Origin of the sequence: Thermodesulfovibrio sp. Kuro-1 (assembly GCF_006538445.1) — a bacterium.
Classification (GTDB): domain Bacteria; phylum Nitrospirota; class Thermodesulfovibrionia; order Thermodesulfovibrionales; family Thermodesulfovibrionaceae; genus Thermodesulfovibrio; species Thermodesulfovibrio yellowstonii.
The window spans coordinates 288,357-346,027 of the sequence record NZ_BJKS01000002.1 but is presented as its reverse complement, the minus strand read 5'-3'; the positions used below and the strand labels follow the sequence as shown (position 1 = coordinate 346,027).

The 57,671-nt window shown below is 35.0% G+C and carries 56 protein-coding genes and 3 tRNA genes (2 of these 59 cut by a window edge); 29 read left to right on the top strand and 30 right to left on the bottom strand.

Features of this window, described 5'->3' with window-relative positions; all coding sequences use genetic code 11:
- From FLY87_RS03975 to ispD, 3 genes are all read left to right on the top strand, one after another.
- Positions 1-73, top strand: the 3' portion of a protein-coding gene (locus tag FLY87_RS03975; protein ID WP_012545143.1) for a DegQ family serine endoprotease. The gene continues 1,358 nt to the left of window position 1, outside the view; only the last 73 of its 1,431 coding nucleotides appear in the window; the start codon falls outside the window, past its left edge; it ends in the stop codon at positions 71-73.
- 227 nt (positions 74-300) lie between these two features.
- The gene (locus FLY87_RS03970) at positions 301-1,074 is read left to right on the top strand and encodes a PIN/TRAM domain-containing protein (protein ID WP_169720686.1); all 774 of its coding nucleotides are present in this window, start codon (positions 301-303) and stop codon (positions 1,072-1,074) included.
- Between the two features lies 1 nt (position 1,075).
- Positions 1,076-2,239, top strand: coding sequence for a 2-C-methyl-D-erythritol 4-phosphate cytidylyltransferase (ispD, locus tag FLY87_RS03965; protein ID WP_012546162.1), 1,164 nt, complete (start codon positions 1,076-1,078; stop codon positions 2,237-2,239).
- Here the strand turns inward: ispD and FLY87_RS03960 are convergent.
- Positions 2,228-3,244, bottom strand: a complete 1,017-nt coding sequence (locus tag FLY87_RS03960) for an alpha-hydroxy-acid oxidizing protein (protein ID WP_141266342.1) — start codon at positions 3,242-3,244, stop codon at positions 2,228-2,230. The two genes, ispD and FLY87_RS03960, sit on opposite strands and share 12 nt — an antisense overlap.
- A gap of 49 nt (positions 3,245-3,293) precedes the next feature.
- Here FLY87_RS03960 and FLY87_RS03955 point away from each other — a divergent pair.
- Positions 3,294-3,366: transfer RNA gene (locus FLY87_RS03955), tRNA-Ala, on the top strand.
- Positions 3,367-3,603: 237 nt separating this feature from the next.
- Here FLY87_RS03955 and FLY87_RS03950 read toward each other — a convergent pair.
- Positions 3,604-3,685 (bottom strand) — tRNA-Leu (locus tag FLY87_RS03950).
- A 218-nt stretch (positions 3,686-3,903) separates the two neighbouring features.
- Between FLY87_RS03950 and FLY87_RS03945 the strand changes: the two genes are divergently transcribed.
- From FLY87_RS03945 to FLY87_RS03935, 3 genes are read left to right on the top strand one after another with little or no spacing between them, the layout of a single operon-like run.
- The gene (locus FLY87_RS03945; RefSeq protein WP_141266341.1) at positions 3,904-4,842 is read left to right on the top strand and encodes a TIGR01212 family radical SAM protein; all 939 of its coding nucleotides are present in this window, start codon (positions 3,904-3,906) and stop codon (positions 4,840-4,842) included.
- On the top strand, positions 4,787-6,310 hold the full coding sequence (locus FLY87_RS03940) for a YifB family Mg chelatase-like AAA ATPase (protein WP_141266340.1): 1,524 nt from the start codon (positions 4,787-4,789) through the stop codon (positions 6,308-6,310). Before FLY87_RS03945 ends, FLY87_RS03940 begins: the two co-directional genes overlap by 56 nt.
- The gene (locus FLY87_RS03935) at positions 6,310-6,951 is read left to right on the top strand and encodes a LysE family translocator (RefSeq protein ID WP_141266339.1); all 642 of its coding nucleotides are present in this window, start codon (positions 6,310-6,312) and stop codon (positions 6,949-6,951) included. The genes FLY87_RS03940 and FLY87_RS03935 overlap by 1 nt, the downstream gene beginning before the upstream one ends.
- 153 nt (positions 6,952-7,104) lie before the next feature.
- On the opposite strand, the gene FLY87_RS03930 is transcribed toward FLY87_RS03935, so the two are convergent.
- The 5 genes from FLY87_RS03930 to FLY87_RS03910 are packed head-to-tail and all read right to left on the bottom strand — an operon-like array spanning position 7,105 to position 12,737.
- A complete protein-coding gene (locus FLY87_RS03930; protein ID WP_219994997.1) occupies positions 7,105-8,349 on the bottom strand; it encodes a glycosyltransferase in 1,245 nt (414 codons plus the stop codon).
- Positions 8,342-9,313: a DUF5752 family protein gene (locus FLY87_RS03925; protein WP_181405978.1), complete on the bottom strand. Its 972-nt coding sequence runs from the start codon at positions 9,311-9,313 to the stop codon at positions 8,342-8,344. The genes FLY87_RS03930 and FLY87_RS03925 overlap by 8 nt, the downstream gene beginning before the upstream one ends.
- Positions 9,310-9,735, bottom strand: coding sequence for a hypothetical protein (locus FLY87_RS03920; protein ID WP_141266337.1), 426 nt, complete (start codon positions 9,733-9,735; stop codon positions 9,310-9,312). The genes FLY87_RS03925 and FLY87_RS03920 overlap by 4 nt, the downstream gene beginning before the upstream one ends.
- Positions 9,728-10,498, bottom strand: coding sequence for a trehalose-phosphatase (gene otsB / locus FLY87_RS03915; protein ID WP_141266336.1), 771 nt, complete (start codon positions 10,496-10,498; stop codon positions 9,728-9,730). The genes FLY87_RS03920 and otsB overlap by 8 nt, the downstream gene beginning before the upstream one ends.
- 1 nt (position 10,499) lies before the next feature.
- Entirely contained in the window at positions 10,500-12,737 is a 2,238-nt protein-coding gene (locus FLY87_RS03910; RefSeq protein ID WP_181405977.1) for a trehalose-6-phosphate synthase, read from the bottom strand.
- A gap of 53 nt (positions 12,738-12,790) precedes the next feature.
- Between FLY87_RS03910 and FLY87_RS03905 the strand changes: the two genes are divergently transcribed.
- The 4 genes from FLY87_RS03905 (at position 12,791) to FLY87_RS03890 (ending at position 18,247) form a co-directional block, all read left to right on the top strand.
- Positions 12,791-13,999 carry a cation:proton antiporter gene (locus FLY87_RS03905; protein WP_141266334.1) on the top strand — a complete coding sequence of 403 codons (1,209 nt, stop codon included), beginning with the start codon at positions 12,791-12,793 and terminating at the stop codon, positions 13,997-13,999.
- Entirely contained in the window at positions 13,992-15,902 is a 1,911-nt protein-coding gene (gene glgB / locus FLY87_RS03900; protein ID WP_141266333.1) for a 1,4-alpha-glucan branching protein GlgB, read from the top strand. Before FLY87_RS03905 ends, glgB begins: the two co-directional genes overlap by 8 nt.
- A gap of 158 nt (positions 15,903-16,060) precedes the next feature.
- Positions 16,061-16,873, top strand: a complete 813-nt coding sequence (locus FLY87_RS03895; RefSeq protein WP_028842146.1) for a class I SAM-dependent methyltransferase — start codon at positions 16,061-16,063, stop codon at positions 16,871-16,873.
- Between the two features lie 171 nt (positions 16,874-17,044).
- On the top strand, positions 17,045-18,247 hold the full coding sequence (locus FLY87_RS03890; protein WP_141266332.1) for a cation:proton antiporter: 1,203 nt from the start codon (positions 17,045-17,047) through the stop codon (positions 18,245-18,247).
- Here FLY87_RS03890 and FLY87_RS03885 read toward each other — a convergent pair.
- Entirely contained in the window at positions 18,237-19,589 is a 1,353-nt protein-coding gene (locus FLY87_RS03885; protein WP_012545858.1) for a TrpB-like pyridoxal phosphate-dependent enzyme, read from the bottom strand. The two genes, FLY87_RS03890 and FLY87_RS03885, sit on opposite strands and share 11 nt — an antisense overlap.
- A gap of 105 nt (positions 19,590-19,694) precedes the next feature.
- On the opposite strand from FLY87_RS03885, the gene FLY87_RS03880 reads away from it, so the two are divergent.
- The 3 genes from FLY87_RS03880 to FLY87_RS03870 are packed head-to-tail and all read left to right on the top strand — an operon-like array spanning position 19,695 to position 21,099.
- On the top strand, positions 19,695-20,111 hold the full coding sequence (locus tag FLY87_RS03880; protein WP_012545623.1) for a DUF3842 family protein: 417 nt from the start codon (positions 19,695-19,697) through the stop codon (positions 20,109-20,111).
- The gene (locus tag FLY87_RS03875) at positions 20,104-20,295 is read left to right on the top strand and encodes a CooT family nickel-binding protein (RefSeq protein WP_028842148.1); all 192 of its coding nucleotides are present in this window, start codon (positions 20,104-20,106) and stop codon (positions 20,293-20,295) included. Before FLY87_RS03880 ends, FLY87_RS03875 begins: the two co-directional genes overlap by 8 nt.
- Positions 20,296-20,316: 21 nt before the next feature.
- The gene (locus FLY87_RS03870; protein ID WP_012546854.1) at positions 20,317-21,099 is read left to right on the top strand and encodes a lipoate--protein ligase family protein; all 783 of its coding nucleotides are present in this window, start codon (positions 20,317-20,319) and stop codon (positions 21,097-21,099) included.
- A gap of 840 nt (positions 21,100-21,939) precedes the next feature.
- On the opposite strand, the gene FLY87_RS03860 is transcribed toward FLY87_RS03870, so the two are convergent.
- The 12 genes from FLY87_RS03860 to FLY87_RS03805 are packed head-to-tail and all read right to left on the bottom strand — an operon-like array spanning position 21,940 to position 34,623.
- A complete protein-coding gene (locus FLY87_RS03860) occupies positions 21,940-22,749 on the bottom strand; it encodes an LpxI family protein (RefSeq protein WP_012546653.1) in 810 nt (269 codons plus the stop codon).
- On the bottom strand, positions 22,740-23,516 hold the full coding sequence (lpxA, locus tag FLY87_RS03855; protein WP_012546244.1) for an acyl-ACP--UDP-N-acetylglucosamine O-acyltransferase: 777 nt from the start codon (positions 23,514-23,516) through the stop codon (positions 22,740-22,742). Before lpxA ends, FLY87_RS03860 begins: the two co-directional genes overlap by 10 nt.
- Positions 23,517-23,528: 12 nt before the next feature.
- The gene (gene fabZ / locus FLY87_RS03850) at positions 23,529-23,951 is read right to left on the bottom strand and encodes a 3-hydroxyacyl-ACP dehydratase FabZ (RefSeq protein ID WP_012545346.1); all 423 of its coding nucleotides are present in this window, start codon (positions 23,949-23,951) and stop codon (positions 23,529-23,531) included.
- A 17-nt stretch (positions 23,952-23,968) separates the two neighbouring features.
- Positions 23,969-24,997 carry a UDP-3-O-(3-hydroxymyristoyl)glucosamine N-acyltransferase gene (gene lpxD, locus FLY87_RS03845; protein ID WP_141266331.1) on the bottom strand — a complete coding sequence of 343 codons (1,029 nt, stop codon included), beginning with the start codon at positions 24,995-24,997 and terminating at the stop codon, positions 23,969-23,971.
- Positions 24,994-25,530 carry an OmpH family outer membrane protein gene (locus FLY87_RS03840; protein ID WP_141266330.1) on the bottom strand — a complete coding sequence of 179 codons (537 nt, stop codon included), beginning with the start codon at positions 25,528-25,530 and terminating at the stop codon, positions 24,994-24,996. The genes lpxD and FLY87_RS03840 overlap by 4 nt, the downstream gene beginning before the upstream one ends.
- A 14-nt stretch (positions 25,531-25,544) precedes the next feature.
- Positions 25,545-27,791, bottom strand: a complete 2,247-nt coding sequence (gene bamA / locus FLY87_RS03835; RefSeq protein WP_141266329.1) for an outer membrane protein assembly factor BamA — start codon at positions 27,789-27,791, stop codon at positions 25,545-25,547.
- A 33-nt stretch (positions 27,792-27,824) separates the two neighbouring features.
- Positions 27,825-29,204, bottom strand: a complete 1,380-nt coding sequence (locus FLY87_RS03830; RefSeq protein WP_012544969.1) for a phosphomannomutase/phosphoglucomutase — start codon at positions 29,202-29,204, stop codon at positions 27,825-27,827.
- Complete coding sequence (locus FLY87_RS03825; RefSeq protein ID WP_012546227.1) at positions 29,185-30,606, bottom strand: mannose-1-phosphate guanylyltransferase/mannose-6-phosphate isomerase; 1,422 nt, start codon at positions 30,604-30,606, stop codon at positions 29,185-29,187. The genes FLY87_RS03830 and FLY87_RS03825 overlap by 20 nt, the downstream gene beginning before the upstream one ends.
- Before the next feature lie 9 nt (positions 30,607-30,615).
- Entirely contained in the window at positions 30,616-31,266 is a 651-nt protein-coding gene (locus FLY87_RS03820; RefSeq protein WP_141266328.1) for a riboflavin synthase, read from the bottom strand.
- The gene (gene lepB, locus FLY87_RS03815; RefSeq protein ID WP_012545806.1) at positions 31,266-31,871 is read right to left on the bottom strand and encodes a signal peptidase I; all 606 of its coding nucleotides are present in this window, start codon (positions 31,869-31,871) and stop codon (positions 31,266-31,268) included. Before lepB ends, FLY87_RS03820 begins: the two co-directional genes overlap by 1 nt.
- A 10-nt stretch (positions 31,872-31,881) precedes the next feature.
- Positions 31,882-33,663: a translation elongation factor 4 gene (gene lepA / locus FLY87_RS03810; RefSeq protein WP_012546674.1), complete on the bottom strand. Its 1,782-nt coding sequence runs from the start codon at positions 33,661-33,663 to the stop codon at positions 31,882-31,884.
- Positions 33,664-33,669: 6 nt separating this feature from the next.
- Positions 33,670-34,623 (bottom strand): ROK family protein, encoded by a 954-nt coding sequence (locus FLY87_RS03805; RefSeq protein WP_141266327.1) that lies wholly within the window; start codon positions 34,621-34,623, stop codon positions 33,670-33,672.
- A gap of 133 nt (positions 34,624-34,756) precedes the next feature.
- On the opposite strand from FLY87_RS03805, the gene fabG reads away from it, so the two are divergent.
- The 6 genes from fabG (at position 34,757) to FLY87_RS03770 (ending at position 38,819) form a co-directional block, all read left to right on the top strand.
- The gene (fabG, locus tag FLY87_RS03800; protein WP_012546317.1) at positions 34,757-35,494 is read left to right on the top strand and encodes a 3-oxoacyl-[acyl-carrier-protein] reductase; all 738 of its coding nucleotides are present in this window, start codon (positions 34,757-34,759) and stop codon (positions 35,492-35,494) included.
- Positions 35,495-35,517: 23 nt separating this feature from the next.
- Positions 35,518-35,754 carry an acyl carrier protein gene (gene acpP / locus FLY87_RS03795; RefSeq protein ID WP_012545237.1) on the top strand — a complete coding sequence of 79 codons (237 nt, stop codon included), beginning with the start codon at positions 35,518-35,520 and terminating at the stop codon, positions 35,752-35,754.
- 6 nt (positions 35,755-35,760) lie between these two features.
- Positions 35,761-37,008: a beta-ketoacyl-ACP synthase II gene (gene fabF, locus FLY87_RS03790; protein ID WP_012544941.1), complete on the top strand. Its 1,248-nt coding sequence runs from the start codon at positions 35,761-35,763 to the stop codon at positions 37,006-37,008.
- 330 nt (positions 37,009-37,338) lie between these two features.
- Positions 37,339-37,791, top strand: a complete 453-nt coding sequence (locus FLY87_RS03780) for a hypothetical protein (protein ID WP_164924791.1) — start codon at positions 37,339-37,341, stop codon at positions 37,789-37,791.
- A gap of 32 nt (positions 37,792-37,823) precedes the next feature.
- A complete protein-coding gene (locus tag FLY87_RS03775) occupies positions 37,824-38,240 on the top strand; it encodes a hypothetical protein (protein WP_012545298.1) in 417 nt (138 codons plus the stop codon).
- A gap of 9 nt (positions 38,241-38,249) precedes the next feature.
- Positions 38,250-38,819: a hypothetical protein gene (locus FLY87_RS03770; protein WP_012545954.1), complete on the top strand. Its 570-nt coding sequence runs from the start codon at positions 38,250-38,252 to the stop codon at positions 38,817-38,819.
- A gap of 106 nt (positions 38,820-38,925) precedes the next feature.
- Here the strand turns inward: FLY87_RS03770 and FLY87_RS03765 are convergent, their stop codons facing one another.
- The 8 genes from FLY87_RS03765 to leuD are packed head-to-tail and all read right to left on the bottom strand — an operon-like array spanning position 38,926 to position 47,357.
- The gene (locus FLY87_RS03765; protein ID WP_012545073.1) at positions 38,926-39,168 is read right to left on the bottom strand and encodes a MoaD/ThiS family protein; all 243 of its coding nucleotides are present in this window, start codon (positions 39,166-39,168) and stop codon (positions 38,926-38,928) included.
- Positions 39,169-39,219: 51 nt separating this feature from the next.
- On the bottom strand, positions 39,220-40,950 hold the full coding sequence (locus FLY87_RS03760) for an aldehyde ferredoxin oxidoreductase family protein (protein WP_141266325.1): 1,731 nt from the start codon (positions 40,948-40,950) through the stop codon (positions 39,220-39,222).
- Between the two features lie 40 nt (positions 40,951-40,990).
- Positions 40,991-42,265: a radical SAM/SPASM family putative metalloenzyme maturase gene (locus FLY87_RS03755; protein ID WP_012545285.1), complete on the bottom strand. Its 1,275-nt coding sequence runs from the start codon at positions 42,263-42,265 to the stop codon at positions 40,991-40,993.
- Positions 42,262-43,521, bottom strand: a complete 1,260-nt coding sequence (ahcY, locus tag FLY87_RS03750; protein ID WP_141266324.1) for an adenosylhomocysteinase — start codon at positions 43,519-43,521, stop codon at positions 42,262-42,264. The genes FLY87_RS03755 and ahcY overlap by 4 nt, the downstream gene beginning before the upstream one ends.
- Positions 43,515-44,675, bottom strand: a complete 1,161-nt coding sequence (metK, locus tag FLY87_RS03745; RefSeq protein WP_012546806.1) for a methionine adenosyltransferase — start codon at positions 44,673-44,675, stop codon at positions 43,515-43,517. Before metK ends, ahcY begins: the two co-directional genes overlap by 7 nt.
- A gap of 35 nt (positions 44,676-44,710) precedes the next feature.
- On the bottom strand, positions 44,711-45,733 hold the full coding sequence (locus tag FLY87_RS03740; RefSeq protein ID WP_012545714.1) for an aspartate-semialdehyde dehydrogenase: 1,023 nt from the start codon (positions 45,731-45,733) through the stop codon (positions 44,711-44,713).
- A gap of 2 nt (positions 45,734-45,735) precedes the next feature.
- Positions 45,736-46,854 (bottom strand): 3-isopropylmalate dehydrogenase, encoded by a 1,119-nt coding sequence (locus tag FLY87_RS03735; protein WP_012546078.1) that lies wholly within the window; start codon positions 46,852-46,854, stop codon positions 45,736-45,738.
- Complete coding sequence (gene leuD, locus FLY87_RS03730; RefSeq protein ID WP_028842162.1) at positions 46,851-47,357, bottom strand: 3-isopropylmalate dehydratase small subunit; 507 nt, start codon at positions 47,355-47,357, stop codon at positions 46,851-46,853. Before leuD ends, FLY87_RS03735 begins: the two co-directional genes overlap by 4 nt.
- A 214-nt stretch (positions 47,358-47,571) precedes the next feature.
- Between leuD and FLY87_RS10115 the strand changes: the two genes are divergently transcribed.
- From FLY87_RS10115 to FLY87_RS03690, 9 genes are all read left to right on the top strand, one after another.
- Complete coding sequence (locus FLY87_RS10115; RefSeq protein ID WP_181405976.1) at positions 47,572-47,829, top strand: TetR/AcrR family transcriptional regulator; 258 nt, start codon at positions 47,572-47,574, stop codon at positions 47,827-47,829.
- Between the two features lie 26 nt (positions 47,830-47,855).
- Positions 47,856-48,167 carry a hypothetical protein gene (locus FLY87_RS10110; RefSeq protein ID WP_255446963.1) on the top strand — a complete coding sequence of 104 codons (312 nt, stop codon included), beginning with the start codon at positions 47,856-47,858 and terminating at the stop codon, positions 48,165-48,167.
- Positions 48,164-49,480, top strand: coding sequence for a TolC family protein (locus FLY87_RS03720; RefSeq protein WP_012545993.1), 1,317 nt, complete (start codon positions 48,164-48,166; stop codon positions 49,478-49,480). The genes FLY87_RS10110 and FLY87_RS03720 overlap by 4 nt, the downstream gene beginning before the upstream one ends.
- Positions 49,477-50,571, top strand: a complete 1,095-nt coding sequence (locus tag FLY87_RS03715) for an HlyD family secretion protein (protein ID WP_012545031.1) — start codon at positions 49,477-49,479, stop codon at positions 50,569-50,571. The genes FLY87_RS03720 and FLY87_RS03715 overlap by 4 nt, the downstream gene beginning before the upstream one ends.
- The gene (locus tag FLY87_RS03710; RefSeq protein WP_012545697.1) at positions 50,568-51,827 is read left to right on the top strand and encodes a TolC family protein; all 1,260 of its coding nucleotides are present in this window, start codon (positions 50,568-50,570) and stop codon (positions 51,825-51,827) included. Before FLY87_RS03715 ends, FLY87_RS03710 begins: the two co-directional genes overlap by 4 nt.
- Complete coding sequence (locus FLY87_RS03705; RefSeq protein WP_012546795.1) at positions 51,824-52,984, top strand: efflux RND transporter periplasmic adaptor subunit; 1,161 nt, start codon at positions 51,824-51,826, stop codon at positions 52,982-52,984. Before FLY87_RS03710 ends, FLY87_RS03705 begins: the two co-directional genes overlap by 4 nt.
- Positions 52,985-52,986: 2 nt before the next feature.
- Complete coding sequence (locus tag FLY87_RS03700) at positions 52,987-53,670, top strand: ABC transporter ATP-binding protein (protein ID WP_012546598.1); 684 nt, start codon at positions 52,987-52,989, stop codon at positions 53,668-53,670.
- Entirely contained in the window at positions 53,667-54,896 is a 1,230-nt protein-coding gene (locus FLY87_RS03695; RefSeq protein WP_012545399.1) for an ABC transporter permease, read from the top strand. The genes FLY87_RS03700 and FLY87_RS03695 overlap by 4 nt, the downstream gene beginning before the upstream one ends.
- A gap of 20 nt (positions 54,897-54,916) precedes the next feature.
- Positions 54,917-55,003, top strand: a tRNA-Ser gene (locus FLY87_RS03690).
- 71 nt (positions 55,004-55,074) lie between these two features.
- Here FLY87_RS03690 and FLY87_RS03685 read toward each other — a convergent pair.
- The gene (locus FLY87_RS03685; protein ID WP_012546691.1) at positions 55,075-56,442 is read right to left on the bottom strand and encodes a sigma-54 dependent transcriptional regulator; all 1,368 of its coding nucleotides are present in this window, start codon (positions 56,440-56,442) and stop codon (positions 55,075-55,077) included.
- Positions 56,439-57,671: the 3' portion of a DUF3365 domain-containing protein gene (locus FLY87_RS03680; protein ID WP_012545582.1), read on the bottom strand. It continues 702 nt past the right edge of the window; 1,233 of the gene's 1,935 nt are visible here — the last part of the coding sequence; the start codon falls outside the window, past its right edge; its stop codon occupies positions 56,439-56,441. Before FLY87_RS03680 ends, FLY87_RS03685 begins: the two co-directional genes overlap by 4 nt.

Below are 57,671 nucleotides of genomic sequence, written 5' to 3'. Positions count from 1 at the left end.
AATTTCAAAGCCTGATGTTCTGGTTTTGATAAACAGAGGCGGTAAAAAATTTTATATGATTTTAGGCTCATGAGTTTTTTAATTTTTCTTTTTGCTATAACTCTGTTTGCTATTGTTTCGGTTAATTTACAGGCTCAAGGGTTTATCCTGCATCCCTTCGTGACAGGTTTAATTATTTTAGCAGGTAGTATTTTTTTAACTATTTTTATCTACTTAAAACTGAAAAAAATGACTAGTTCACAAATTTTATTTTGCTTTTTAGGACTTTTTTTAGGAATTTTCACAGGGATTCTTCTAAGTTTGCCTTTATTAATCTTATCCTCAAACCTTAATTCTGTCGCTTTCAGTTTTATAACAGCTTTTGGATATGCTGGTGCGATTTTTGGTTTTAAAAAGGCTGAAACAATCAAACTTGCTGATATTTTATGGATAATTAAAAAAGAAGCTATATGGGAAGAACCAAAAATTCTTGATACCAATGTTCTTATAGATGGTAGAATTGCAGACCTTATAGAACTCGGCTTTGTAAAGGGGACAATATTAATTCCAAGATTTGTTTTAAGAGAAATTCAATATATTGCAGATTCTCCAGACCCCCTAAGAAGAGCAAAAGGCAGAAGAGCTCTGGATATTCTACAGAGGATTAAAAGAGCAGAAAAAATAAGATTTGAGATTGTTGAAAAAGATATTCCAGAAATAAAAGAAGTTGATACAAAACTTATTGAACTTTCAAGAATTTTGAAAGGAACACTAATTACAAATGACCAGAATCTTATAAAAATTGCTCAATTAAGGGGAGTGCCTGTTTTAAATCTAAATGAGCTTGCTCAGGCAATGAGACCTCCTGTGCTTCCAGGTGAAGTTTTAAGGCTTTTCATAGTTAAAGAAGGCAAAGAACCTGATCAAGGAGTTGCTTACTTGGATGATGGAACAATGGTAGTTGTTGAAGAAGGAAGGTCAAGCATTGGTAGAACCATTGATGTTGTAATTCACAGTGTTTTACAGACAGGGACAGGAAGAATGATATTTGGAAAGCCGAAAACTGACGATCCTTTTGGTGAAAAAGAACAATAGAATGAAACGCAGTGTTATAGTAGTTGCAGCTGGTGCAGGAAAAAGGTTCGGTTCTCCAGATAAAGTACTTGTTGAAATCAATAATAAACCTCTTTTTATGTTCCCTCTTCAAACCTTTGAAAATACGCAATTTATTGATGATATATGGATTGTAACACGAAAAGAAGCGATTGAAAGAATAAAAGAAATCATTCAGAGCTTTAAAATTCAAAAGGTAAAAGGAATTATAGAAGGAGGAACTGAGAGACAGGATTCTGTTTATAATGCTTTAAAAGTATTACATAAAGATACTGATGTTGTATTGATTCATGATGCGGCAAGACCTTTAATTAGCAAAGAACTAATAGAAAGAATTATTGACGCTATGAATCCTGAGATTGATGGTGTAATCCCTGTAGTTGAATTAACTGATACGATTAAATGGATTAAACAGAAAAATATTATTGGTGGTACTCTTAATAGAAACATTTTGAGAGCAGTTCAAACACCTCAGGCATTCTGGTTTAAGAGACTTTTTCAAGCATATGAAAAGGCATATGAAGAAGGAATTTATGGAACAGATGATGCTTTTTTAGTAGAAAGATATGGTGGTAAAGTGATTGCTGTAAAAGGTGATGAAAAAAATATTAAAATAACAATAAAACAAGATTTAGAAAAAATGAAGTCATTTTTACAATATGATGAAATGAGTTCCTTAAGGATAGGGATAGGATATGATAGCCACAGACTTGTTTTTGGCAAGAAACTTATCATTGGTGGAGTTGAAATTCCTTATGAAAAAGGACTTGAAGGATATTCTGATGCAGATGTTCTTATACATGCAATAATTGACGCTATATTAGGTTCTGCAGGACTTGATGATATAGGTAGGCATTTCCCTGATACAGATTCTCAATATAAAGATATTTCAAGCTTTATTTTACTTAAAAGAACCCTTGAACTTGTAAAAAAGCAAAAAATTAAACCTGTATGGGTTGACTGCACGATTTTTGCTGAAAAGCCTAAGCTGTCTCCTTATATTTCAGCTATGAAAGAAAATTTGCACAAAATTGGGCTAAATGTAAATATTAAAGCAAAAACTAATGAAGGAATGGGTTTTATTGGAAGAGGTGAGGGGATTGCTGCTCAAGCAATATGCCTGAGCAGCATTACATTAGACCCTTAAGATATTTTGAGGTACATTTTTTACAGATGCAACTCCTGTAAGAAGCATTGCCTGTTTTAGTTCATTTTTTATATTTTCAAAATAAAGTTTAAGTCCTTCTTTCCCTCCACCAAAAACAGCGACCACAACAGGTCTTCCTATAAGCACAGCATCTGCCCCAAGTGCCAAAAGTTTGAGCACATCAACTCCTGAGCGGACTCCGCCATCTGCAATGATTGTTATTTTGCCTTTAAGTTTTTCTGTAATTTCAGGCAAAACTTCTGCAACCCCTGGTGTATGGTCAAGAATTCTTCCACCATGATTTGAGACAACAATGGCTGCTACTCCCATATTGTATGCTATTTCTGCTTCTCTTAGTGTCATTATTCCCTTTAAAATAAAAGGAAGTTTTGTTGCTTTAACAAGCTCTTCAATCTCTTTCGGAGATTTCGGACTTACTGGTTGTCCCTTAAGTGCCATTGTAATAAGTCCAGCTCCATCAATATCAACTCCCACGGCAATAGCTCCTGCCTCTTCAGCAATACGAATTCTTTTAATTATTTCGTCCTGAGTTCTTGGTTTAATTATCGGAATTCCTTTTCCATTATTTTGTTTGATTGCATTAATTCCACTTCCATACATTAATGGGTCTGCTCCGTCACCTATCCATCCAAGAGTGCCTGCCATAAGAGAGCCTGCAATTACTTCCTGTGTATAAACATCCTCAGTAACAGCTCCTCCCATGTTATATGTTGTACCAGTTATTGGTGCTGCCATAACAGGAAGGGAAAGCATTTGCCCGAAGATTTCAACTGATGTATTAGGTTCTTTTACATCATGAATAGTGGAAAGGTTGAGTTTAATCTTATTTAAAGCCTCAATATTAGCCTTAAAAGAAGAGCCTGTGCCAACACCTCCCATTCCCGGAACTTCTCCTGCACAGACAACTCCATTACATACAGGGCATACACGACAATATGGTTTAAGCTTTTCTTTCGCTGCTTTCTTTACTTCTTGCCAGTTCATCTTCCCTCCTAAGAAAAATTTTATTTGATATGATATTATAAAACATAAAGGGCGGTTAGCTCAGCTGGGAGAGCGCCAGAATCGCACTCTGGAGGTCGGGGGTTCAAATCCCCTACCGTCCATAAGATTTTTCAAGGGTTTATGAAGATTGTTAAGTTCACTTAGGATACTACATGTGATAACATTGTGATAAATCCCGCTGTCAAGCACAGTTTTAAACCTCTTTCTTGTGTGACTCTGAAAGATAGGAATATTTCAAGGTCATTGCCAAACTTTTATTTCCTAAAAGTTCTTGAACTGTTTTAATAGCCAGCATCCTTCATGTTTGCAGATTAGATTGATTTTTAAGGAAATTTTAATGCCGAAGGCGGGACTCGAACCCGCACGGGTTTCCCCACACGCCCCTCAAACGTGCGTGTCTACCAGTTCCACCACTTCGGCTAATTATAATAATACCAAGAACTGTAAGTTTGTTTCAAGCTTTTTACGTCCTTAAATTTGTCTTGTCTTTTGTTCATGAGAGATTTTTTGTTTTTTTAAATTTATCCCAAAGAAAAATATGAAATTATTAAAAAATCATGATAACATATGATATGTATAGAAAAAATCTTGAATTGAAGTTAATTGACTAAACTCTTTCAAATATATTAGAAAAAACTATGATGAATCGCTATTATTCATTTGGAGAGTATTTAAAAGAAATATTCGGGAAAAAAGTCTATAAAGTAAACGTAGACGCAGGCTTTACATGTCCAAACAGGGATGGAACACTTGGAACAACTGGCTGTATTTACTGTAACAATGATTCCTTTAGGCCATCAAGTTGCGCACCTTCAAAGCCGCTTATTGACCAAATTAAAAATGGAATAGGATATTTAAAAGCAAGATATAAAGCAAAAGCCTTTCTTGTTTATTTTCAACCTTATACAAATACTTATGCGTCTGTAGACCATCTTGAAAAACTTTATAAAGAAGCTCTTTCTCATCCAGAAGTAGTTGGACTTGCAATCGGAACACGTCCTGACTGTGTTGATGATGAAAAACTTGAGTTACTTCAAATGCTATCAAAAACTCATATGATAATTGTTGAATATGGAATGCAGTCAATTTATGAAAAATCTCTTGCGTATATTATGCGAGGGCATGATTATTCTACATTTCTTAAAGCTGTTTATAAGACTCATGAAAGAGGTATTTTAGTCGGAGCACACATAATTGTTGGAATTCCTACAGAAACAAGAGAAGAATCGCTTGCTATGGCAGATGAGATAAATCGCCATCCCATAAAGTTTCTTAAGATTCATCAACTTCAGGTTGTAAAAGATACTGTGCTTGCCCGTATATATGAGAGAGAGCCTTTTAAGGTTTTTGAGTATGAAGAGTATCTTGATTTTGTGGTAGATTTTCTTGAGAGACTCAGTCCAGATATTGTAATTCAGAGACTTTTTGCAACCTCACCTGATGAGATTTTAATTGCCCCTAAATGGAACCGCTCAAAACAGCAGATTTTGAATGACATAAATAAAAGGCTTGAGGAGAGAAATGCTCGCCAGGGTTCAAAGTGCTCATTTAATAGGCATAGAGCCTTATGCTGTTGATGTAGAGGTTGACATAGCTCAAAGAGGGCTGCCTCATTTTAATATTGTGGGACTTCCAGACACAGCAGTTAAAGAGTCTCGGGATAGAATAAAAGCTGCTTTTAAAAACACAGGATTTCCCTTTCCCATCAAGCAGATTACAGTAAATCTTGCTCCAGCAGACCTAAAAAAAGAGGGCTCTTCCTTTGACCTTCCCATTGCTGTAGGGATCCTGGCTGCAGAAGGGCATGTTCCCAAAGATGTTCTCAAGGATTTTTTAATTGTTGGAGAACTAGCACTTGAAGGCAGACTTAGACCTGTAAAAGGAACACTCTGTATTGCTTCAAAGCTTAATGAACTGGGAGTAAAAAAATTAATTGTTCCCATGAAAAATGCTTCTGAAGCAGCAGTTGTGAAAGATGTAGAAGTTTATGCTGTGGAAGATTTATCAGAGGTGGTAGAGTTTCTTAGAGGACAAAAGAATATTAAGCCATTCACTTCGGAGATTGATTTTTCTGAATCCAGCATCTATGAAGACCTTGCAGATGTAAAAGGACAGTTTCAGGCAAAAAGAGCACTTGAGATATCTGCAGCAGGTGGACACAATATTTTATTTATTGGACCACCAGGAAGTGGTAAAAGTATGCTTGCCCGTAGGCTTCCAGGGATACTTCCTTCCATGACAGTTGATGAGGCAATAGAGACAACAAAGATATACAGTGTGGCAGGACTGCTTCCTGATGGAAAAGGACTAATTACCACTCGCCCGTTTCGCAGCCCCCATCACTCATCCAGTGATGTAAGTTTGATAGGTGGTGGACAGATTCCTAAACCTGGTGAAGTATCACTTGCTCATAATGGAGTGCTCTTTCTGGATGAACTACCTGAGTTTAAAAGAAATGTTTTAGAGGTGCTGAGACAACCTCTTGAAGACGGCTTTGTAACAGTTGCTCGCAGTTATGCTACAGTTCAATTTCCTTCAAGATTTTTGCTGGTTGCAGCAATGAACCCATGTCCTTGCGGACATTCTGGAGACAGTCTTAAACCCTGCACCTGTACACCCCAGATGATAATTCGTTATCGTTCAAGGGTATCAGGTCCTCTTCTTGACAGGATTGACATACACATTGAAGTTCCAAGAGTTAACTATCAGGAACTCAAAGATGATACACCATCAGAAAGCTCAAAAAATGTTCGTGAGAGAGTGATAAGAGCAAGACAGATTCAGCTAAAAAGATTTAAGGACGAAGGAATATACTGCAATGCTCACATGAAAACGAAGCATTTAAAAAAATTCTGCAAAATTGATGAGGACTGCCACAGCCTGCTACAGTCTGCCATGGAAAAATTGGGCTTGTCTGCAAGGGCACACTCAAAGATAATTAAAGTTGCAAGGACAATAGCTGACCTTGAAGGCTCTGAAAACATCAAAGCCTCCCATATAGCAGAGGCAATTCAGTATCGCAGTCTTGAAAGGTTAAGTTTTTAATGTTTAAAGTCCTTTTTATTGGAATTTCATCCTTTATCATAGCTCTATCAGGTGCAATGATGCCAGGACCTCTTTTTGCAGTAACAGTATCAGAAACACCTCGTAGAGGCTGGATTACAGGACCTGTTTTGGTAGCAGGTCATGGAATTCTTGAGCTTTCTCTTTTACTTTTGATTGTTTCTGGTCTTGGAAGTTTTTTACAGATGAATGAAACTTTTATTGCTGTTGCACTGGTTGGTGGTATATTTTTATTTTTTATGGGGCTTTCAATGTTTCGTTCACTGCCAAAACTTAGCCTGCAAAATGAATTTAACAGCCAGGCAAAGGGCTCTCTTTTTTTATCAGGAATTTTGTTAAGTCTGGCAAACCCTTACTGGTCTTTCTGGTGGGCAACAATAGGGCTTGGATATCTTGTTCAATCAATGGAAATTGGCATATTAGGAATTGTGGCATTTTTCACAGGACATATTCTTGGAGATTTAGCCTGGTATTCAGGTGTTTCATTGGGAGTGCATAAAGGCAAGAGAATTCTCAATGACAGACTTTACAGAAAAATAGTCTTTTTCTGTGCCTTAATCCTTATAGGCTTTTCCTTTTACTTCATCTGGAAAGGGATTGAGAGGGTAAAATATTTTTTTTAACTATACTTATGATAAAGTGGCGAGAAATTTTTGATAAGATTGAACCTCTTATTTTTTCTCTCGAAGCCATTGTTATCACAGGAATGAGAAGAACGGGCAAAACAAAGGAATATACCAGACTTGAAAATACAGTATTCTGTTTTCAGATTTAACTTAAAGATATATCAACTCCTCTTTGTAGTATTGAGAAAGGAAAAGAAGCAGATAATCTTTGAGATGCCTTGTTATAAGAAAGTTTTGCTTTACATGGGCATGTCCATTTTTCCCGAGCCACTGTGCAAACTCTGGATTTGAAAGAAGTGTTTTTATTGAATAGGCAGCTCCCTCTATTGAATGGCAGAGCAGACCTGTAATTTTGTGCTTTACCTGAAGTAAAATCCCTCCAACAGCAGATGCGACAACTGGTTTACCTTTCCACAATGCTTCTGTTACTGTTAGTCCGAAGCCTTCTTTTATTGATTTTTGAACAATCACTGTTGCTGCCCTCTGTAGCGCATTTATCTCTATGTCACTATCAGGTGGAAGAAGGAGTATATGTATATCGGGATTTTTATCTGCTACCTCTTTAACCTCTGATAAAACTTTATCTGACTCTGGGTCATCAGTGGCTGTTCCGCCAGCAAGAATTAACTGACAGGGAATTGTTTTCCTCACTATTTCAAAGGCTTTTATCACACCAACAGGGTCTTTAAGATAATCAAACCGCGAAACCTGAAGAATTATAGGTTTTTTTCTATCAATTCCGTATTTGTCCAGAACAGCACTAATCTGTTCGTCTGATAGCTCTTTATTTTTATTGCTTAAAGGGTCAATAGATGGATAAATCAGGAACATTCTGATTTTAAGCATTTTGGCAAAGTTTGGAGCAGAAAAAACAGATGCATCATACTGTTCAACATACTCTTTGATAAAATTCCACACTCTTTCATCAGGCTTTGAAACATCAATATGGCATCGCCAGAGCCATTTTTCTCCAATTTCATGTCTTTTTTGAATAAGAGCAACAGGTTGAGGGTCATGAACGAAAATTATATCTCCTGTAATTTCCATTTCTTCAGAGTTTTTTCTATTTACTTCAAGAAAATACTCAAACTCACTTTCTTTGAATTCCTCTTTTTTCCCATGCAGAGCATTATGAAATTTTTTTGTAATATTGAAAAATTCATTGTCTCCCTTAATAACACTCCACTTGGCTTCTACTCCCAGTTCATTTAAAAATGGAACCATTCTCGCAAGAATCTCGGCAACTCCTCCTCCAATATATGTAGAGTTAATATTCAGAATTTTTTTACCTGAAAGCTTGTCTGCAAGAATTTTTAACTCTTCAAGTGATGATTTACCAATTATTGGCTCATAATCTCTGAGTTTTGGTTTTTGAAACTGCAATTCTTTATCCAACTGTTACCTCCGCTTCAAGATGACTCTCAATTAAGTAAATTATTTGACTTCTTATGCCTTCAATTGTATGCATATAGGGATCTATGCTCATGATAGCCTCTGCAAGTTTTTTTTCACCAAGACTTTCACTGAGCCAAAGAGAAAAATCATTGGAGATTTTGCCAACTCTTAACTTTGCTTCATATATATGAAAAAACAGTGAATTGGGGCTTATAAACTTCAAAATCTGGACAAATTCTCTTAAATCATGGGCAATATAAGGTGTTGGCATTATTACACTTACAGATTTAATAAAATGAAACTCTTCACCTTCCTCACAGTCTTTATCACTGGGGTTATTAATGATATATTCCTCAATTATGTCAGATAGTCTTTTTCTTATTTCTCCAATATTTGAGAACTCAAAGATGTCAATTGTAGAAAGTTTTTCAGCAAGAGCTTCATATCCTAAAATATTTCCAATCCATAGGGCAAAATCATTTGATGGCTGAGGAATGAGATAGTGATACTCCTCAATAAAATCATGAGTATGATAGAAAATAACAGAGTCAGGCATTTCTTTTATGTATTTCAATAGTTCAGTTAGATTTCTTGCTTTCAATCCTGTTAGTTCCTTTGCATTAAGTCTTGTATAAAATCTGAATGGTTCTTTTGCTTTTTTAAGAGGTTTTCTAAGAATCTCAAGCTTGGCTTTGATAAGTCTGCTATTTGGTATAATTAATGTTTTTTCGTCAAAGCTTTTTATCTCAATATGCCTCCAAGTTATGTTTACAACTGTACCTTCTTCACCAGATTCCAGTTTGATATAGTCTCCCTTTTTGATTATCTCACCATTTATAATTTCAAAACCGGCAATAAAATTTGAAATATTTTCTCTCAGAGCAAAAAAAGCTATTGCACAGCCAAGAATTATAAAAAGAATAAATGGAGTTGTGGGAATTTTCCATATTTCAAATAATATCAAAATTCCAACAGTAATAAAAGTAATAATATTGCATTTTTAAGCCTTTGAAAGGGTTTTAAAAGAGGTTTTTTAATACTTTGGGAGTAAAGGTTTAAAATTCCCATACCTGCTCTAAAAAGAACATAAGTTAAAGATATTAGGAACACTGTGATAAGAACTCTGCAGATAATAATATAAAGATTACCCTTAATTGGTGAGAGTTCTACTGCTGTATAGACCCCAAGGATTAAAATAGAGTAAAAAATTATGATTGCAAGATTTGAAATTAATATTTCTTTACCAGCCCACTTTACTGATTTAAGTCTGTCAATAATATATTTAGAGAATTTGAACCTTATAAAGAAAGCTAAGATTACAAATGAGACAAAAACTGTCAGGGGAACAAAAAAGGTAAACCAGTTTTTTTCAAACCATTCAAACATTTAAGACCTCATTCATAATTGTAACAAATTTATAAACCTCACCCTGATTTCTGATAAAATATTTTGCCATTGTTTTTTTTGAATTTCCAACCCTGATGGTCAATCCCCTATCATTAATTTTACTAAATACTGTCTCATCTGTGATGTCATCACCAATAAAAATTGGGTAGTGTTTGTTTTGAAAGTTATCTATCAAAAATGAAACTGCACTGCCCTTATTCCAATTAACTGCTGGTAAAATTTCAAAAACCATTTTTCCATACAAGACTTTTATATAGTTACCTTTATATTTGCTGATCATATCAAAAAATATTTTTTTCAGTTCTTTTCTTTTTTCAGGCTCTACCTGACGATAGTGAATTGTAAAGGAAAAATCCTTTTTTTCAATCAGCATTCCAGCAAATTTATCAGTCAATTTTTTAAACTTTCTGTAAGCCTCATTGATATAAGGGGTTAGCCTTTCAGCATCTGGATTAATATACTTTATCTCAGGGCTTTCTATTTGCAAACCATGACTTCCACTGTAGTAAAGTCCTCTGATTGAGATTCTCTTTCTTAAATCTTTCAAATCCCTGCCACTCAGTATCCCAATTTTTATTTTGTTTTTAAGCTTCTGAAGAAGTTTTTTTAATTCGTAAGATAAATAACAATCTTCCGGATTTTTCATAATTGGAACAAGAGTTCCATCAAAATCAAAAAAGAGAAATATGTTTTTCCCTTTTACAAGCTCAATCCAGTTTGAATTAAAAAGATACTCTGCCATTTCAGAGCCTTACCAGTGAAGCTATAAGATCCCTTGTCCAGCGATATATATTTCTTTCCTGAATAAAGCTCCTCATTTTACGCATTCTTTCCGTTTTTTCTTCTTCATCCATTGTTAAAGCTTCATATATTGCATCTGCTATGCTTTCAATATCATAGGGATTTATTATTACAGCATCTTTAAGCTCACGGGATGCACCTGCAAATTGACTTAAAATAAGAACCCCCTTTTCATCATCTCTTGAGGCAATAAACTCTTTTGCTACAAGGTTCATTCCATCATGAAGAGAGGTTACCATACAGAGGTCTGCTATTTTATAAAAAGGTATAATTTTTGAATGAGAATGGTATCCTTTTAGAAATATTATGGGTTTGTAGTTGTTGCTCTGAAATTTCCAGTTAATCCTGTCTGCAACTTCTTCAACAGCATCCATAATTTCTCTGTATTGCTTTATATGAGTTCTACTTGGAGAACCGAACTGTATAAAGCTAAATTTGCCTATAAATTGGGGATATTTTTCCAGAAATCTCTCAATTCCAAGAAATCTTTCAAGAATTCCTTTTGTATAATCAATTCTGTCAACTCCTACTCCAATGTATTCTGTTTTTATTCCGAGTTCTTTAAGAAGTTTTAGTTTAAGCTCTGACTTATTTTCAATAGGATATGAAAAATCCTCAACACTGACACTTATTGGAAAAGGCTTTACAGTTGTAATCTTTCCTCCTCTTTCTATTGAGAAATGTTCCCAATCTATTTTTGATTCAAGGAATCTGTCAACTGTGTCAAGAAAGTTATTACAGTAGAACTGAATATGAAAGCCTATCAGGTCAGCACCAAGCATACCTATAAGAATCTCTCTTGCCCAAGGACAGATGCCGAATACTTCAGGATTGGGCCATGGGATATGCCAGAAAAGAGCTATTTTTGCATCGGGTCTTTTTTGCTTTATTAAAAGGGGCACAAGGGCAAGGTGATAATCTTGAACAAGAACAAGAGGTGAGTCTTCATATTTTATTTCATCAAGAAGGGCATTGGCAAATTTTTCATTAACTTTCTGATACTCAATCCAGTCATCCTTTCTAAAAACAGGTCTAACATATGTTATGTGACAGAGAGGCCAGAGTCCTTCATTGGAAAATCCATAGTAGTATTTCTTTTCTTCTTCTTTTGTAAGCCAGACCCTTTTTAATGTGTAGGATGGCTTTTCAGGTGGCACTCTTATTTTGTCTTCTGTGTCAACCATCTCTTTGTCCGCATCACCTGCTCCATGGGCAATCCATACTCCGTCACAGGCTTTCATTACAGGGTCAAGGGCTGTAACAAGTCCTCCTGCAGGAACAACACACTTTATGTTTTCGCCATCTCTTATATGCATATAGGGTTCTCTGTTTGAGAGAAGAAATAGCTTTTTATCTCCCAGTTCCATTTCTATAAACTCTTTGAGCCTCTCAGCAGTCCACATAGAGTCTGTAACTGCTTTAAATCTTTCTTCCTCTTCAGCTTTTGCCTTAATCATTGATAGTGTTTTTATTAGATTTGTAACTTCATTTACTAAGGGAGCAAGAACATCTCCCTTAAGAGGCACATCAGAAGGAGGATTTTTAATTTTTCCTGTTCTTAATTCCTTAAGCCATTCAGCCATACGAGCTACCGGACCTGTAAGGTTCCATTTAATTACAAGAAGAGAGATTGCCACAATTGAGATAGTCAAAGCCAGCAGACGAAGCATATTCTGTTTCCACATCTCTTTCAGTCTTATATCAATGTAAGAAGCATCCTGAAATAGTGCTAAAGCGCCAATAAGAGGTTTTTCTTCATAGGAATCTGAAATTATTGGAACTACGTATATATAAAATTTTTCTTTTTCAATCTTTATAAAATTAGATTTGGGTTTTTTTTCAGCAAGAACATTAACAACCTCAACAGGAGTTTTTGAAATATGTGATTTGATAAAAGAGTCTGAAGAAATAATATTTCCTGATGAATCAAAAACAGCAACTCCTTTTAATCTCTCCCGATTACCAAATTTTTCTACAAGACGATTTAATCGGTCTATCTGTGCTGTTTCAATCAGAGTTCCAACAGACTCTCTAAGACTCTCCGCAAGAATGATGCTTCTTCTTTCAATGTCTGCCTGAAGCTGCTTTTTTTCATCATTTATTTGAATCAAAGAGAAAATTACTACAACAAGGGTAATGCCAATAAAAAGAGACAAAATAAGTCTGAAGGTTAATTTCATTAAAAAATTATAACATTTTAGGTGCATTTGCTTAAAATGTTATAATTTTTCATATGGATTTGCATCTTATTTTTCTCTATCTTGCTATTTTACTCTTTTTTGCAAGACTTACAGGCGACATCTTTGCAAAATTTGGAATTCCATCTGTTCTTGGAGAGATATTCGTAGGAGTATTGCTCGGACAAAGTGTCCTTGGAATAATACCTCTCAGCGATGTAATGAGACTTCTTGCAGAACTAGGGATAATACTTCTTCTTTTTCATATTGGACTTGAAGCTGATTTAAAACAACTGAAAGAAGTCGGTTTTTCTGCTGCAGCCGTTGCAATAACAGGTGCATTAGCTCCTATGGTTGCTGGATTTCTTGTCTCCTACTATGTTTTTAATTTCCCGGTAATAACCTCTCTTTTCATAGGGGGAACTCTTACTGCCACAAGCATTGGTATTACTGTAAGAGTGCTTGAAGATCTTGGAAAAATGAGAGAGCGATTTGCTCAAATTGTTCTTGGTGCAGCAGTGCTTGATGATATATTTGGCGTTGTCGTTCTTGCTGCGCTTTTTGAGTTTTCAAAAACTCAGGAAATCAATGTTAATGCTACATTGCTTCTAATACTCTATATTGGAACTTTCTTTTTGTTTGCTCCTATAATAGGTAAATTTTTTGCTTATTTTATAAGTACTCTTTCAAAACGTCTAAATACCCTTGATTTTGTTCCTCCTGTTGTTGTTGCCATAATTCTGCTGTTTGCCTTTGCTGCCCATGAGATAGGGTCTCCTGAAATACTCGGTGCTTTCACAGCTGGGATAGCTTTTTCAAGAAGGTTTACAATTCCTTTTGCAGCAGCCTTTCAGGCAGACAGACAGATTATTCATAAAATTGAAGAATCCTTGAATCCATTAATATGGCTTTTTACTCCCATATTTTTTGTTTATGTGGGACTACAGCTTAATCTGAAAGCAATAGATTTCTCTTCCTTGAATTTCTGGCTTTTAAGTGCTGTTTTGTTCCTGGTTGCTCTTACAACGAAATTATTGGCTGGTTTATTTATCAAAGGAACAAAGAAGGAAAAATTAAGCGTAGGATTTTCTATGCTTCCAAGAGGTGAAGTGGGTCTCATTTTTGCCGAATTTGGTAGAATAAGCGGAGTTTATGATAGCACTCTTTATGCAGTTATTATATTTGTGGTTGCCCTTACTACTCTGCTTTCTCCTATTGTGTTGAAAACTCTTTTAAAAGAGGAAGGAGGAGACAGCTATGGTTAGGCATGATGTAAGTCTTTTTACTGATTTTGATATTTATCTTTTTAAAGAGGGGAATCATTTCAATGCCTATGATAAGCTTGGTGCTCATATCATAGAAGTTGATGGTCAGAGGGGAACTTACTTTGCCGTATGGGCACCAAATGCAGAGCAGGTTTATGTTATAGGTGATTTTAATAGATGGAAACTCTCACATCCTCTTGGGATAAGATGGGATGGCTCTGGCATATGGGAAGGTTTTATCCCAGGTGTTGAGAAAGGAACAAAGTACAAATACTACATAATTTCAAAATATGGTTATCATTTAGAAAAAGGTGATCCCTATGCTTTCCTTTGGGAGACACCACCTAAGACAGCATCAATAGTCTGGGATCTTGAGTATCAGTGGAATGATGAAGAGTGGATGAAAAACAGAGCTAAAAGAAACTCTCTTTATTCACCCATATCAATATATGAAGTTCATCTTGGCTCGTGGAGGAGAGTTCCTGAAGAAGGAAACAGACCTCTTTCATACAGAGAACTTGCTTATTGGTTGCCTGAATATGTAAAAGAGATGGGATTCACTCATGTGGAATTCCTTCCAGTTATGGAGCATCCTTTTTATGGTTCCTGGGGATATCAGGTAACAGGATATTTTGCACCTACAAGCAGATACGGAACACCTCAGGATTTTATGTATTTGATTGACAGGCTTCATCAAAATGGCATTGGTGTAATTCTTGACTGGGTACCCTCTCATTTTCCTGATGATGGACATGGACTCAGCTTCTTTGATGGAACATATCTTTATGAGCATCAGGATCCAAAAAAAGGATATCATCCTCACTGGCATAGTTATATTTTCAATCACGGAAGAAATGAGATTAGAAATTTTCTTATAAGTTCTGCTGTCTTCTGGCTGGATAAATATCATATTGATGGATTAAGAGTTGATGCTGTTGCTTCAATGCTTTATCTTGACTACGGAAGAGCAGAAGGAGAATGGATTCCAAATAAATACGGAGGTAAGGAGAATTTAGAAGCAATAGAATTTATAAAAAGACTTAATGAAACAGTGTATGAAAAATATCCTGATACACAAACTATTGCTGAAGAGTCTACTGCATGGCCTCTTGTTACGCATCCTACATATATTGGCGGACTTGGATTTGGTATGAAGTGGAATATGGGCTGGATGCATGATACACTTTATTATTTCTCAAAAGATCCTATATACAGAAAATATCATCATGGAGAGCTTACTTTTAGTATCTGGTATGCCTTTTCTGAAAACTTTGTGCTACCACTTTCCCATGATGAGGTTGTTTATGGAAAAAGTTCTCTTTTGAATAAAATGCCAGGAGATCAATGGCAAAAGTTTGCAAATCTGAGACTTCTTTTTGGTTATATGTATGCTCATCCCGGGAAAAAACTTCTTTTCATGGGAGGAGAGTTCGGGCAATGGGATGAATGGTATCATGAGGGAAGTTTACACTGGCATCTTCTTGATTATCCAGAACATCAGGGCATTCAAAAATTGGTAAGGGATTTAAATAATCTTTATAAAACTGAGCCAGCTCTTCATGAACTTGATTTTTCACCAGCAGGTTTTGAATGGATTGATTGTAGTGATGCAGACCAGAGTGTTGTAAGCTTTCTAAGAAAAGCAAAAGATCCGAAAAATGTTATTATAGTTGTGTGTAATTTTACTCCTGTTCCGAGATTTAATTACAGAATTGGAGTTCCCTTTAAAGGTTACTGGAGAGAGATTTTAAATAGTGATTCCTGGATTTATGGAGGAACTAATCATGGAAACACTGGAGGAGTTGAGGCAGACCAGATACCTTGTCATGGAAGACCTTATTCTTTGTGTCTGACCCTTCCTCCATTGGGAATTCTGTTTCTTAAATGTCAGGGCATAGTGTAATCAAGAAACTTTTAATTCCCTTTAGGTTTCCTCCTTTGGACATTCCGAGTGTCCTCAATGGGTAAGAGGAATCTCTCTTTGATGCAATAGAAAAAAGGAGGAGATTCCTCGGCTGCTTCCGCAGCCTCGGAATGGCAAAAAGAAGTAAGAGGTGATATATGAAAATAGATAGAGATTATATTCACGGATATACTGACAAAGAAACTATTCGTCTTGAAAATCAGGCTAATTGTTTGAATGATCTTCTTCACTATGATTCTGTTTTTCCAGAGAATTCGCTAATTCTTGAAGCTGGATGTGGCGTAGGTGCACAAACTAAGATTGTTGCTTCAAAAAATCCGAATTCAAAATTCATATCCATTGATATTTCTGAAGATTCATTAAATAAAGCAAGAGCATTAATTCAATCACTTAATATTGATAATGTTGAGTTTCAAGTCGGAGATATTTTTGATTTACAATTTCCAGATGAGTATTTTGATCACATTTTTATTTGTTTTGTTTTAGAACATCTTGCAACTCCCATTGAGGCTTTAAAGTCATTAAAAAGAGTATTAAAAAAGGGCGGAAGCATTACTATAATTGAAGGAGATCATGGTTCTGCCTATTTTTATCCTTATAGTCATTACGCGCAGTTAGCAATAAATGCTCAGATAACATTACAACTAAACATTGGAGGTAATGCTTTAATTGGGAGACAACTTTATCCTCTTTTGACAGAATCTGGTTACAAAAATTGTAAAGTGTCTCCAAGAATGGTTTATGTTGATTCAAGTAAACCAAAATTTGTTGAAGGCTTCATAAAAAACACTTTTATAGCTATGATTGAAGGAATCAGAGAAAAAGCTATAAATAGCTTAATTATTGATGAAGATTCTTTTGATAAAGGAGTTCAAGATTTATATAGAACAACCCAAGCAGATGGAACATTTTGCTATACGTTTTTTAAAGGCACTGGATATAATATTTGACACTACTGAGAAATTTTGATTTGAGTCTGTTTGGGTTATAATAGAATATAAAACAAAACTACCACGTAGAGATTTTGGGGATTATTCTGAGATAGAACAAAAAGCGGAAGCACTTTCAAGTGAAGATTCTAAGGAAATGGATTCAATGAAAAATAAAAAAGATATTTAATCATGGAAATTCATCTTATTTTCCTTTATCTTGCCATCTTGCTCTTTTTTGCAAGGCTAACAGGAGACATTTTTGCTAAATTTGGAATTCCTTCAGTAATTGGTGAAATATTTGTAGGAATCATGCTTGGGCAGAGTGTTTTAGGTATTATTCCTCTAAGTGACGTAATGAAGCTTCTTGCTGAACTTGGGATAATACTTCTTCTTTTTCATATAGGACTTGAAGCAGACCTTAAACAACTAAAAGAAGTGGGTTTCTCTGCCGCTACTGTGGCGATAACAGGGGCACTTGCTCCTATGGTTATTGGTTTTCTTGTATCTTACTATGTTTTTAATTTTCCCACTATCACTTCTTTGTTTATTGGTGGAACTCTCACTGCCACAAGCATTGGCATTACTGTAAGGGTTCTTGAAGATCTGGACAAGATGAAAGAACGTTTTGCTCAAGTTGTGCTTGGTGCAGCAGTGCTTGATGATATATTTGGAGTTGTGGTGCTTGCTGCATTATATGAATTTTCAAAAACTCAGGAAATAAATGTAAATGCAACCATTCTTTTGGTGTTTTATATCGGAACATTCTTTCTCTTTGCACCAATTATCGGCAAGATTTTTGCCTATTTTGTAAGCAGTCTTGCAAAAAGACTTAATACTCTTGATTTTGTTCCACCTGTGGTTGTGGCAATAATTCTGATTTTTGCTTTTGCTGCCCATGAGATAGGCTCGCCTGAGATACTTGGTGCTTTCACTGCAGGAATTGCCTTTTCAAGAAGATTTACCATTCCCTTTGCAGCAGCCTTTCAAGCAGATAAAGCAATAATTCATAAGATTGAAGAGTCTTTGAAGCCACTTATCTGGCTTTTTACTCCTATATTTTTTGTCTACGTGGGACTACAACTTAATCTAAAGGCAATAGATTTCACTTCAGGATATTTCTGGTGGTTAAGTGCTGTTTTGTTCATAATTGCCCTTGTAACAAAGTTAGTTGCGGGATTATTTGTAAAAGGAACGATGAAAGAAAAATTAAGTGTAGGTTTTTCCATGCTTCCAAGAGGTGAAGTGGGACTCATCTTCGCAGAATTTGGAAGATTAAGCGGCATTTATGATCATACCCTTTATGCTGTTATTATTTTTGTAGTTGCTCTTACAACTTTACTTGCTCCGATTGTGCTTAAAAGCTTGTGGAAAAAGGAACAAACTACAACTTAATCTCTGGCAATTGAGATAGAGATTCTTTTATTTTTTCATCAGGATATTCAAAATCAGTAAGCTTACCAGATAAATATGCTTCATAAGAGGGCAGGTCAAGAAAGCCTATGCCACTTAAATTAAAGAGTATTACTTTTCTTTTGCCCTCTTCTTTTGCTTTCAGAGCTTCATCTATTGCAACTTTTATGGCATGAGCACTTTCAGGTGCAGGAATTATTCCTTCGCTTCTTGCAAAAAGTATAGCAGATTCAAAAACAGCAGTTTGTCCTACTGCTACTGCTTCAATTAATCCATCATGGCAGAGTTGACTCACAAGAGGTGAGTCTCCATGATATCTCAATCCTCCTGCATGAATTCCCGGAGGTACAAAGTCATGCCCAAGTGTATACATCATAAGAAAAGGCGTAAGTCCAGCTGTGTCACCATAGTCATATCTGAACTCTCCCTTTGTAAGTGTTGGACAGCTTGAGGGTTCAACTGCTATAACTCTTACTTCCTTTCCATGAATTTTATCATAAAGAAATGGGAAACTGACTCCGCCAAGATTGCTTCCTCCTCCACAGCAACCGATTACAATATCAGGATAATCTCCTGCAATTTCAAGTTGTTTTTTGCATTCAAGCCCAATAATTGTCTGATGAAGTAAAACATGATTTAGCACCGAACCAAGTGCGTAATTTGTATCTTTATGGGTTGCTGCATCTTCAACCGCCTCAGATATTGCTATACCAAGTGTTCCAGGGTGGTCTGGATTTTCTCTGAGAATTCTTCTGCCTGATTCAGTTTTATCAGAAGGAGATGGATAAACCTTTCCTCCCCATGTTTCCATCATTATTCTTCTGTAAGGCTTCTGGTCATAACTAACTCTTACCATATAAACTGTTATCTCTATCCCCATCAATGCTCCTGCCAAGGAAAGTGCTGAACCCCATTGTCCTGCACCTGTTTCTGTAGCAATTCTTTTTATTCCTTCAATCTTGTTGTAATAAGCCTGAGGTATAGAGGTATTTGTTTTATGGCTTCCTGCAGGACCAAGTCCTTCATGTTTGAAATAAATCTTTGCAGGAGTCTGAAGAGCTTTTTCAAGTCCAATAGCTCTGTAAAGAGGTGTTGGTCTAAAGCTTGCGTAAATATTTAAAACTTCTTCAGGAATGTTTATCCATCTTTGAGTGCTTATTTCTTGTTCAATAAGAGATATGGGAAATATTACTTTTAAATCATCTGCAGATATAGGCTTTTTAGTTTGAGGATTAAGGGGTGGTGGCGGTAACTTAGGCATATCAGCCTGTATATTATACCATTGCATTGGTAAATCTTTTTCTGAAAGTAAAATTCTTCTCATTCTGCCCTCCTGTTAAGATTAATTTTTAATTATGAAAGCAATCCCCAAATTTTTGCAACACTTACAGTTTGACATTTATTTATCAAAGTTTGTAGTATTTACAATATGCTTAAAATTGCAGTAATTGATGGACAGGGTGGAGGAATTGGTAGTTACATTATTAAATCTCTCAGAGAAGCATTTGGAGATAAAATAGAAATTCTGGCACTTGGAACAAATGCTGCAGCCACAGCAAATATGATGAAATGTAAGGCAAATAAAGGAGCTTCTGGAGAAAATGCAATTATCTGGAATGTTAAGAAAGTTGATCTCATACTGGGGCCATTAAGTATTCTTGTGTCAAATGGAATGATGGGAGAGTTGACTTCAAAAATGGCTGAGGCAATAGGAAGCAGTCCAGCAAGAAAAATTCTGTTACCAATTAATCAGGAAGGGATTGATATTATAGGTTTTATTAAAGAGCCTCTTCCACATCTTGTGGAAAAATTAATCCTTCATATAAAGGAGGAATTCAATGTGTGAAGCAAATGCATATGTAATTAAAAATGGTGAGGAGGAGATTTATTTAGAATCTGTGGATATATTAAAACCTGAAGGAAACCAAATATATCTTAGAAACATATTTGGAGAACAGAAGGTTTTTAAAGGTAAAATTAAAGAAATGTCACTGCTAAATCATAAAATTATTCTTGAAGAAGAGCGGTAGTATATAAAATTCAACATAATCATGCTCATTCGTTTTATTGAGTTCCAGAAGTTTGATCCATATTTAAATATGGCAATTGACGAATCTATTAGTTTTTTTGTGCGACAGAGTAGAGTTTTACCAACTTTCAGGCTATATGGATGGAATAAAAAAGCGATAACTATCGGAGAGTTTCAGAAAATTGAAGAAATCAATCAGGATTTTTGCCTTAATCATGAAATTCCAATTGTAAGAAGACCAACAGGAGGCAAAGGTATTCTGCACTATGATGACTTCACATACAGTTTTTGTTGTAAAAAAGAAGGAAAGTTTCGTGGTAATCTTTTTAAAACTTATGAAATTATAAGTCGTATATTTTTAAAGGCATTTAGTTTAGTAGGAATCTCTGCTGAAATAAGAAAAGAAAAGAAAAGCTATAACAAAAGTTCTCTCTGTTTTGCTCGCTCATCATTTGGAGAAATTTCTTTTCAAAATATAAAAATTATCGGCTCTGCCCAGAAAAGATGGGTTGATGGTTTTTTACAGCAGGGGACAATTCCTGTGACAGTAGATAGAGATTTATTAAGAAGAGTTTTTTTATGTAACCCTGATGAAGCTGATAGAGTTTTTGGTATAAAAGAATTATTTAAGGATTTTGATATTGAAATTTTTCAGGAACAGATTAAGAAAGCTCTGAAGGAGGAGGGTTTTGAGATTGTTGTTGAGCCTCTTCAAGAGGAAGAGTTTGTTCTGGCTCAGTCCTTGCAACAGAAGCATCAAGTCTTATGTAGTAGGATAGAAATGCAGCAAATACAACCATACTGATATAAACATGGGCAAATTGAGTAATAAATTGATAGGCTGCTACCAGTATAGTTCCTATATGAGGAATTATTGCCAGCAGAGAACCAAATGAGAGAATTAACCCACCTGTTAAGATATATATTACAAATAACAGTGCTGCTCTTCCAATAGATTGAGGATACAAAATTATTAATTTTCTGGTTTCTCTTATTGTTTCTCCTACAGTTAAATTTTTTATAAAAATTCCGAAAAATCCAAATAGTGTATATGTTATCCATAGAATAAATGCGATAATACCTGTAAGAAGTATGCTTAAATAAATAAATACATTGAAAAATACTGATAAGGTATGGCTATAGTGGTTCAAAAAATTTACTATTTTAGAGCTTATTTCACTTATAAATCCAAAAATAAACGTTAAGCAAATGAAAATAAGAACTGAAAACAGTGCAAAAAAACCAGTTTTCCAGAAGAATCTTTTGCCATATTTATGGAAACTCTTTAAATTAAAAACCTTTCCTTCCTGTAAATATTGACACATTACACCTATTGTGCCTGAAAAGATATATATCCAAAGACTGACGATGAGAATAACATAAATAACAAGACTGATAATGAAAATAATAGCAAATATTAAAAACTTTTTCATGATATTTATAGAAGACAATAATATTTCAATAAAACTGCCTTTTAGTATATCTGTCAGGTCAATTCCAAATATTACAAAAAGGATTCCAAGTGGAATGCTCAGGATAAAAAATAGTCCAAAAAAACTAATGAATAAAAATGAAAAATGTATAAATAATAACTGATAGTTTTTATGAACTGTTTTTAAACCATCATTTATGCACGTAAAAAAGTTCAAGGTTGTTTGACACCTACTACAATTATATTAATTTCATTAGCTTTTTCAATAAGCTTATCTCGTTCTATTAAAAAAGTTTTGCCTGCTTCAAGTGCTAAAATTTTAGCATTGGCTTTTCCCATAATTACTATTGTATCTACTCCAGCAGCAGGAGGGTCAAGCCTTAAATCCTGCTGAGGTTTGCTGACTTTTACTACAATGGAGTTTTTTACAAATCTTCCAGCTCTTAAAATTGTTTCATCTGTTCCTTCTATTGCTTCCACAGCAATTACTGACCTTTCTTTTACCACCACTGTCTGTCCTATATCAAGTTCTCCGATTTTTTTTGCAATTTTAAAACCATATTCAATATCTTTCCATTCCTCTTTTGTAGGTTTTTTTCTTGTAAGAACTCCTTCAGGAGTTATAAGTTCAGGACAAAATTCAGATATTTCTGCTATTTTTATTCCCTCTGTTAATAATTCTTTTTCAACAAGTTTAAGAAGTTCATTGTCTCCTCTAATTTTAGCTGAAAAAAGCATCTTTAATGCTCTCATGTCAGGCTTGATTGTTTTTCTTTCAAAAATAAGTTTTTTAGGTACCTTGCCTGTTAAAATCACCTCTTTAACATTATTATTTTTTAAAAAATCTATAATCTGTCCTGCTTTGCCAATATTTATTGATTCAAATACATCGCTATGATTTGATAGTGCATCATCGGCAAGTCCTTCTAATGCAACAGTTATGACTTTATAACCTCTTTTTTTGAGTTCATTTGTAACTATAAGAGGGAGACAACCTCCTCCTGCAATTACTCCTATCTGCATATTCCTCTTTTATTTGCTTCTATGAATTCTAATAGGTGTATAATTTCAGGAATCTGAGGAAGTTCTTTTTTGACTTTATCAATTGCTTCTTTTAACTGAAGTTTATCTCTGAATAAAATTTTATAAGCTTTTTTTAATATATTAATAGTTTCATCACTAAATCCTCTTCTTTTAAGTCCTACAGAGTTTAATCCATAAAGCTTGGCTCTTGGTCCAGAAGCCATGGTAAATGGAGGCACATCCTGTCCAACTCCACTAAAACCTCCTATCATAGCATAAGCACCTATTCTTGTAAACTGATGGATAGCTACTAATCCACCAATAAATGCAAAATCTTCAACCTGAACATGACCTGCCAGAGTTGCAAGATTTGCCATAATCACAGAGTTTCCTATTTTACAGTCATGTGCAATATGCACATAAGCCATTATAAAGTTACTATCTCCAATTACTGTCCAGCCATCTCCTGCAACTGATGCTCTATGAATTGTTACATATTCTCTGATTGTGTTGTTATTACCAATTTTAACTCCTGTTGGTTCTCCTTTATATTTAATATCTTGTGGGGGAAATCCAATTGTTGTAAATGGGAATATAGTGCAGTTCTGCCCTATTTCTGTTATACCTTCAATCTGCACATGATTTATAAGGCGTGTGCCTCTGCCTATCTTAACATTGTCTCCAATTATGCAGTAAGGTCCTATAACTACTTCTTTATCTATTTCTGCTTTTGGGCTAATAATTGCAGTTTTATGTATCTCATTCATTAACTTTTTACCTCACTTTGTAACCATTGCTGTGAATTCTGCCTCTGTTGCCACTTTTTCATCAATCTTTGCAATACCTGCAAACTTCCAGACTCCTCCTCTTCTGTGAATCACACTCACTTCAAAAATGATTCGGTCGCCTGGTATAATTGGTTTACGAAATTTAACTTTTTCAATGCTTAAAAAGAGAACCCCTGTCCCTTCCATACCTGATTTAAATGCAAGAACACCTGCTACCTGAGCCATTGCCTCTACTATTAATACTCCAGGCATAACAGGATTTCCTGGAAAGTGTCCTTGAAAAAACGGTTCATTCATCGTAACATTTTTTACTCCTACTGCTTTTTCATTGGGGATAAGTTCTAAAACTCTGTCTACTAAGAGGAATGGATATCTATGAGGAAGAATATCCATTATTTCTTTGATATCAATCATTGACACCTCCTATCAATTTATTCAATAGTTTTTTGTTTTTCAAGTTGTTTAATTCTTTCTTCAAGTTCTCTTATCTTTTTATAAAGTTCTGGAAGTTTCTGAAAAATTGCATTTGTTCTAAGCCATTCCCTATGAGGCATGATAGGTGAGCCAGAAAATACACCTTTTTGAACTTTTCCAGGCATAACTCCTGATTGAGCTGTGATTATTGTTCCTGCTTCAATTTCTACATGATCCGAAATACCAACCTGTCCTGCAAGTATACATCCATCTCCTACTTGAGAACTTCCTGCAATTCCAACCTGAGCTACGATTATCACATTTTGACCAATTTTTACATTATGAGCAATCTGAACAAGATTATCAATCTTTGTTCCTTTTCCAATAAAAGTATTTCCAGTTGTAGCCCTATCTATAGTTACACAAGCTCCTATTTCAACATCATCCTCAATAATTACACCACCTACCTGTGGAATCTTATGATGCCTACCTTCGTGAAAAATGTATCCAAAACCGTCAGAACCAATCTGAGTTCCTGCATGAATTATTACTCTATTGCCGATTTTAACTCTTTCTCTTACTGTTACATTGGGATAAATCACACAGTCAGAACCTATTAATGTTTCTTTGCCAATAAATGTGAAAGGGTAAATTATAGTATTGTCTCCTATTGTTACATTCTCATCAATATAAACAAAAGGATAGACTGTTACATTTTTACCTATCTGAGCAGTAGAAGCGACAATTGATTTTTCGCTTATTCCTTTACATGGCTGTGGTTTTACATAAAACATTTCAAGAAGTTTTGCAAAAACAAATTGAGGATTTTCAGTAATAAGCTGAGGTTTGTTCAGATTTGGAATTTTTTCTTTTACAATAAATGCAGAAGCTTTACTATTTTTGGCAAGCTCAGCATATTTTGAACTTGCTATATATGTAATATCGCCTTCTTGGGCATCTTCAAAGCCTTTTATCCCTGATATTTCAATTTCAGAATCTCCCTCAATTTTTGCATTAAAAAAATGTGCTATTTCAGAAAGCTTCATTTCTTTCCTTTTTGTTGCGAAGTTTTTTGATTAAAAAGTGAAATGATTTTATCTGTAATATCTACTTCAGGAGTTGCAAAAAGAATAATCTGCTCAGCTTTCTCAAATATTAGATTATAACCTTCTTTCTGAGCAAAATCATTTATTAATTGTCTTATTTCTTTAAGCATGCTTTGAGTAATTTCATTTTGTTTTTTCTGAAGTTCTACTTGATAATCTGCTGCAGTTCTTTGAAAATCTCTTCCTAAACGTTCAATCTCTTCTTCCTTTGCTTTTCTTGCATCCTCACTTAAAACAGAGCGTTTTTTTTCAAGTTCTTCTTTTAAACTCTGAATTTTTTTCTGTTTTTCTTCAAGAGTTTTTTGCCTTGACTCAAGCATACTCTGCAGTTCATTTACAGATTTCTTTCCTTCTTCTGATTCATTCAGAACTCTGTAAAGATCAACTACTCCAATTTTTAAGTCTGCATGGGCAAGTGAAACAAAGGATAGTGTAAAAACCATAATAAATACTACAAATAGAATTCTTTTCATTTCCTCCTCCTAATTTAGAAAAATGAACCAAATCCAAATTCAATCTTGGATTTGGACTCTCCTTCCTTTTTATTGAGATTTATTCCATAGTCTATTTTGACAGGTCCAAGCGGTGAAAACCATCTAAAACCGAATCCAGATGTATATTTTATATCAGAACCAAATTTTTCTGCCTCATTATATCCCTTACCCATATCAACAAATATAAGTCCTTTAAGCTTCATTTCAGCCACTATAGGAAAAAGATATTCAATATTGAATATCATTGCTCTTTTTGCTCCAATTGGTTCATTTTTGCTGTCTTTTGGTCCAGCCTCTCCATATCCCACACCTCTTATTGTATCAAGACCACCAATATAAAACCTTTCATAGAGCGGATATTTCTTGCCAAAAAGAGTATCAGACATTCCGAGTCTTCCTCTTAAATGTAAGGTTGATTCCTCAAATATTGGTATATACCAGCCAAGGTCAAGCAAGCTTTTCCAGAAACCCGTGTCTCCTCCCAGTCCTGCAGTAGTTAAGCTCAAAGAATACCTTCTTCCTTTGCTTGGGTCAATATAACTATCTCGGGTATCATTTATAATCTGAAACGTGACAGCACTTGTAAGAAGATTACCCTGCATATCTTTTATTACTGCATCAGCATCTTCATCAACATCTGTAACATTTGATTTTTCAATATCATAGGTGATTGAAGCAGACCAGTCCTCTCCATATCTTTTGCCAAATGTGAGAGAAAGCCCTGTTGCATCTCTTGTATAGTTAACATACTCTCTTTTCTGCCTATAAAGATTTATTCCGAAAAGAAGAGGTTTATCCAAAAACCATGGGTCTCTAAAAGCAAGAGTATAGTAAGAACTTCTTCCTCCAAGCTCTCCTCTAAGAGTTAAAGAGTAACCCTTACCAAAAAGATTGTTTTGGGTTACATCAACCATACCTATAAGGTTATCAATTGAGCTATATCCACCACCTATTGTCAAAAATCCTGTTGCTTTTTCTTTTACATTCACATCAAGGTCAACAGTTTTTTTATCAGGATCAGGTTTCTGATTTATATCAACTGTCTCAAAGTACTGAAGGTCTTCAAGTCTTTTTTTGCTTTTTTGTATTTTTGATGCAGAATACTCATCACCTTCATCAACTCTGACTTCTCTTCTTATTACTTTGTCAATTGTTTTAACGTTTCCTGAAATATTTACTCTTCCAATAGTAAACTTATCACCTGGCTTAACATTATATGTCACATCAACTGTTAATTTTTCTTCATTTGGAATAACATCAGGAGAAACACTTACAAGAGCATATCCCTTGTCTGAATAAAACGAAGTTATTGCTTCAACATCTTTACGCATTTTTGCTTTACTGAATATTTCTCCTGCTTTTAGCTTTATGAGTTCCTTAAGCTCTGTTCCTTCTTTATTGTCTCTGTATCCTGTGATATTTACTGAAGAGATTTTAAATTGAGGTCCTTCAGAAATCGGAATCATTATTGTCATCCATTTTTTATCTTGGGAAAACTCTATCTTAGGTTCTCCAACTGAGACTTTAAGGTATCCATTGTCGTAGTATAGGTCCTTTATTTTTTCAAGATCCTGTAACATTTCGTACTTTTTATAAAAGCCACTTCCTGTAATAAATGAATAAAACTTTCTTTCAGATGTTGCCATTACTTTTTTAATTTTTCTTGACGAGATTGCTTTATTTCCTTCAAACTTTATCTCTTTTATTTTGACTTTGTTACCTTCATCTATTACATATGTAAGCTCAACTTCTTCCTCTGTTTTTTTCTTTAATACAGGAACAATCTTTGCGAAATAATAACCCTCAGATTCATAAAATGCTTTAAGTCTGAGAGCATTGTCATTTATAAGAGTTACATCTGCTATAGCACCTGCGGTAATTGTAACAACCTCTTTCAATTTATCTTCATCGTACTCTTTATTTCCTTCAAAGCTTACCTTTATAATTGTTGGTTTTTCTTTAACAGAATATATTACTTTTACTCCGCCCTCAAAGGGTTCAATATCAACTTTAACATCTTCAAAATAGCCCATTTTATAAATTGATTTTATATCTTCAGAGATTTTTTCTTGAGAAATAACCTCTCCAAGTTTAAGAGAAATCTTATTTTTTACCGCAGCTTCTTCAATTCTTTTAAGTCCTTTTATATCAATGGCTGTAACTACAGGAAGTTCCTGTGCAAAAGATTGCAATGAAAATAAAAAAATGAAAAAAAATATAAGCACTGCTGGTCTTTTCATGAAAACCTCTTTGTCAAAAAGTTTTTAAGTATATCATAATATTTTAAAAAATTGAAACACTTCAAAAAGCTTCTGATGAACAATAGATTTAATCTCTTCAAGGTCATCTTCTGTTTCAGCTTCAAATCTTAAAACTAAGGCAGGCTGAGTATTAGACGCTCTTATTAATGCCCAGCCTTTTTTGAAATTTATTCTTACTCCATCTATAAAATTACATTCAAATTTCTGGAAATAATCCTTAATTTTTTCTACAATCATAAACTTTTTTTCATCTATACAATCAATTCTTATTTCTGGAGTGCTTTGCATTGTTTTTACTCCACATAGAAGTTTTTTTATGCCATATGGTTTACCAGCTTTTTTTACTATTTCTACTAATCTTAATGATGCATATATTGCGTCATCAAATCCAAAATACTTATCACTGAAAAATATATGCCCGCTCATCTCGCCTGCAAGGAGTGCTCCTTCTTCCTTCATTTTTTTCTTTATAAGAGAATGTCCTGTTTTCCACATAACTGGAATGCCACCTGCTTTAGCAATTTCTTCATACATTACTTTTGAGCATTTTACTTCGCCAATTATTTTTGCTCCTTTATTTTCTTCTAAAATATCTTTGGCAAATATAATCATTAACCTATCTCCCCATACAACATCACCTGATTCATCAATAACTCCTATACGGTCTGCATCACCATCAAATCCTATACCAAGATGGGCTTTTTTATTTATAACAGTTTGTATTAAATCTTCCATGTTTTCAAGAACCACAGGATCAGGATGATGATTTGGAAATCTGCCATCAGGCTCACTATAGAGTTCATATACTTCAGCGCCAAGTTTTTTTAGAATCACAGGAGCAACCAATCCAGCTGTGCCATTTCCTGAGTCAACAACAACTTTTATCCCCTCAAAAGAAGTAAAACCGCTTAACATGTAATTAATATAATCATCTGTTATGTTGTATTTTTCAATTTTTCCTGTTTTATTAAAATTAATAAAATCCTTTTTTTCTATAATTTTTTTTAATCTTCTGATTTTTTCACCATAAATGGTCTCTTTGCCTATACTGAGTTTAAATCCGTTAAATTCAGGTGGGTTGTGGCTTCCAGTTATCATTATTCCTGCATCCACAGGAAGTGTAAAAAGCGAAAAATACTGAAGTGGAGTAGGACATAACCCTATATCAATAACATCTACGCCGCATTCTGTAATTCCTTTGAGTAATTCTTTTTTGAGAGTTTCAGACGAAAATCTTGCATCCATTCCAACTGAGATTTTTCGGGGCATTCTTTTTAGTTCTTTGAATACCAGTGAAACAAAGGCTTTTCCAATTAGATAAGAAATTTCCTCTGTAAGGTCTTCTCCATAAATGCCTCTTATGTCATATTCTCTAAATATCCTGTCTTCCATAAACATCCTCAACTCTTTTTATATCATCTTCTTCCACATACTCTCCTACCTGAACTTCAATTATTTCAAGAGGAATTTTCCCTGGGTTTTCAAGCCTATGAAGCGTGCTTTTGGGAACATATACTGATTCATTTTCATGAACAAACTGTTCTCTGTCTCCAATTTTTACTTTTGCAGTTCCCTTTACAACAACCCAGTGTTCAGAACGATGATGATGCATTTGAAGAGATAGTGTTTCTCCTGGTTTTACTGATATTCTCTTTATTTTATATCTTAACCCTTTCTCAAGTAGAGTATAGCTTCCCCACGGCCTGTAAACTGTTACATGCTCTTCAACCTGTGGAAGCGCTTTTTCAGAAAGAATTTTTACGATATCTTTGACTTTCTGGCATTCTCCTTTTTTTGCAATTAGCAAAGCATCTTCTGTTTCAACAACTACCATATCCTGAATACCTAAGGTAGTAATAAATCTTTTGTTACCTATAATAAGGCTTCCATTTGTCTCTATATTTACGCAATCACCTACTATTGCATTACCAGTTGGGTCTTTATCTAAAACATCATATAAACTTTCCCATGAACCTATATCAGACCAGAATATATCAAGTGGAAGGAGCATTCCTTTTTCAGTTTTTTCCATAATTGCATAATCAATAGAGATGTCTGACAGATTTTGAAACTCTTTCAAAGCTTCATCATATGATTTTTCAAATAATTCTCCCAATTGGGGTGTATACTTCTTAAAATCCTCAATTATTGTATTAACTTTAAATGTAAACATTCCTGAATTCCAGTAGTAGTTTCCTTCTTTAATATATCTTTTTGCATTATCAAAATCGGGTTTTTCCACAAATTTTTCAACCTTATAGAAATTTCCGAATTCTGCAGGCTGACTTTTTACTTTTATGTATCCATAGCCTGTTTCAGGACGAGTTGGTTTTATGCCGAATGTTACAATAGTTTCTTTTTTAGCACATTCTTCCGAAGCTTTAATGAATTCAATAAATTTTTCATCTGGTTTAATTAAGTGGTCCGAGGGACAAACAAAGAATATCTCATCTTGAGAGATTCCTTTTTCTATTGCATATCTTATTGCAAGAGCAATTGCAGGTGCTGTATTTTTTGACACAGGTTCAATTACAATCTCAATTTTTGGCTTATTTGTTAGTTTATTTGCTAACTCTTCTAATTGATTAATAACATAAAACTTATGTTTCTCATTTGTTACAATGAAAATATCTGCATCTGGATAGCAACATATTCTTTTTATAGTCTTCTGAAAGAAACTTTCATGTTCATCATGTTTTGAAATTGAAAACTTTAGAAACTGTTTTGGAAAGTTTTTCCTTGACATAGGCCATAGCCTTGTTCCAGAGCCTCCTGCGAGAACTATAAATTTCATCTTTGCTCCTTAAATATATCCATAGTCCCTTAGTTTCCCAAGAAGTCGCTCTTCTTTAACATTAACTGACTGATTTACAAATTTTTCTACATATTTAGCAATTATATCAGATTCAAGGTTAACTTTGTCTCCAACTTTTTTAAGTCCTATTGTTGTCATATTAGCAGTATGAGGTATAACTACAACTGTAAATGAGTCTGATAAAATATCCACAATTGTAAGACTTATGCCATCTACAGTAATTGAACCTTTTTTAATGCAATATCTAAGAATTTCTTCTGGAGCTTCAATCTCTATTTTTAAATCATTACCTATTTTTTCAATTTTTCTTATTTTACCAATTCCCTCAACATGTCCGCTTACAAGATGTCCTCCAAGTCTTGTATTAAGAGTTAGTGCAGGCTCTAAATTAACATATTCGTCTTTTTTAAGTTCTCCAAGTGTGGTTTTTTGTAGTGTTTCATGGGATACATCAAAAGAAATTATATTTTTTGATTTATCCATCTCACAAATTGTAAGGCAGACTCCGTTTACAGATATGCTGTCACCTATATTTGAATTATCTATCAGTTTTTTTGAAAATACCTTCAGCCTTGCTCCCTGAGCAAGTTTTTGAACTTCATGAATTTTTCCAAGTTCAACAATAATTCCAGTAAACATTACTTTATAAGTTTACCAATCCTTTGAAGTCTTGGTTTATGATTATCATTGTCCCATGACCAGTATATAATAAATGCTTTGCCTTTTACATCTTTTAAATCAACAAAACCCCAAAAACGGCTATCATAGCTCTGATCCCTGTTGTCTCCCATTACAAAAAGTTTATGAGGAGGGACCTTAATTGGTCCAAAATTATCCCTCGGATCAAGCTCTCTTGGATGAATATATGAATCCGTATGTCTTGCATAGGGCTCTTTAAGTTCAATTCCATTAACGAAGACTTTTTTATTTTTTATCTCCACAGTGTCTCCTTCAACTCCTATTACTCTTTTTATAAAATCTCTACTCGGGTCTTCAGGATACTTGAACACTATTATATCTCCTCTCTTAGGAGTTTCAAAAACTAAAATTTTTTCATCTGATAGCGGCGGATTGACTCCATATATGAATTTATTTACAAGAAGATGATCCCCTATCAACAGCGTTGGAATCATTGACCCAGAAGGTATTTTAAAGGCTTGAACAATGTACGCTCTTATAAATAAAGCAATTAATATGGCAATTCCGATACTTTTTACATATTCAAGAATTTTTTTACCTGTCATTTTTTTCTCCTTATTCAACTTTTAGAACTGAAAGAAATGCTTCTTGTGGTATTTCAACTCGTCCAATTTGTTTCATTCTTTTTTTCCCTTCCTTCTGTTTTTCAAGAAGTTTTTTCTTTCTTGTCACGTCACCTCCATAACATTTTGCAAGAACATTTTTCTTAAGCGGTGCTATGCTCTCTCTTGCTATAATTTTGCCACCAATTGCAGCCTGAATTACAACTTCAAAAAGCTGTCTTGGAATTACAGTTCTCAGTTTTTGGGCTATTGCACGACCTTTATAATAAGCCTTATCTTTATGGACAATAATTGATAAGGCATCTACTTGTTCTCCATTAATAAGAATATCAAGCCTTACAAGTTCGGAAGGTCTATATCCAATAAATTCATAATCCATTGATGCATAACCTTTGGAAAGAGATTTAAGCTTATCATAAAAATCCCATAAAATTTCATTCAGTGGCATTTCATAAATAAGAAGAATTCTGTCCTTTGTTATATAGGAAAATTCTTTTTGAATTCCTCTTTTTTCTTGACAGAGTTTTAAAATCTCTCCTACAAATTGTTCTGGTACGATTATGGAGACTTTCATAAAAGGCTCTTCAATTTTTTCATATATTTTAGGCATTTTACTTGGATTGTCAATAAGATATTCTCCCTTTTTATCAACAATTTTATATCTTACAGTGGGTGCTGTACTTATAAGAGAAAGATTAAACTCTCTTTCAAGGCGTTCTTTTATGATTTCCATATGTAGTAAGCCCAAAAAACCGCATCTAAATCCAAATCCAAGTGCTGCTGATGTTTCGGGTTCAAAGAAAAAAGAAGAATCATTTAATCTGAGTTTTTCAAGAGCAGTTTTTAACTCTTCATATTGATGAGTTTCAGTTGGATAAAGTCCGCAAAATACCATTGGTTTAACTTCTCTGAAACCTGCAAGGGGGGTTTTTGCAGGATTTTCTGCAAGGGTAATTGTATCTCCTATTTTTGTGTCAGCAATGTTTTTAATTCCAGCTATAATAAATCCTACTTCACCTGCTTCAAGTTTTTCTATATCCTTAGGAAAAGGAGTGAGAATGCCAAGTCTCTGAACTTCATATTCTTTCCCTGTTGCAAATAGTTTTATTCTCATTCCTGGTTTTATTATTCCATCAAAAACCCTGACAAGAACAATAACACCTAAGTAGTTATCAAACCAGGAGTCAAATATCATTGCACGGAGTGGTGATTGAAGATCACCCTTTGGTGGAGGGATTCTTTTTACAACTGCTTCAAGAATTTCTTTGGTCCCTGTTCCTTCTTTTGCAGAAGCCAAGATTGCTTCAGAAGAACTAATACCTAAAATATCTTCTATTTGCTTTTTTACCTTGTCAGGATCAGCTTGGGGAAGGTCTATTTTGTTTATCACTGGAATTATTTCATGATTATGTTCAATTGCAAGATAAGCATTTGCAACAGTTTGAGCCTCTACTCCCTGCGTTGCATCAACTACAAGAAGGCTTCCTTCACAGCATGCCAAAGAACGAGATACTTCATAGGAAAAATCTACATGCCCAGGAGTATCAATAAGATTCAGGATATATGTTTGTCCATCCTCACTTTTATAGTTAAGTCTCACTGCATGAGCTTTGATTGTAATGCCCCTTTCCCTTTCAAGATCCATTGAATCAAGAATCTGTCCCATCTTGCCACCGAGATTAACAGCACCTGTAAACTCAAGGAGCCTGTCTGCAAGGGTAGATTTTCCATGATCTATATGAGCAATTATTGAGAAATTTCTTATTTTTTTCATAGAAACTTAGTTTTTTGGCTCTTTTAATTTTCTATCAGGAAACTGCTTCAGATTTTCATTTATTAAAATTGCGACAGCACCCAGAACTCCACCTTTATCTACCAGAGAAGATTGAGTTATACTGACTGATTCCGCAATTCCTATCATTGCTCTTTTTTTGGCTTCCTGAATGGCTGTTTCAAGATAGATATTTATTGCTTTAGAAAGTCCACCCGTTAAAATAATTTTTTCAGGTCCGAAAATATTTATTAAATTTGCTATTCCTGCACCAAGAGCCTTACCTGCTTCCTTAAGAACACTTCTACACAAATGATCGCCTTCCATTGCTGCTTTATATATATCTTCTGAAGTTGCTCTATATATATTGCCTTCATAAAGTTTTTTAATATAACTTTCCTCACCATTTTCAACTCGTTCTATAAGATTATCTTTTATAGCCCGAGCTGAAGCATATACTTCAAGGCATCCTGTGTTACCACAATTACAGAATTTTCCCTGATAATTAATGCTCATGTGTCCAACCTCCAATGGAAACTGGGCTATTTCCCCATCAAACCAGAACCCACCACCGATTCCTGTTCCAAGAGTAAGAAGAATAAAACTAAATGAGCCCTTACCTTGTCCAAATAAGGCTTCCGCAACTGCTGCAGCAGTTGCATCATTTTCTATTTTTACATTCATGTTATATCTATTTTCTAATTCCTTTTTTAAAGGGAATTTATTTAAAAAAGGTATGTTAGCGGCTTTAATTACGTTACCTTCCTTATCCACTAAACCAGCAATGCCGACTCCTATTCCTTTAATTTTAAATTCATTACAAATGCTGTCTATTTCTTCAATAATTTTTTCCATAGGATTGTTGCCTGTTGGGAATTTGCATATTTTGATGGTTTCCCAGTCTGTTGAAATTATACCGATTTTAATATAAGTGCCACCTATGTCTATTCCAATGTAATACATAAAAAAATATTATATCATAATATTTAAGTTCCTATCCTTTTAAATTCCAAATTTATTTATAACTATGGGGTGGAATTTTTAGATAGATTTTTTTTATAATTTGATTTTCAGATAATATTCAAGGAGGTTTTTTATGAAAGGACAAACAGCTGTAATAACTGGCTCTTCAAGAGGAATTGGAAGAACCGCAGCTGAAGAACTTGCTAAGAAAGGTGTGCAAATTGTAATTGTTGATATAAATGGGGGTAATGCTGAAAAAGTTGCTGAAGAGATTAAATCACAGTATGGTGTTGAAACCTTAGGAATTAAAGCTGACATCTCTAACTCAGAAGATGTAAAAAGGCTATTTGAGGAAGCAGTAAAAAAATTTTCTAAAATTGAAATTCTTGTAAACAATGCGGGTATAACAAGGGATAATCTTCTTATAAGAATGAAAGATGAAGAATGGGATGCTGTTTTAAATATAAATCTTAAAGGAGCATTTCTTTGTTCAAGAGAAGCTATTAAGATTATGTCAAAAAATAAATATGGAAGAATTATAAATATTGCTTCTGTTGTAGCTTTTATCGGAAATCCCGGTCAAGTTAATTATTCAGCATCAAAGGCAGGCTTGGTGGCTCTAACCAAGACATTAGCAAAAGAGTATGCTTCAAGAGGAATAACTGTTAACGCAGTTGCTCCAGGTTTTATCCAAACAGCTATGACAGAACAACTACCAGAAAAGGTTAAAGAGGAAATGTTGAGAATGATTCCTTTATCAAGATTTGGGACAACTCAGGACGTTGCAAATGCTATAACATTTCTGGCTTTGCCAGAATCTGGATATATAACCGGGCAGGTTATTCATGTAAATGGCGGAATGTACATGTAAAAAAGAAAAAAAGGAGGTAAATAATGGTAGAGGAAAAAGTAAAAGAAATCATAGCAAAGCAGCTTGGTGTTGAAGTATCACAGGTGACACCAGAGGCGTCTTTTGTTGAAGACCTTGGAGCAGACTCTCTTGATACTGTTGAGCTTGTTATGGCTTTTGAGGAAGCTTTTGGAATTGAGATTCCTGATGAAGATGCGGAAAAGATTGGTAAAGTAAAAGACGCTATAGAGTATATAAAAAACAAAATAAATCAGGCATAGTTATTTATGAGCAAAAGAAGAGTTGTTGTGACCGGGTTGGGAATGATTTCCCCTCTCGGTCTTGATGTTCAATCCTCTTGGCAGGCAATTATTCAAGGCAAATCAGGAGTTGGTTACATTACTCATTTTGATGCTAAGGACTATCCTGTAAGAATAGCCGCTGAAGTTAAAGGATTTGATCCGACAAAATATATTGAACTAAAAGAAGTAAAAAAAATGGACAGATTTATTCATTTTGCAATTGCTGCTACTGAGATGGCAATTGCAGATTCGGAGTTAGAAATCACTCCTGAAAACTCAGAAAGGATAGGAATTGTTATTGGCTCTGGAATGGGTGGACTCCCAGCAATTGAGTATTATCATCAGATATTACTTGAAAAAGGCTGGAAAAGAGTGAGCCCCTTCTTCATTCCTATGGTTATCATTAATCTTGCAGCAGGACAGATATCAATAAGATATGGAATAAAAGGTCCTAATCTTGCTGTAACAACTGCCTGTGCTACAGGAAACCATTCAATTGGCGAAGCTTTCAGAATGATTCAGTATGGTGACGCAGATGTAATGATTGCAGGTGGTGCAGAAGCTGTGATTACACCAATGGCTGTTGCAGGATTTGCAATAATGAGGGCTTTGTCAACAAGAAATGAGGAACCAGAAAAAGCAAGCAGACCTTTTGATGCTGATAGAGACGGATTTGTAATGGGAGAAGGTTCTGGAATCCTTATTCTTGAGGAGCTTGAACATGCCTTAAAAAGAGGTGCTAAAATTTATGCAGAACTTGTGGGATATGGAATGACTTCAGATGCTTATCATATTACAGCTCCTGCTCCTGAAGGTGAAGGAGGTGCAAGATGCATGAAAATGGCATTGAATGATGCAGGAATATCTCCAGAAGAGATAGATTACATAAATGCTCATGGAACAGCTACAAAACAAGGAGATGAACTTGAGACGCAGGCTATAAAAACAATATTTGGTGAACATGCCTATAAACTTTGTGTAAGTTCTACAAAATCAATGACAGGACATCTACTTGGTGCTGCTGGAGGTGTTGAGGCTATATTTACAATATTGAGTATATATGAAGATATTGTGCCTCCTACCATTAATCTTGATAATCCTGACCCAGAATGTGATCTTGACTATGTTCCTTATAATGCAAAGAAAAAAGAAATTAAATACGCTATGACAAACTCATTTGGTTTTGGCGGAACTAATGCCTCTCTCATCTTTAAGAAATTTACAGATAATTAAATTAATGTTCTAATAAAGCCTTTCTTCAGTGTTTGTCTTATTCTTTCTACGGAAACATTTTTGTTTAATGCTTCTTTCATCATTCTCATAAATAGAGATGATAAAAAATAAACTACCAGATGATTTATTATACTTTTCTCTGTATAATATTTTGACAATTTTTGTTTCTCTAAGGAACTGAAGAATTTTGAAAAAGCTGATATTAAAGGTTATTCTGAAGAAACTGTAAAAAAGTGTTTACAATCATCTAAAATTTTCATTGATTTTTTCAAAGTTTCTTTTTCAAAATAGTTCCATGCTTTTGAAATTTTTCTGAGGAGGAGGTGAAGATTGAACAGAAAGCTATTTATTCTAAGTATTTTGTGCCTTTGTTTTAGTTTCAGCGCATTAGATATCAGTGCACAGCTCCCGTTAAGTGTGACACCACCAAAAGTTAATGAAAAAATTCAAAAACAAAAACAGCAAACATTACAGCCACCAAAGGTTAATGAGAATATCCAGAAACAACAACCACTACCTACAGTAAAGAGTAGAGAATTCCGAAACATTGACTTTATCGCCATTCCTTATGTCCAAAGCAGAGAGTTTCCTAACATTGATTTTGAAGTAATCAAGCTTACAAAGAGTAGAGAGTTTGCTAATATTGATTTTACTGCTACGCCCCTAATGAAAAGCAGGGAGTTTTCTAACATTGACTTTGAAGCAATTAAGGTTACAAAGAGCAGAGAATTTACCAATATTGATTTTATTGGCGTAAAAATTCTTGACTCACAGAAAAAATAGTAAATTGTAAAAAAAGCTTAAGAGGAGGAAAAATGAAAGTAAATTTTAACAACGCTTTAGTAATCTCTTTAGTAATAACAGTTTTATTATCCTCAGCAAGTTTTGCCTTAGCCCATGACCCTTCAACTACAAATTATCCTCAACTTAGTCACATTCATGTTAAAGGAAAAATAACCGCCCCTGATGGTTCTGTTATTCGCCTTCCTGAAGGAGCAATGGTAAAAGCTATGTCAAGTGAAGCATTTCGTTTTATACCAAGTGAGTGTCACGCGAATCAAAGCCCTGTTACTTCACCTATAAATCCAAATACAGGTGAGTATGAGTTGATATTTTATTTCAAGGCTGATTCCGAGAAATGTAGGGACGAATTTCAAAGAAGACCCTTAGATACATCAAAAATACAAATTATTAACGCTCCTGGATATGAATTTAAAAGAAAAACAAATTAGGAGAATAAAATGAAAAAATTATTTACTTATCTCAGCATTTTAAGTTTAATTTTATTTGTCTTCTCTTTAGCCTATGCAGAAACTCCGCCTCAACCAAAAGACCAGCTTAAATCTCCTGTAGACAAAGATAAACTAAAACAGATTAAACCAATTCCTCCACCAAAATGTCCTGACCCAGCAGTTCAGAGAATTGATTTTACCGTTGTTTCAAAAACGAGTCAGTTCTCAGGAAAAGTTAGAATAACAGGTGTGGTAAAAAATATGGGAGTTGAGCCATACATTTCAGGACCAAATCAGCAGGCTGTTTATCTCTATGAAATTCCTATGGGTGGAAAAGCTAACCTTGTAGCTACAAAAAAATTCCAGAATTTAAATCCCGGGCAGGAAATAACAGTTAGCTATGAACGTAACTGGAATGCCTCCTCACCTTCTGAGGGCGAATTTCCACCATCTTACAGGGTAGTTATTGCCTATGACCCTGATATAAGAATGGATAGCAATCCTAAAAACGATGACTGCAACATGAATAACAATCAAAAAGAAAGAAGCGGGACAGAGATAAACGCCTTATTTAGATAGGAAAACTTGCCTGCAGGAAATGGTGCTAAGAAAATGAGCCTGCAGGCATTAATTTTCTAAAACTGCATTTTCCCTATTAGTTTGACTATTATTTTTTTCTTCAAACCTATCCGCCTGCGATAGGAGGGAAAAGACTTATTTCATCACCATCTTTTATTTGAATAGAAAGGTTGGTAAGAATAACTCCATTAAGAACAACTATGAAGGGTTTTTTATTTAGGCTTAAAAAATCAATTAATTCATAAATAGTTAGAGGTTTCTCAGTTTCCACAATAAGGTCTTTTTCTTCATTTCTGGGGAAGTCTTTTTCTGATTTTATACCACCAAAAAGTTTAACAACTACTTTCATTTTTAAAATTTGCTCAGGGATGGCAGTCACCAACCCTGAGCAGTAGAAATTTTACCAGTTAAATAGTTGGTCAAGCTCTTCATCTTTTACCTGAAATACTGTATTGTGTGGTGGAAGAGGCTCTTTATAGAAAAATCTTGGAAGTCTGTCATGCTCTTTTGTAAATCCTGCACGAAGATTGAAATCTCTTTCAAATTTGAGAACCTTTTTCCCGTATTCAACTACATCTTTATCAGTCATATTCCAACCATAAAAGGCATTGAGCATATCAAGCAAAGCCTGATTAGTTTCTGGCTGGTCAAGTAGTGCAAAAGCTATAAAAAGACACATGCCTGTTGAATCTACAAAAGCTGTTGCAATCTGAAGATTACGTGAGAGCTCAACTTGTCCTTCAGGCTTAAGAGGATCAACAAATCCACCTGTTTTTAAAACATTAAGCGCAATTGAATATCCTGCAGTGTGATCTGCGCCCATAGGGCTTGTTGCATATGTGACTCCGATTCCCTGAACTGCTCTTGGATCATAAGCTGGAAGTGCTTGCCCTTTCACAACAGGCACTCTTTCAACTCCGAAAGCTTTGCCAGTGAATGCTGCTCCATTTCCTATAATTCTTCCAAGATGTGTTCCTTTACCCACCTCATGTAGGAGATTTATTGCAGCATCAGCATCTCCCCACTTAAGCAATCCAGCTTCCATTGCAACTGCAATTGTTGCGCCCATCTCAATGGTGTCAACTCCATAGTTGTCACATAGAAAATCCATCATAGCTATTTTATCTATGTCATCAACCCCGCAGTTTCCACCCAATGCCCATACTGTTTCGTATTCAGGTTGTTTAGTGAGATAATGTCCATCTTTGTCATGATAAATTCCTGAACAACGTATAACACATCCCCTGTGGCATCCATGTGTAGGGTTTCCACCTCTTTGTTTTTCAAGCTCTGCTTCCACTTCACCACTGATTTTTCTTGCTCCAGCAAAACGTCCTTCTTTGAAGTTATAGGTAGGATATGCTCCAACTTCATTTATTATGTTTGTTAATACATTTGTTCCATAAGCAGGAAGTCCTTGTCCTGTTACAGGATGTTTCTGAAGTCCTGCAACAAATTTTTTATTTGCTTCTTTAAATGCTTCTACATTTTTTGGCTGTCTTGGTGTTGTTTCAGTATCATCAAGAACAATAACTTTTACTCCTTTTAAACCCATCACCGCACCAACCCCGCCTCTTCCTGCATGTCTTGTTGGTCTAAGTTCCATATCAGTCAATGCAACAGATGCACCTGACATTTTCATTTCACCTGCAGGACCAATACTTACACAGGCAATTTTTTCTCCGAACTCTTTTTTCATTTTTTCAATAAGATCATAGTTTGGAAGCATTTTAAGAGAATTGTCTTTTTCAACCTTAACACCATTTTTGTTAATATAAATTTTATATGTATCATCTCCCTTAGGCTTTCCTTCAAGGACAATTGCTGCAATTCCGAGTCTTCCAAGAACCTGTCCTGCCTGTCCTCCTGAATTTGCTTCTTTAATCCCTCCTGTAAGAGGACTTTTGCATCCTACAGAAGTTCTTCCAGACATTGCTGCAGCGCTTCCACCAAGAAGTCCGCAGGCTATTACAAGTTTATTGTCAGCACTCAATGGATGACAAAGGGGGTCAACTTCTTTTGATATTATTGCTGAAGTAAGTGCTCTTCCACCAAGTCCTTCATATTGACCTAAATCCTCAAATTTTACTTCAGGTGCATCTTCACTCATGTTAATTCTTAAAATTTTCATAAAGCACCTCCTTTGATTGGACTAATAATTATTTAGTCAATTATATCATACAGTAAAATAAACCGCCACACCATAGACATGCTCCACATGGAACATCATTGGTATAGCAGTCATAGAGAAAATCTTCAAGTTCCATAAGGTCACAAAGGGCAAAGTTACAGTCATAGCAATAAGGAAAGTCATACTTTAAAACTGAATTGATGAAATTTGTGTATTCAGATGAATTGAGTATATAACCAGGGTCTTTGTCCTTAATATTCCCAAATGTCCAGCGTTTAACTGATTTTTTAAGTCCAGCAATATAGCATGTAAAACTGTGCCATAAAAAATAACATGGTGAAACTTCTCCATCAACTCCAATAAATAAACATTTTTCTTCAAGAAAATCACATTTTCTACGAGGTGCAGGATTGGTTTTTGGAATTTGAATTGATATATCCAGTTTTTTTGATAGTCTTTTTACCTCTTTCAAAACTAAATTTACTTCTTTTATGAGTTTTTCATCTCTGTTTATTAAATTTTGCATATGAAGTGTAAGTCCTTTTTCAGTTGCTTCGTCATACATTCCCTTAAAAAGTCTCATAGCTTCATTTTCTTCAGGAAAAAACTCTGGTAGGGCTTTCTTTTTCATAAGCTCAAGCCATTCATTTATTGTATAGCCTGCTTTTTCAAGTAATGTAAGCCATTTCTTGAATATTTTTACTGATTCTTCATTGTTTGTTTCATATGCAACTTTATTTAAAACTAAAGGCGAATAGGGAATTAAATGAGAAAGAATTATAAAATCTATACCATATTTTGAAGCTTCTTTAATGGTGGGAACAATTTGATCAAGGTTATCCCTGGTTATAACAGTTTCTATGCCGCTTTGGAGTTTTCCATTGTTGTTTAGTTTTATACGATAGATAGTTTCAAGAGCCTTTTCACCATACTCAGGTTCATGAAGTCCATTTACAGGAGTAAGGCTATCAATTGAAACACAGATTTTATTTAAGCCAGCCTTTACAAGTTCTTTTAATTTTTCATCTGTTAGAAGCACGCCATTTGTTTGAAATCCGATTAAAGCTCCCTCAGGCATGTAAGCACTTGCTAAAGCAATGAAGTTTTCAATATTTGGATGCAGAAGTGGTTCACCAATTCCATTAAGAATCAGGCTTTTAATATAGGGGAAAAGAGGTTTAAGCCTGCTGAATGTTTCAAAATCCATCTCTGAATCAGGATGATGATAATTAGGACTCTGTTTAGGACAGATCTCGCAATGAAGATTGCATTTTGTAGTTATCTCTACAGAAAGTTTCTCAGGCAGTCCAATCATGTCCCCATCTGCCAGCTATGGAGATATTTATCCTGTTCTTTTGTTAGTTTGTCAATTTTTATTCCCATGCTTTCAAGTTTTAGTCGGGCAATTTCTCTGTCAATTTCTTCAGGTACAGAATACACCTTTTTTTCTAATTTTTTAGCATTTTTAAATATATATTCAGCAGAAAGTGCCTGATTGGCAAAACTCATATCCATAACTGCCGCAGGATGCCCTTCTGCTGCACTCAAATTTACAAGTCTGCCTTCTGCAAGCAGATAAATTCTTCTACCGTCCTTCAGGGTGTATTCTTCAACAAACTCTCTAATGACTCTCTTTGACTTTGAAAGTTTATTTAAACCTTCAATGTCTATTTCTACATTAAAATGTCCTGTATTTGCTACAATTGCACCGTTTTTCATCTTTGAAAATACTTTTTCAGAGATTACATTTATGTTTCCTGTAACCGTGACAAAAATGTCACCAATCTTTGCAGCATCAATTATGGGCATTACATCAAATCCATCCATTACTGCTTCAAGAGCTTTTAAAGGGTCTACTTCTGTGACAACTACCCTTGCACCCATGCCTTTTGCTCTCATTGCAACTCCTCTTCCACACCATCCATAACCACAAACAACAAAAATAGAACCAGCAAGCAGTCTGTTGGTGGCTCTAAGAATTCCATCTATTGTGCTCTGTCCTGTTCCATAACGATTATCAAAAAGATGCTTTGTGTAAGCATCATTAACAGCTATTACAGGATACTTAAGTGCACCATCATCTGCCATTGCTCTTAGCCTTATTACACCTGTTGTTGTTTCTTCTGTCCCGCCAAGAACATGGGAAAGAAGTTTTCTTTTTTCTTTATGAAGTGTTGATACCAAATCAGCTCCGTCATCCATTGTTATATGCGGCTTTATTTCAAGAGCCTGATAGATATGTTTATAATATGTATCTCTATCTTCTCCTTTAATTGCAAACACAGGAATTTTGTAATATTTAACCAATGCAGATGCTACATCATCCTGAGTGCTTAAAGGATTTGATGCACAAAGCGCAAGCTCAGCTCCACCTTCTTTAAGGGTTATCATTAAATTAGCTGTTTCTGTTGTTACATGAAGGCAGGCAGCAAGCTTTACTCCCTTAAGAGGTTTTTCTTTTTTGAATCTATCCCGAATCATTCTTAAAACAGGCATATCCATCTCAGCCCATTCTATACGGAGTTTGCCTTTTTCAGCTAATTTAATGTCTTTGATGTCGTATTTTAGCAAAGTTCAGCCTCCTTTCTTAATGTTTCTGCCATGTCTGTTTGCTCCCATGTGAAATCAGGGTCAGGTCTTCCAAAATGACCATAGGCAGCGGTTTTCTTAAAAATTGGTCTTCTAAGTTGAAGTTTCTCAATTATGCCTTTCGGCGTTAAATTAAAGACTTTCTTAACAATTTCCTCCATCTTTCTATCTTCAATTTTACCTGTGCCAAAGCTGTTGATATAAACAGAAACTGGCTCTGGGACACCTATTACATAGGCAATCTGAATCTCTACTCTATCACAAAGTCCTGCTGCAACAAGATTTTTAGCAATATATCTTGCCATGTATGAGCCAGAACGGTCTACCTTTGTAGCATCCTTTCCTGAAAAACAGCCACCTCCATGTCTTGCTACGCCACCATAAGTATCAACAATGATTTTTCTTCCTGTAAGCCCTGTATCTCCCATAGGACCGCCAATCACAAATCTTCCTGTGGGATTTATAAAGTATTGGACAGTTTCTTCATCAAGAAGTTCTTTTGGAACAACAGGTTTTATTACCTTTTCAACAATATCCTCCCTCATTTCTCTTAAAGTGATGTCAGGTGCATGCTGCGCTGAAACAACTATACTTTTAACCTGATAGGGTTTTCCATCTCTATATTCTATAGTAACCTGAGTTTTTCCATCAGGTCTCAGATAAGTAAGAATGTCTTTTTTCCTTACCTCTGCAAGCTTCATTGCAAGTTTGTGAGCAAGCATTATAGGCATTGGCATAAGTTCTTCTGTTTCATTGCAGGCAAATCCAAACATAAGCCCTTGGTCCCCTGCACCTCCTGGATCAACTCCCATAGCAATATCAGGAGATTGTTCATGAATTGATGTAATAACTGCACAGGTCTCATAATCAAACCCATACTTTGCTCTTGTATATCCAATTTCTTTAACTGTCTCTCTTATAACAGAGGGAATATCTACGTAACAGTTGGTTGTAATCTCTCCTGCGACCATAACAAGTCCTGTAGTTACTAAAGTTTCACAGGCTACTCTTGAATAGGGGTCTTTTGAAATCATAGCATCAAGTATTGCATCAGAAATCTGATCAGCCACTTTATCTGGATGTCCCTCTGTAACTGATTCAGAGGTGAAAATATAGTCCTTTCTGTCTCCTAACATTATATTGCCTCCTTTGTTTTATGTCTGAATACAGCCTAAGCTGTCATTTTTATAAGTTCTTCTGCAATCTGGACAGCATTCAATGCTGCACCTTTACGAAGATTGTCTGAAACAACCCACATATTTATTCCATTTTCAATGGATTCATCTTCACGGATTCTACCTACAAAAACTTCATCTTTACCCGAAGCATAAATTGGAAGCGGATATTCATTCTTTTCAGGATTATCTATAACCACAATCCCTGGCGATTTGCTTAATAATTCTCTTACTTCCTGTGCAGTAATTTTCTTTTCAGTCTCAATATTCACACTTTCAGAATGGCCTCTGAATACAGGCACTCTTACTGTAGTGGCAGTTACTCTTATTGAAGGGTCACCCATTATCTTTTTTGTTTCATTTACCATTTTCATCTCTTCTTTTGTATAGCCGTTTTCAAGAAATTTGTCTATATGTGGTAAGACATTAAAAGCAATCTGATGGGGATAAACTTTTATCTCAATATCTTTGAAATTAAGTAAAGCCACTGTTTGCTGGAGAAGCTCATCCATTGCTTTTTTACCTGTTCCTGAGACTGCCTGAAAGGTTGTAACAACCACTCTTTTTATTTTTGCCACATCATGAATTGGCTTAAGCGCCACTACCATCTGAATAGTAGAACAGTTAGGATTGGCAATAATTCCCTTATGCCATTTTAGGTCATGAGGATTAACCTCAGGGACTACAAGGGGAACTTCTGGATCCATTCTCCACTGACTTGAGTTATCAACAACAACGCAACCAGACTTTGCTGCCACAGGCGCCCATATCTTAGACCTTTCTGCACCAGCGGAAAAAAGTGCTATATCTATGCCATTAAAACAGTCTTCTTTGAGGGTTTCAACTGGAATGTCTTGCCCTTTAAATTTTAGCAGTACGCCTTCGCTTCTTTCTGAAGCAAAAAGCCTGAGTGTTTCCACAGGAAAATCCCTTTCTTCTAAGACAGCAATCATTTCATTTCCCACTGCTCCTGTTGCACCAACTACAGCTACAACATATTTTTCTTTCTTTTTAAGCATCTTTATCCCTCCAGAGGTAAATCTGTCACATATTTTGCTACCAAATCACCTACTTCTGTAGTTGTATATCCCATTTTTCCTGCAGCAAGGCTTTTTAGATGTTTTCCTGTTACTTCTATTACAGCTCTTTCAATAAGTTTACCAGCTGTTTCCTCTCCGAGATTTTCAAGCATCATTCCGGCTGCACATATTGCTGCGAGGGGATTTATGACATTTTTACCTGTGTATTTTGGAGCAGAGCCTCCAATTGGTTCAAACATTGATACCCCTTGAGGATTTATATTTCCACCGGCAGCTATTCCCATTCCACCCTGAATCATTGCACCCAAGTCAGTAATTATATCTCCAAACATGTTATCTGTTACAATAACATCAAACCATTCAGGATTTTTTACAAACCACATTGTAGTTGCATCCACATGGGCATAATCAGTTGTAATATCAGGATAATCTTTTGCAACCTCGTAAAATGTTCTTTCCCAAAGGTCAAAGGCAAAGGTGAGAACATTTGTTTTTCCACATAAAGTAAGTTTTTTTCTTTTATTTCGTTTTTTGCAGTATTCAAAGGCGTATCTAATGCATCTTTCAACACCTTTACGGGTGTTAATTGAAACCTGTATTGCCACTTCATCAGGAGTTCCTTTTTTAAGAAATCCTCCTGAGCCTGTATATAAGCCTTCTGTGTTTTCCCTTACAACAACAAAGTCTATGTCTTCAGGACCTTTATTTTTAAGGGGACAGTCAACTCCAGGATAAAGCTTCACTGGGCGAAGATTAACATACTGGTCAAGTTCAAAACGAAGTCTAAGAAGTATGCCTTTTTCAAGTATTCCAGGTTTTACATCAGGGTGTCCAATAGCACCAAGATATATAGCATCAAACTTTTTAAGTTCTTCAATTGCACTGTCTGGAAGAGTTTCTCCTGTGCGAAGATATCTTTCTCCTCCAAAGTCAAAATAGGTGTAATCAAGTTTAAAGCCTATTCTGTTGCTTACTGCATTTAGAACTTTAACTCCCTCGCGGATAACCTCAGGACCTGTGCCATCTCCTGGAATTACAGCGATTTTGTAAGTTTTGCTCTGTGAACTGGCTTTTTTTGTTTTGCAAACTCTTTTATTCATTTTATGTCCTCCATGCTTAATCTCTTTTTTGTCCATTCAACAAGCCCACCTGCTTTTATCAGTTCTTGCATAAAGGGTGGAATCGGCTTTGTGTTGTATTTTTTACCTTTAGTCAGGTTTATAATCTGCCCTGAGTTCATGTCTATTTCTACTTCATCACCCTCATTGGTTTCATCAATTAGTTCTGGAACTTCAAAAATCGGTAACCCTATGTTGAAAGCATTTCGGAAGAATATTCTTGCATAGCTTTTTGCTATAACTGCCTGTATTCCAGACGCTTTAATTGCAATTGGTGCATGTTCTCTGGATGAACCACATCCAAAGTTTCTTCCTGCGATTATTATATCTCCAGGCTTTACTTTTGAAGGAAAACTGCTATCTGCATCTTCCATAACATGCTTTGCGAGTTCCTTGGGGTCAGAAGTATTGAGATATCTGGCAGGAATTATAGCATCTGTGTCAATATTGTCACCAAATTTCCAAACTTTTCCCTTGATTTTCATCAAACTTCTCCTTATTAAAATAATTTATAATTTTACTGCATAAATGGAAAGGTAATCAACTACTATTTTTTCTGAAATTGGCAATAGGGCTATGTTCAGAAGTTTTTGCTTTAAGAAAAGAAAGAAATTTTTTGCTTACTAAGGTAGATTTAGAATTACAATTGTATTTTTATCTTTAAAATTCATCTCTTGACATTGTTTTTTTTTATGGTGTATGTTAGTAGTTACTACCATGACTGATACGAAAGAAAAAATCCTTAAATCAGCACTCAAGCTTTTTTCACAAAAAGGCTATCTGGGCACAACTACAAAAGAGATAGCAAAGGAAGCACAGGTAGCTGAGGTAACTCTTTTCAGATATTTTACTTCAAAGGAAAATCTTTTCATTGATGTTCTTAAAAGTCAATCATTTTTGCCAACTCTTAAAGATCTCATCCCGAAATTAAAAAAAAGGATTATAAAGACTCTCTAAAAACTATCGCTAAATACTATTTTGATTTGCTGAAAAAAAAGAGGGATTTAATATGTATAATGCATACAGAAATTTTTCAATATCCTGCTGAGATAAGAGCAATCCACAGTAAAATGATTCATGAAGTTTATCTTGTTTTTGCTTCATATCTTGAAGAACTTAAAAAAGATGGGGTCTTAAAAAAAGATTTAGATTCTAATTACGCTTCTTTAGCATATTTTGGAATGCTTTTTAATCTCTTCATAAAGAAAGAACTCCTCAGAAGAAAGATAGATTTCAAGAAAGCTTTACAGACTTATATTGAGATATTTTATGAGGGAACCAGGAGGATTGAATGAAAATTAAGATATTATTTGTTTTATTGCTTTTTATTTTTACTGAGCAAGCAATTGCCCAGGAAAATTTAACAATTTCAGATGTTTTTTCGCTTGCTTTAAAAAAGGCTGAGAAAGTTAGAATTGCTGAGGAAAATATAGTAATATCAAAAGAAGGTCAATATAAAGCATTGGCAGGACTTCTTCCAACTATCACTGCCTCTGGTAAATATACTGACTACACCAAAGAAAAACTTGTAAATACATCTATTGTTCAGCCTGACAGAAGTATGCTCTGGGGACTGACCATTGAGGAAAAACTTTCTCTTGGTGGTAGAGAATTTACAAACTATGCAATATCAAGGGATACTCTTACAAAAACAGAGTTTGATGTTGCCTCATTTAAAGAGCAATATTTGATAAGAGTTGCTCAAGACCTTTATGGTTATCTAAAAGCAAAAAGAGCTGTAGAGATCGCTGAAAGTAATGTTCAAAGATTAAAGAAACATAGAGATGCAGCAAAAATAAGGCTTAAAGTCGGAGAGGTCACAAAAACAGACCTTTTAAGGGCAGAAGCTGAGCTAAGTGGTGCAGAAGCTGATTTAATATCTGCAAAAAATTCTTTGAAAGTTGCGAAGGTTATTTTAGCAAGAGATGCAGGAATTGAGGGAGATTTTGAAATATTAGAAACAAAATTAAATGATCCCTATTTTAGCCTTACTGTTGACCATGTTAAGGCTCTTGCAAAGGAACTAAGACCAGAGATTAAGGTTGCTCTGCTTTCAAAAGAAATAGCGAGGAAAAATGTAAACTACGCAATTGGTTCTTATTTCCCTACTCTGACCATGTCAGCAAACTATCAGAAGCTTGATCAAAATCCTTCAAACCAGTTAACAAATAAAGAATCAACATATGCTATTGCATCAATTAACTTTCCGATTTTTGAAGGTGGACTAAGAAGGGCAGAAGTCGGTGAAGCCAAAGCAAAGCTCAGACAAGCTGAACTTCAATATGAGGATACAGTTAAAGAAGTATTTATTGATGTAGAATCTGCGTATCATAACTATATAACTTTCAGAGACACAATCAAATCTCTTGAAGATGAAGTAGCCTATGCAAGAGATAATTTTAATTCTGTAATGAAACAGTATCAATACGGACTTGCTAACAGTATTGATGTTACAGATGCCAATACATTTCTTGTAACTGCTGAAAGGAAGCTTATGGAAGCTCAATACAACTATCAACTTGCAATACTCAGACTCAGGCAGGCAACAGGGACATTGCTTAAGGCATTTACAGGCAATGAAATTGTTGCTCAAGGAGCGAACAGGTGAGTCTTAAAAGCATAGGTGAAAGATTTAAAAACTCAAAGAAAATTAAGATTGCCATATTAATTGTTGTCGCAGTAGGAGCTTTAATCTTTATGTCTAAGGAGATTTATTATTACATTGTTTATGAAAGAACAGATGATGCTTACATTGAAGGAACAATAGTTCCTATATCTCCGCAAGTTTCAGGAAAAGTATCTAAAGTTTATGTTGATTATAACCAGAGAGTAAAAAAGGGTGAACCGCTTGTTGAGATAGAAACAGATGATTATCTTGCAGATGTAAAAGCAAAGAGAGAAAATGTAAATACATTGTATAATCAGCTTCAAGAAATATCATCATCATTAAATGAAGCAATGGCAAAGCTTAAAACCGCAGAAGCTAATCTTCAAGCTGCTCATGCTCAGAGAGTGCTTGCTGAAAAAGAGTATCAAAGGATAAAAGGGCTTTATGAAGAAGACCTTGTTTCAAAAAGCAGATTTGACTCTGCAGAAGCATCTCTTAAGGTAGCAATAGCCCAAGAAAGAGCTGCAGAAAGCCAAATAAAAGAAGTTAAATCAACGATAAATACCTTTACAGTGAAACTCAAAACTCAGCAACATCTGATAGGAAAAGCACAGGAAGAACTCAAGATTTCTGAGATAAATTTAAAAAGAACTTTGATTTTTTCTCCAAGAGATGGAAGAATTGCCAAAAAATCAGTTGAGGTTGGACAGTATGTTCGCCCTGGGCAGCTTATTATGGCTGTTGTGGATGAACAGGATATATGGGTAGGTGCTAATTTTAAGGAAACTCAGATAGAAAAAATGCGAGTTGGACAACCTGTCAGAATTAAGGTTGATGCCTATCCCGGCAAAATTTTCAAAGGTCATGTTGCAAGTTTTCAACCAGGGACAGGTGCTGTTTTCAGTCTCTTCCCGCCTGAAAATGCAACAGGAAATTTTGTTAAAGTTGTTCAGCGTATTCCTGTAAGAATAATAGTTGATTCTCCCTTTGAGCCTGATTATCCTCTCTGGCCAGGGATGTCTGTCATCCCCTATGTTGATGTAACAGTAAATACAGGAGCAAAGTTAAAGGATGTTATAGGCAAACAATGAAAAAAAGAATTGCTTTAATTTTCCTGATAATTTTTTCCTTTTTGAATCCTTTATATGCTCAGGAACTTAAAACATTGTCTCTTCAGGAATGCATTGACATAGCACTGAAGAAAAATCCAGATATCCTTGCTTCAAAGTCTACTGTTGAGAAAAGCTTTTTCAAAATCGGAGAGGCTCGTTCTGGTTATTTTCCTGAAATAGATTTGTCTTTAGGATATCAGAGAACATACCAGGAAAGTAAAACTGGCGAGGAATACTCAAAACAGTATTCAGGACAAATCAATCTTACACAGACTCTTTTTGATTTTGGAAAGACATCAAAACAGGTGCAGGTCCAAGAAGAACTTTACAAATCAACACAGTGGCAGGATAAAGACACGCTTTTACAAACAATTTACAATGTTAAAGAAGCATATTTCAGTGCTCTGAAAGCAAAGAAGCAAAAAGAAACCGCTCTGGAGGTTATTAGACAATCTAAGAGACATCTTGACCTTGCAAAAGGATTTTATGAAGTTGGGCTTAAACCAAAAATTGAGGTAACTAAGGCAGAGGTTGAGCTAAGCAATGCAACCCTCAATTTAATAACTGCTGAAAAACAACTTTCTCAGGCTCTTTTGAATTTAAAAGTGGCAATGGGAGCGGTTGATATGCAAGATTTTGATATAAGGCAAGAAGAATATGCTGTAAGAAAACTTGATGAAAAAGAGTTATTAGACATTGCTATTGAAAGAAATCCTCAACTTCAAGCAATAAAATTTAATAAACAGGCATCAATCTCTACTGAAGAACTGGTAAAAAAAGAGTATATGCCTAAATTTACAGGTTCAGCAAGCTATGGATATCTTAATGAAGATTTTCCTCTTGATAAGAAGTGGACACTGTTTTTGCAAATGAGCCTTCCTCTGTTTAGTGGATGGTCTACAACATATAAACTTAAACAGGCAAAGGCAGATACAACATATTATTCTTACAAGGAAGACTCTATTAGGCAACAGATAACATCTCAGATAAAAAATCTTTTTGTCCAGCTTAAAGAAGCTTCTCAAAAAATAGAAACACTCAAAATAGCTTTAAAACAGGCGAAGGAAAATCTTGACCTTGCAATGGGAAGATATGAAGTCGGAATAGGAAGTTCAATAGAGGTTGTAGATGCTATAGTTCTTTATGAACAAACAAATACTCAGTATTGGCAGGCAATTTATGACTATAATGTAACTTATGCACAAATACAGAAAACAGTAGGATGGGCAGAATGAAAAATAGGAAAAAAATAGTATTAATTTCAGGAGCACTATTAGTTACTGTTGTGCTACTTTTAATAATTATTTTTTCGGGCTCAAAGAAAATGGAGTTTAAAACTGTTAAAGTTCAAAGAGGAGATATTATTCAGACAGTTACTGCCACAGGAAATGTAAATCCTGTGACAACAATTCTTGTTGGAACCAGAGTTTCTGGAACAATTGTAGCTTTGTATGCGGACTATAACTCTTTGGTTAAAAAGGGACAGCTTATTGCTCAGATTGACCCAACTCCTTTTGAAAATGAACTTAAACAGTCTGAGGCAGACCTTTACAATGCAAAGTCAAACCTTTTCAAATCTGAAGTTAGTTTAAAAGATGCTGAAAGGACATTGAAAAGAAAACAGGAACTTTTCAACCGAGACTTTATTGCTCGTAGCGAACTTGATGATGCAGAGACAGCATACAATACTGCTAAGGCTCAATACGAGATAGCTATTGCGCAGTTAAAAAAAGCAGAAGCAGGACTTAGACAAGCAAAAACAAATCTTGGATACACGAGAATAGTGTCTCCTGTTAATGGTGTTGTTATCGCAAAAAATGTTGAAGTTGGACAGACTGTAGCAGCGAGTTTTCAAACTCCGACACTGTTTACAATAGCTCCTGACCTTACAAAAATGCAGGTTGACACAAATGTGGATGAAGCAGATATCTCCAAAATCAAAAATGGAATGGAGGCAACTTTTACAGTTGATGCCTATTCTGATAGGAAGTTTAAAGGAGTTGTGGCTCAGATAAGACTTTCTCCAACAGTTACTCAAAATGTAGTAACCTATGATGTTGTAATAGCAGTTGATAACACTCATTTACTTCTCAAACCAGGTATGACTGCAAATGTTACTTTTGTTGCACAGGAAAAGAAAAATGTTATCAAGATTCCAAATGCTGCTTTGAGATTCAGGATGCCCAATGCTGTACCTTCAAAAGAACAGGGAGTATGGATTTTAAGAGGAGGAAAACCTGTTAGAGTCAAGGTAAAAACAGGAGTAAGTGATGGTGAATGGATTGAGGTAGTTGAAGGAGATATAAAAGAAGGTGAAGATGTTATTGTTGAGATTCAGACTGGCAAAAAAACATCTGGCTCATCTACCAGTCATCCTCCACCAAGATTTTAAAAATGTTGATTATAAAACTTGAAAATGTAACAAAAATCTACAAGATTGGCGAACAGGAATTAGTGGTGCTTAATGGGGTTTCTGTTAGTATTGAAAAGGGAGAATTTGTCTGTATCATGGGTCCTTCAGGTTCAGGAAAATCAACATTTATGAATATTGTTGGATGTCTTGATACTCCAACAACAGGAAAATACTATCTTGAAGGCATAGATGTTTCAACAATGGATATAGATGAGCTTGCTGAGATAAGAAATAAAAAAATAGGGTTTGTTTTTCAACAATTTAATCTTCTTTCAAGAGCTACTGCTGTTGAGAATGTTGAACTTCCTCTTATTTATGCAGGAATTCCTTTACGACAGAGAAAAGAAAAAGCTCTTGAGACTCTTTCATGGGTTGGACTTAAAGAGAGAGCAAATCATTATCCAAGACAATTAAGTGGTGGGCAACAACAAAAAGTAGCAATTGCCCGTGCTTTGGTTAATGGACCATCAATAATACTTGCTGATGAACCAACTGGAAATCTTGATTCTAAGGCAAGTATGGAAATAATGGAAATTTTTAAAAAACTTAATGAACAACAGGGATTAACAACAATTATTGTTACCCATGAACCAGATATAGCAGCTTTTGGTAAAAGACAGATAAGATTTCTTGATGGTAAAATTATAAGCGATACAACATCATGATAGAGATTACATCCATAATTAATATTGCCTTGAGATCACTTATAGCTAATGCCATGAGGTCTTTTCTTGCTACACTTGGAATTATTATAGGAGTTGGTGCTGTAGTAACAATGGTTGCAATCGGAACAGGTGCAAGTGAAAAAATTTCTGCTCAGATATCAAGTATGGGAAGCAATTTAATTCTTATTCTTCCGGGAGCTACCACACAGGGTGGTATAAGAATGGGAGCAGGAACACAACAAACTCTTAAAATTGTAGATGCCGAGGCAATCTCAAAGGAGTGTTCTCAAGTTTCCGCAGTAGCTCCTGTAATATCAGGCACAGCACAGGTTGTTTTTGGGAATCAGAACTGGTCAACTGCTGTGCTTGGAACAACTCCTGATATGGCTATTGTTCGTGAGTGGGAAATTGTATCAGGAAGATTTTTAACAGAGCAGGATGTAAGAAGTGGAACAAAGGTTGCTGTAATTGGACAGACTGTTAGTGAAAAGCTTTTCGGAGACCTTGATCCTACCGGAAAATTGATAAGAATAAAGAAAATACCTTTTGAGGTTGTGGGCGTTCTTGGCAAAAAAGGACAGTCTCCTACAGGACAGGATCAGGATGATATAATATATGTTCCTATTACAACAGCTCAGAGAACACTTTTTGGCAATGTTTTGCCTGGTAGAGTAAGATTAATTTATGCTAAGGCTGTATCTCTTGAGGCAATTCCTTTGGCAACAGAGCAAATACGAACGCTTCTAAGACAGAGACATAGAATTGGACAGGGACAGGAAGATGATTTTACAGTCATGGACTTAACACAGATGTTAAAAACTGCTGAAGAGTCCACAAAAACCATGTCCGTCCTTCTTGGTGCAATTGCTTCTGTTTCTTTAATAGTAGGTGGAATAGGTATTATGAATATAATGCTTGTTTCGGTTACAGAAAGAACAAGAGAAATTGGAATAAGAATGGCAGTTGGAGCAAAACCAAAGGATATCAGAATGCAATTTCTTATAGAATCAGTTTTTTTAACCATGATAGGTGGAGTTGTCGGACTTCTTTTTGGAATTGGTGCTTCGTTAGTTGTATCTTCTATAATGCAATGGCCCGTAAGTATTTCATTGTTTTCAGCTTTGATAGCCTTTAGTTTTTCAGCTTTTGTAGGGATTTTTTTTGGTTTTTATCCTGCATATAAAGCATCTTCGCTTAATCCAATTGATGCATTAAGGTATGAATAATCTGGTATAATAAAAAAATTGGAGGGGTGGCCGAGTGGTTTAAGGCGGCGGTCTTGAAAACCGCTGTAGGGGTAACTCTACCGGGGGTTCGAATCCCTCCCCCTCCGTTTAAAAATAATTTGCCATAAATCTTCTGAAGCAGTAAATCTCCAATTGTTGTGGAAAAGGATATTTTCTATCAGGGGTTTGGTTCAATTCCGTAAAATTTAATTTTTTCCCACAAAGCCTTTCGGCTTATGCCAAGTTTTTTTGCAGCTTCTGTTTTTTTCCATCCGCATTCCTGAAGAGCTTTTATTATCAGATTTTTTTCAAAGTTTTCAATGCATTCTTTAAGTGAAAAGTTACTTATAAAACATTTTTTTTGAAATGATGAAAGCGGGGAAAATTCTTCAGGAAGATGTTTAATATCAATCACTCCATCTTTTGAAAGAAGTAACGCTCTTTCAATTGCATGTTTTAACTCTCTTACATTTCCAGGATAGTCGTAGGATAGCAATGCCTCATAAGCTGAAGGAGAAATAGTGATATTTTGTTTGCCATATTTTTCTGAAAAAATTTTTAAAAATTTTTCAATTAATACAGGAATATCTTCTTTTCTTTCTTTTAAAGGAGGAATTGCTATGGGCATTACATTTATTCTGTAAAAGAGGTCTTCTCTGAATTTTTCAGCTTTTATTAACTCTTTAAGATTTTTACTTGTAGCATAAATACATCTTACATTAATTTTAATAGGCTCTTTACCTCCAAGACGATACACAATTCCATCCTCAATAACTCTTAGAAGTTTTGCCTGAAGACTGAGTGGCATATCTCCGATCTCATCAAAAAATATAGTTCCTCCGTTTGCAAGCTCAAATTTACCCTTTTTGGTTTCAGTTGCACCTGTAAAAGCACCTTTTTCATATCCAAAAAGTTCAGATTCAAAAAGAGTCTCAGGTATTGCAGCACAGTTTATTTTGATATATGGCTTTTCTTTCCTTAAGCTCTGTTTCTGAATTGCATTTGCAATGAGTTCTTTGCCAGTGCCGCTTTCACCCTGAATTAAAACAGGCACATCTGTCTTAGCTACGGCATCAATTTTATCAAAAATTTCTTTCATAACAGAACTTGTAGAAACTATTCCCTCAAATTCATCTTTCTTCTTAACAAGCTCACTCAGATATTTTACTTCTTTTTCAAGAGTGCGGAATTTTAAGAATCTTTCTATTACCAAAAGAAGTTCCTCATTTGTAAATGGTTTGGCAATGTAGTCAAAAGCGCCATCTTTTATTGCCTGAACAGCAGTTTTTACTTCGGCAAATGCTGTTATAATTATTACTCCAGTTTGTGGAGATATTGTTTTTATATGTTTGAGTAAAGTAAGTCCATCAACTCCGGGAAGTTTAAGGTCAACAATTGCTATGTCAAATATTTCTGAATCAAGGATTGATAAAGCCTTTGCTCCATCATCGCAGGATGTTGCTTCATAGCCGTATGCTCTGAGAAAATGATTCATACCGAGTCTCATTGCAGGGTCATCTTCAACTATAATAATTTTTTCTTTCATTTTACTGGCAATTCCACAGTAAAAGTAGTACCTGATGAAGAAGTTTTAACAAGAATTCTTCCACTATGTTGTTCTATAATAGATTTACTCACAGATAGTCCAAGACCTGTTCCCTGTCCAACTGGTTTTGTTGTAAAAAATGGGTCAAAAATTTTTGGTAATATATCATCAGGAATACCATTGCCTGTGTCAGTAAATGCAATATAACATTTTCCATTTTTCAGAAAACTCTCTATAGTTAGAACTCCTTCTTTTCCATCCATTGCCTGGATAGCATTAAGCACGATATTTAAAAATACTTGTTCTATTTTATTTGAGTCAATCATGATTTCAGGAATCTCGTTAGATAGCTTTTTTATGACTTTAATCCCTTTTTTAGAGATAAGATAGTCAGTTAATTTTAAAACATTTTCTACAAGATTATTAACAGAGACAGCTGAAATTATAAGCTCTGTTTGTTTTGAAAAATCAAGAAGTTGTTTTATTATTTCCTGAATTTTTGTAAGTCCGTGATTTATAACCTCAACATGCATATTTTTTGTTTTTTCATCCATCTCAGTGTTAATCAAATTATTAAAACAAAGCCTTATTCCACCAAGCGGATTATTGATTTCGTGAGCTAAACCTGCTGAAAGCTGTCCGATTGCTGCAAGTTTTTCTGTAATCCGCATCTGTTCTTCAATTTTTCTTTTCTCTGTAATATCTTTGACATAGTGAACTACTTTTATTACATTTTCTCTGTCATCAAAAATTGGATAAAGATGAATAAAATAGTGTCTTTGGTCTTCACCTTCCCAGTATTCTGAAAACGGTTTTTTCGTGTCTATTACTTTCTTGAGAAAGTAGACAGGACATAGTTTGTCTGCATCAAGCTTTTCAATATCGCATTGTTCATTAAATACAGCAGCTCTGCCTTCTATCATCCATGTTCTATAGGCATGATTTGTCATCTCAACAGTACAATCAGGATTCACAAGTGCAAGAGGGTCTGTTATTCCTTCAAATATTGTCTGTAGAGTATCTGCATATTTTTTCGTAGCTTCCTGAGCATCATATAAATACTTTGCCATTTGATTAAATGAAAGAATTAAATCACCAATTTCATCTTTTGTTTTTACTTCAATGGTTTGATTTAGAGGTTCTGTTCCATTTACTATTCCTCTGAATAAAGAACTCAATCTTTTGAGTGGTTTAATGACAAAGCTCCAGAAAGCACCATGGAGAGTGAC

Bases quoted from the DNA above. Each gene is read 5' to 3' on its own strand.
- ispD (WP_012546162.1), top strand. From the start codon at position 1,076: ATGAAACGCAGTGTTATAGTAGTTGCAGCTGGTGCAGGAAAAAGGTTC.
- FLY87_RS03960 (WP_141266342.1), bottom strand. From the start codon at position 3,244: ATGAACTGGCAAGAAGTAAAGAAAGCAGCGAAAGAAAAGCTTAAACCA.
- FLY87_RS03945 (WP_141266341.1), top strand. From the start codon at position 3,904: ATGATGAATCGCTATTATTCATTTGGAGAGTATTTAAAAGAAATATTC.
- FLY87_RS03940 (WP_141266340.1), top strand. From the start codon at position 4,787: ATGCTCGCCAGGGTTCAAAGTGCTCATTTAATAGGCATAGAGCCTTAT.
- FLY87_RS03935 (WP_141266339.1), top strand. From the start codon at position 6,310: ATGTTTAAAGTCCTTTTTATTGGAATTTCATCCTTTATCATAGCTCTA.
- FLY87_RS03920 (WP_141266337.1), bottom strand. From the start codon at position 9,735: ATGTTTGAATGGTTTGAAAAAAACTGGTTTACCTTTTTTGTTCCCCTG.
- otsB (WP_141266336.1), bottom strand. From the start codon at position 10,498: ATGGCAGAGTATCTTTTTAATTCAAACTGGATTGAGCTTGTAAAAGGG.
- FLY87_RS03910 (WP_181405977.1), bottom strand. From the start codon at position 12,737: ATGAAATTAACCTTCAGACTTATTTTGTCTCTTTTTATTGGCATTACC.
- FLY87_RS03905 (WP_141266334.1), top strand. From the start codon at position 12,791: ATGGATTTGCATCTTATTTTTCTCTATCTTGCTATTTTACTCTTTTTT.
- glgB (WP_141266333.1), top strand. From the start codon at position 13,992: ATGGTTAGGCATGATGTAAGTCTTTTTACTGATTTTGATATTTATCTT.
- FLY87_RS03895 (WP_028842146.1), top strand. From the start codon at position 16,061: ATGAAAATAGATAGAGATTATATTCACGGATATACTGACAAAGAAACT.
- FLY87_RS03890 (WP_141266332.1), top strand. From the start codon at position 17,045: ATGGAAATTCATCTTATTTTCCTTTATCTTGCCATCTTGCTCTTTTTT.
- FLY87_RS03885 (WP_012545858.1), bottom strand. From the start codon at position 19,589: ATGAGAAGAATTTTACTTTCAGAAAAAGATTTACCAATGCAATGGTAT.
- FLY87_RS03880 (WP_012545623.1), top strand. From the start codon at position 19,695: ATGCTTAAAATTGCAGTAATTGATGGACAGGGTGGAGGAATTGGTAGT.
- FLY87_RS03875 (WP_028842148.1), top strand. From the start codon at position 20,104: ATGTGTGAAGCAAATGCATATGTAATTAAAAATGGTGAGGAGGAGATT.
- FLY87_RS03870 (WP_012546854.1), top strand. From the start codon at position 20,317: ATGCTCATTCGTTTTATTGAGTTCCAGAAGTTTGATCCATATTTAAAT.
- FLY87_RS03860 (WP_012546653.1), bottom strand. From the start codon at position 22,749: ATGCAGATAGGAGTAATTGCAGGAGGAGGTTGTCTCCCTCTTATAGTT.
- lpxA (WP_012546244.1), bottom strand. From the start codon at position 23,516: ATGAATGAGATACATAAAACTGCAATTATTAGCCCAAAAGCAGAAATA.
- fabZ (WP_012545346.1), bottom strand. From the start codon at position 23,951: ATGATTGATATCAAAGAAATAATGGATATTCTTCCTCATAGATATCCA.
- lpxD (WP_141266331.1), bottom strand. From the start codon at position 24,997: ATGAAGCTTTCTGAAATAGCACATTTTTTTAATGCAAAAATTGAGGGA.
- FLY87_RS03840 (WP_141266330.1), bottom strand. From the start codon at position 25,530: ATGAAAAGAATTCTATTTGTAGTATTTATTATGGTTTTTACACTATCC.
- bamA (WP_141266329.1), bottom strand. From the start codon at position 27,791: ATGAAAAGACCAGCAGTGCTTATATTTTTTTTCATTTTTTTATTTTCA.
- FLY87_RS03830 (WP_012544969.1), bottom strand. From the start codon at position 29,204: ATGGAAGACAGGATATTTAGAGAATATGACATAAGAGGCATTTATGGA.
- FLY87_RS03825 (WP_012546227.1), bottom strand. From the start codon at position 30,606: ATGAAATTTATAGTTCTCGCAGGAGGCTCTGGAACAAGGCTATGGCCT.
- FLY87_RS03820 (WP_141266328.1), bottom strand. From the start codon at position 31,266: ATGTTTACTGGAATTATTGTTGAACTTGGAAAAATTCATGAAGTTCAA.
- lepB (WP_012545806.1), bottom strand. From the start codon at position 31,871: ATGACAGGTAAAAAAATTCTTGAATATGTAAAAAGTATCGGAATTGCC.
- lepA (WP_012546674.1), bottom strand. From the start codon at position 33,663: ATGAAAAAAATAAGAAATTTCTCAATAATTGCTCATATAGATCATGGA.
- FLY87_RS03805 (WP_141266327.1), bottom strand. From the start codon at position 34,623: ATGTATTACATTGGAATAGACATAGGTGGCACTTATATTAAAATCGGT.
- fabG (WP_012546317.1), top strand. From the start codon at position 34,757: ATGAAAGGACAAACAGCTGTAATAACTGGCTCTTCAAGAGGAATTGGA.
- acpP (WP_012545237.1), top strand. From the start codon at position 35,518: ATGGTAGAGGAAAAAGTAAAAGAAATCATAGCAAAGCAGCTTGGTGTT.
- fabF (WP_012544941.1), top strand. From the start codon at position 35,761: ATGAGCAAAAGAAGAGTTGTTGTGACCGGGTTGGGAATGATTTCCCCT.
- FLY87_RS03775 (WP_012545298.1), top strand. From the start codon at position 37,824: ATGAAAGTAAATTTTAACAACGCTTTAGTAATCTCTTTAGTAATAACA.
- FLY87_RS03770 (WP_012545954.1), top strand. From the start codon at position 38,250: ATGAAAAAATTATTTACTTATCTCAGCATTTTAAGTTTAATTTTATTT.
- FLY87_RS03765 (WP_012545073.1), bottom strand. From the start codon at position 39,168: ATGAAAGTAGTTGTTAAACTTTTTGGTGGTATAAAATCAGAAAAAGAC.
- FLY87_RS03760 (WP_141266325.1), bottom strand. From the start codon at position 40,950: ATGAAAATTTTAAGAATTAACATGAGTGAAGATGCACCTGAAGTAAAA.
- FLY87_RS03755 (WP_012545285.1), bottom strand. From the start codon at position 42,265: ATGATTGGACTGCCTGAGAAACTTTCTGTAGAGATAACTACAAAATGC.
- metK (WP_012546806.1), bottom strand. From the start codon at position 44,675: ATGTTAGGAGACAGAAAGGACTATATTTTCACCTCTGAATCAGTTACA.
- FLY87_RS03740 (WP_012545714.1), bottom strand. From the start codon at position 45,733: ATGCTTAAAAAGAAAGAAAAATATGTTGTAGCTGTAGTTGGTGCAACA.
- FLY87_RS03735 (WP_012546078.1), bottom strand. From the start codon at position 46,854: ATGAATAAAAGAGTTTGCAAAACAAAAAAAGCCAGTTCACAGAGCAAA.
- leuD (WP_028842162.1), bottom strand. From the start codon at position 47,357: ATGAAAATCAAGGGAAAAGTTTGGAAATTTGGTGACAATATTGACACA.
- FLY87_RS10115 (WP_181405976.1), top strand. From the start codon at position 47,572: ATGTTAGTAGTTACTACCATGACTGATACGAAAGAAAAAATCCTTAAA.
- FLY87_RS03720 (WP_012545993.1), top strand. From the start codon at position 48,164: ATGAAAATTAAGATATTATTTGTTTTATTGCTTTTTATTTTTACTGAG.
- FLY87_RS03710 (WP_012545697.1), top strand. From the start codon at position 50,568: ATGAAAAAAAGAATTGCTTTAATTTTCCTGATAATTTTTTCCTTTTTG.
- FLY87_RS03705 (WP_012546795.1), top strand. From the start codon at position 51,824: ATGAAAAATAGGAAAAAAATAGTATTAATTTCAGGAGCACTATTAGTT.
- FLY87_RS03700 (WP_012546598.1), top strand. From the start codon at position 52,987: ATGTTGATTATAAAACTTGAAAATGTAACAAAAATCTACAAGATTGGC.
- FLY87_RS03695 (WP_012545399.1), top strand. From the start codon at position 53,667: ATGATAGAGATTACATCCATAATTAATATTGCCTTGAGATCACTTATA.
- FLY87_RS03685 (WP_012546691.1), bottom strand. From the start codon at position 56,442: ATGAAAGAAAAAATTATTATAGTTGAAGATGACCCTGCAATGAGACTC.